This is a genomic window from Paenibacillus caui, from assembly GCF_019904135.1.
GTDB classification, from domain to species: Bacteria; Bacillota; Bacilli; order Paenibacillales; family Paenibacillaceae; genus Fontibacillus; species Fontibacillus caui.
Window position 1 is genome coordinate 1 of the sequence record NZ_JAIOGQ010000002.1, and the last position, 57,671, is coordinate 57,671.

46 protein-coding genes and 1 other annotated feature (1 of these 47 running past the window's edge) are annotated in these 57,671 nt (G+C 48.6%); of the genes, 8 read left to right on the top strand and 38 right to left on the bottom strand.

The annotated features are described in order from the left end of the window. Positions 1 to 742: 742 nt before the first annotated feature. From K7397_RS01265 to K7397_RS01280, 4 genes are all read right to left on the bottom strand, one after another. Positions 743 to 1,222, bottom strand: a complete 480-nt coding sequence (locus K7397_RS01265; protein WP_223066132.1) for a DinB family protein — start codon at positions 1,220 to 1,222, stop codon at positions 743 to 745. Positions 1,223 to 1,360: 138 nt separating this feature from the next. Then, positions 1,361 to 1,783 carry a YjfA family protein gene (locus K7397_RS01270; RefSeq protein ID WP_223066343.1) on the bottom strand — a complete coding sequence of 141 codons (423 nt, stop codon included), beginning with the start codon at positions 1,781 to 1,783 and terminating at the stop codon, positions 1,361 to 1,363. Between the two features lie 73 nt (positions 1,784 to 1,856). Beyond that, on the bottom strand, positions 1,857 to 2,387 hold the full coding sequence (locus K7397_RS01275) for a DUF2690 domain-containing protein (RefSeq protein WP_223066133.1): 531 nt from the start codon (positions 2,385 to 2,387) through the stop codon (positions 1,857 to 1,859). A 20-nt stretch (positions 2,388 to 2,407) separates the two neighbouring features. Further along, positions 2,408 to 2,920, bottom strand: a complete 513-nt coding sequence (locus K7397_RS01280; protein WP_223066134.1) for a DUF2690 domain-containing protein — start codon at positions 2,918 to 2,920, stop codon at positions 2,408 to 2,410. A gap of 337 nt (positions 2,921 to 3,257) precedes the next feature. On the opposite strand from K7397_RS01280, the gene K7397_RS01285 reads away from it, so the two are divergent. Continuing rightward, positions 3,258 to 4,076, top strand: coding sequence for a serine/threonine protein kinase (locus K7397_RS01285; RefSeq protein WP_223066135.1), 819 nt, complete (start codon positions 3,258 to 3,260; stop codon positions 4,074 to 4,076). Between the two features lie 444 nt (positions 4,077 to 4,520). Here the strand turns inward: K7397_RS01285 and K7397_RS01290 are convergent, their stop codons facing one another. From K7397_RS01290 to asd, 9 genes are all read right to left on the bottom strand, one after another. Next, positions 4,521 to 6,905 (bottom strand): polyprenyl synthetase family protein, encoded by a 2,385-nt coding sequence (locus K7397_RS01290; RefSeq protein WP_223066136.1) that lies wholly within the window; start codon positions 6,903 to 6,905, stop codon positions 4,521 to 4,523. 256 nt (positions 6,906 to 7,161) lie between these two features. Next, positions 7,162 to 7,710, bottom strand: coding sequence for a CueP family metal-binding protein (locus K7397_RS01295; protein ID WP_223066137.1), 549 nt, complete (start codon positions 7,708 to 7,710; stop codon positions 7,162 to 7,164). Between the two features lie 262 nt (positions 7,711 to 7,972). Beyond that, positions 7,973 to 12,433 carry an S-layer homology domain-containing protein gene (locus K7397_RS01300; RefSeq protein WP_223066138.1) on the bottom strand — a complete coding sequence of 1,487 codons (4,461 nt, stop codon included), beginning with the start codon at positions 12,431 to 12,433 and terminating at the stop codon, positions 7,973 to 7,975. Between the two features lie 161 nt (positions 12,434 to 12,594). Beyond that, a complete protein-coding gene (locus tag K7397_RS01305; RefSeq protein ID WP_237690587.1) occupies positions 12,595 to 15,183 on the bottom strand; it encodes a winged helix-turn-helix domain-containing protein in 2,589 nt (862 codons plus the stop codon). A 41-nt stretch (positions 15,184 to 15,224) separates the two neighbouring features. Next, positions 15,225 to 16,226, bottom strand: coding sequence for a copper amine oxidase N-terminal domain-containing protein (locus K7397_RS01310; protein WP_223066139.1), 1,002 nt, complete (start codon positions 16,224 to 16,226; stop codon positions 15,225 to 15,227). A gap of 167 nt (positions 16,227 to 16,393) precedes the next feature. After that, the gene (locus tag K7397_RS01315) at positions 16,394 to 16,924 is read right to left on the bottom strand and encodes a hypothetical protein (protein WP_223066140.1); all 531 of its coding nucleotides are present in this window, start codon (positions 16,922 to 16,924) and stop codon (positions 16,394 to 16,396) included. A gap of 174 nt (positions 16,925 to 17,098) precedes the next feature. After that, positions 17,099 to 17,842 carry a class I SAM-dependent methyltransferase gene (locus tag K7397_RS01320; RefSeq protein WP_223066141.1) on the bottom strand — a complete coding sequence of 248 codons (744 nt, stop codon included), beginning with the start codon at positions 17,840 to 17,842 and terminating at the stop codon, positions 17,099 to 17,101. A 282-nt stretch (positions 17,843 to 18,124) separates the two neighbouring features. Further along, positions 18,125 to 19,600: a protein adenylyltransferase SelO gene (locus K7397_RS01325; RefSeq protein ID WP_223066142.1), complete on the bottom strand. Its 1,476-nt coding sequence runs from the start codon at positions 19,598 to 19,600 to the stop codon at positions 18,125 to 18,127. Positions 19,601 to 19,886: 286 nt separating this feature from the next. Next, positions 19,887 to 20,972 carry an aspartate-semialdehyde dehydrogenase gene (asd, locus tag K7397_RS01330; RefSeq protein ID WP_223066143.1) on the bottom strand — a complete coding sequence of 362 codons (1,086 nt, stop codon included), beginning with the start codon at positions 20,970 to 20,972 and terminating at the stop codon, positions 19,887 to 19,889. 127 nt (positions 20,973 to 21,099) lie between these two features. After that, positions 21,100 to 21,361 (bottom strand) — a binding site (T-box leader). A 240-nt stretch (positions 21,362 to 21,601) separates the two neighbouring features. Here asd and K7397_RS01335 point away from each other — a divergent pair. Continuing rightward, positions 21,602 to 23,944, top strand: coding sequence for a GH32 C-terminal domain-containing protein (locus K7397_RS01335; RefSeq protein WP_223066144.1), 2,343 nt, complete (start codon positions 21,602 to 21,604; stop codon positions 23,942 to 23,944). Between the two features lie 288 nt (positions 23,945 to 24,232). Here the strand turns inward: K7397_RS01335 and K7397_RS01340 are convergent, their stop codons facing one another. The 4 genes from K7397_RS01340 to copZ all read right to left on the bottom strand — a co-directional run bounded on the left by K7397_RS01340 (position 24,233) and on the right by copZ (position 28,226). Then, complete coding sequence (locus K7397_RS01340) at positions 24,233 to 24,808, bottom strand: TVP38/TMEM64 family protein (RefSeq protein ID WP_223066145.1); 576 nt, start codon at positions 24,806 to 24,808, stop codon at positions 24,233 to 24,235. Positions 24,809 to 24,822: 14 nt separating this feature from the next. Then, the gene (locus K7397_RS01345; RefSeq protein ID WP_223066146.1) at positions 24,823 to 25,458 is read right to left on the bottom strand and encodes an NAD(P)/FAD-dependent oxidoreductase; all 636 of its coding nucleotides are present in this window, start codon (positions 25,456 to 25,458) and stop codon (positions 24,823 to 24,825) included. 35 nt (positions 25,459 to 25,493) lie between these two features. Continuing rightward, positions 25,494 to 27,929 carry a heavy metal translocating P-type ATPase gene (locus K7397_RS01350; RefSeq protein WP_223066147.1) on the bottom strand — a complete coding sequence of 812 codons (2,436 nt, stop codon included), beginning with the start codon at positions 27,927 to 27,929 and terminating at the stop codon, positions 25,494 to 25,496. A 96-nt stretch (positions 27,930 to 28,025) separates the two neighbouring features. Beyond that, positions 28,026 to 28,226, bottom strand: coding sequence for a copper chaperone CopZ (gene copZ, locus K7397_RS01355; protein WP_223066148.1), 201 nt, complete (start codon positions 28,224 to 28,226; stop codon positions 28,026 to 28,028). 379 nt (positions 28,227 to 28,605) lie between these two features. On the opposite strand from copZ, the gene K7397_RS01360 reads away from it, so the two are divergent. Together K7397_RS01360 and K7397_RS01365 are read left to right on the top strand one after the other, a co-directional pair. Then, a complete protein-coding gene (locus K7397_RS01360) occupies positions 28,606 to 29,151 on the top strand; it encodes a hypothetical protein (protein WP_223066149.1) in 546 nt (181 codons plus the stop codon). 183 nt (positions 29,152 to 29,334) lie between these two features. Continuing rightward, positions 29,335 to 29,784: a hypothetical protein gene (locus K7397_RS01365; protein WP_237690588.1), complete on the top strand. Its 450-nt coding sequence runs from the start codon at positions 29,335 to 29,337 to the stop codon at positions 29,782 to 29,784. Positions 29,785 to 30,200: 416 nt separating this feature from the next. Here the strand turns inward: K7397_RS01365 and K7397_RS01370 are convergent, their stop codons facing one another. The 5 genes from K7397_RS01370 to K7397_RS01390 form a co-directional block, all read right to left on the bottom strand. Beyond that, on the bottom strand, positions 30,201 to 30,362 hold the full coding sequence (locus K7397_RS01370) for a hypothetical protein (protein ID WP_223066150.1): 162 nt from the start codon (positions 30,360 to 30,362) through the stop codon (positions 30,201 to 30,203). Positions 30,363 to 30,509: 147 nt separating this feature from the next. Beyond that, positions 30,510 to 31,454 carry a dihydrodipicolinate synthase family protein gene (locus K7397_RS01375; RefSeq protein ID WP_223066151.1) on the bottom strand — a complete coding sequence of 315 codons (945 nt, stop codon included), beginning with the start codon at positions 31,452 to 31,454 and terminating at the stop codon, positions 30,510 to 30,512. Continuing rightward, positions 31,451 to 33,121, bottom strand: coding sequence for a ribulokinase (locus K7397_RS01380; protein ID WP_223066152.1), 1,671 nt, complete (start codon positions 33,119 to 33,121; stop codon positions 31,451 to 31,453). Before K7397_RS01380 ends, K7397_RS01375 begins: the two co-directional genes overlap by 4 nt. A gap of 28 nt (positions 33,122 to 33,149) precedes the next feature. Further along, a complete protein-coding gene (locus tag K7397_RS01385; RefSeq protein WP_223066153.1) occupies positions 33,150 to 34,931 on the bottom strand; it encodes an L-fucose isomerase in 1,782 nt (593 codons plus the stop codon). 201 nt (positions 34,932 to 35,132) lie between these two features. Then, positions 35,133 to 36,152 carry a LacI family DNA-binding transcriptional regulator gene (locus tag K7397_RS01390; protein ID WP_223066154.1) on the bottom strand — a complete coding sequence of 340 codons (1,020 nt, stop codon included), beginning with the start codon at positions 36,150 to 36,152 and terminating at the stop codon, positions 35,133 to 35,135. 353 nt (positions 36,153 to 36,505) lie between these two features. Here K7397_RS01390 and K7397_RS01395 point away from each other — a divergent pair, with 353 nt between their 5' ends. Together K7397_RS01395 and K7397_RS01400 are read left to right on the top strand one after the other, a co-directional pair. Further along, positions 36,506 to 37,813, top strand: a complete 1,308-nt coding sequence (locus K7397_RS01395; RefSeq protein ID WP_237690589.1) for an MFS transporter — start codon at positions 36,506 to 36,508, stop codon at positions 37,811 to 37,813. Positions 37,814 to 37,836: 23 nt separating this feature from the next. Continuing rightward, complete coding sequence (locus tag K7397_RS01400) at positions 37,837 to 38,925, top strand: phosphoglycerate dehydrogenase (protein WP_237690590.1); 1,089 nt, start codon at positions 37,837 to 37,839, stop codon at positions 38,923 to 38,925. A 106-nt stretch (positions 38,926 to 39,031) separates the two neighbouring features. Here K7397_RS01400 and K7397_RS01405 read toward each other — a convergent pair whose 3' ends face one another. The 15 genes from K7397_RS01405 to K7397_RS01475 form a co-directional block, all read right to left on the bottom strand. Beyond that, complete coding sequence (locus K7397_RS01405; protein ID WP_223066155.1) at positions 39,032 to 39,262, bottom strand: PfkB family carbohydrate kinase; 231 nt, start codon at positions 39,260 to 39,262, stop codon at positions 39,032 to 39,034. A gap of 127 nt (positions 39,263 to 39,389) precedes the next feature. Beyond that, positions 39,390 to 40,229, bottom strand: coding sequence for a carbohydrate ABC transporter permease (locus tag K7397_RS01410; RefSeq protein ID WP_223066156.1), 840 nt, complete (start codon positions 40,227 to 40,229; stop codon positions 39,390 to 39,392). 28 nt (positions 40,230 to 40,257) lie between these two features. Next, entirely contained in the window at positions 40,258 to 41,160 is a 903-nt protein-coding gene (locus K7397_RS01415) for a carbohydrate ABC transporter permease (RefSeq protein ID WP_223066157.1), read from the bottom strand. A 14-nt stretch (positions 41,161 to 41,174) separates the two neighbouring features. Continuing rightward, on the bottom strand, positions 41,175 to 43,046 hold the full coding sequence (locus K7397_RS01420; RefSeq protein ID WP_223066158.1) for a GH32 C-terminal domain-containing protein: 1,872 nt from the start codon (positions 43,044 to 43,046) through the stop codon (positions 41,175 to 41,177). Between the two features lie 16 nt (positions 43,047 to 43,062). Further along, entirely contained in the window at positions 43,063 to 44,550 is a 1,488-nt protein-coding gene (locus tag K7397_RS01425) for a glycoside hydrolase family 32 protein (protein WP_223066159.1), read from the bottom strand. Between the two features lie 173 nt (positions 44,551 to 44,723). Continuing rightward, complete coding sequence (locus K7397_RS01430) at positions 44,724 to 46,349, bottom strand: response regulator (protein ID WP_223066160.1); 1,626 nt, start codon at positions 46,347 to 46,349, stop codon at positions 44,724 to 44,726. Between the two features lie 5 nt (positions 46,350 to 46,354). Continuing rightward, on the bottom strand, positions 46,355 to 48,136 hold the full coding sequence (locus tag K7397_RS01435; protein WP_223066161.1) for a cache domain-containing sensor histidine kinase: 1,782 nt from the start codon (positions 48,134 to 48,136) through the stop codon (positions 46,355 to 46,357). Positions 48,137 to 48,297: 161 nt separating this feature from the next. After that, entirely contained in the window at positions 48,298 to 49,614 is a 1,317-nt protein-coding gene (locus K7397_RS01440) for an ABC transporter substrate-binding protein (protein ID WP_223066162.1), read from the bottom strand. A 178-nt stretch (positions 49,615 to 49,792) separates the two neighbouring features. Next, entirely contained in the window at positions 49,793 to 51,151 is a 1,359-nt protein-coding gene (locus K7397_RS01445; RefSeq protein ID WP_223066163.1) for a sodium-dependent transporter, read from the bottom strand. A 138-nt stretch (positions 51,152 to 51,289) separates the two neighbouring features. Then, positions 51,290 to 51,583, bottom strand: coding sequence for an antibiotic biosynthesis monooxygenase family protein (locus K7397_RS01450; protein WP_223066164.1), 294 nt, complete (start codon positions 51,581 to 51,583; stop codon positions 51,290 to 51,292). 25 nt (positions 51,584 to 51,608) lie between these two features. After that, positions 51,609 to 52,517: an aldo/keto reductase gene (locus K7397_RS01455; RefSeq protein ID WP_223066347.1), complete on the bottom strand. Its 909-nt coding sequence runs from the start codon at positions 52,515 to 52,517 to the stop codon at positions 51,609 to 51,611. A 127-nt stretch (positions 52,518 to 52,644) separates the two neighbouring features. Next, positions 52,645 to 53,277, bottom strand: a complete 633-nt coding sequence (locus K7397_RS01460) for a TVP38/TMEM64 family protein (RefSeq protein WP_223066165.1) — start codon at positions 53,275 to 53,277, stop codon at positions 52,645 to 52,647. Between the two features lie 137 nt (positions 53,278 to 53,414). Beyond that, positions 53,415 to 53,882 carry a hypothetical protein gene (locus tag K7397_RS01465; protein WP_223066166.1) on the bottom strand — a complete coding sequence of 156 codons (468 nt, stop codon included), beginning with the start codon at positions 53,880 to 53,882 and terminating at the stop codon, positions 53,415 to 53,417. 105 nt (positions 53,883 to 53,987) lie between these two features. Beyond that, the gene (locus K7397_RS01470) at positions 53,988 to 55,070 is read right to left on the bottom strand and encodes an AI-2E family transporter (protein ID WP_223066167.1); all 1,083 of its coding nucleotides are present in this window, start codon (positions 55,068 to 55,070) and stop codon (positions 53,988 to 53,990) included. Between the two features lie 76 nt (positions 55,071 to 55,146). Beyond that, entirely contained in the window at positions 55,147 to 55,413 is a 267-nt protein-coding gene (locus K7397_RS01475) for a hypothetical protein (RefSeq protein WP_223066168.1), read from the bottom strand. A 241-nt stretch (positions 55,414 to 55,654) separates the two neighbouring features. Between K7397_RS01475 and K7397_RS01480 the strand changes: the two genes are divergently transcribed. Both K7397_RS01480 and K7397_RS01485 read left to right on the top strand, forming a co-directional pair. Continuing rightward, on the top strand, positions 55,655 to 56,191 hold the full coding sequence (locus K7397_RS01480; protein ID WP_223066169.1) for a PadR family transcriptional regulator: 537 nt from the start codon (positions 55,655 to 55,657) through the stop codon (positions 56,189 to 56,191). Positions 56,192 to 56,271: 80 nt separating this feature from the next. After that, entirely contained in the window at positions 56,272 to 57,504 is a 1,233-nt protein-coding gene (locus tag K7397_RS01485) for an aminopeptidase (protein ID WP_223066170.1), read from the top strand. An 81-nt stretch (positions 57,505 to 57,585) separates the two neighbouring features. Here K7397_RS01485 and K7397_RS01490 read toward each other — a convergent pair whose 3' ends face one another. Continuing rightward, positions 57,586 to 57,671, bottom strand: partial view of an ABC transporter ATP-binding protein gene (locus K7397_RS01490; RefSeq protein WP_223066171.1) — the 3' portion only. Its footprint extends 880 nt past the window's final position; only the last 86 of its 966 coding nucleotides appear in the window; the start codon falls outside the window, past its right edge; it ends in the stop codon at positions 57,586 to 57,588.

The window sequence follows — 57,671 nt, forward strand, 5'->3', positions numbered from 1 at the left end:
TACTTTCGTCGATACGCTTCTACGCACAGATTTCGCCGTACGCAGGTATCCAAGCTACACGGGGGCTTGGCCCCTCCCGTGACCGGACTTTCACCGGCTAGAAGATGCGTGCCTCTGGGCACGCCAAACAAAAAAGCCGAGCTTTCGCTCGGGCCTTCGGTTCAGTGATTATTTACTCTTGCTTCGAGATCAAACAGTCTGACCTATAGATCGCGGATATCCTGCTTGAGTGCGTCGGTATCTTCGGAAGGACCGTACAGGCCGAATGTCTTTTGGTTACTCCTTCGTTTAGCTTTAGCTCAGCAACAGCCCAATCTATTTTCGAGTGAACACTATCGAGATGCTTATCGACTTTCGCTAACCCTTCTTTCATTTTTTCACGCATGGATCGAAGTTCTTCTATCAAAGCCGACCACTCCTTAAAGTAAGGAATAGTCGGCTTTTTCAGCAATCGAAGGGCTTAGCGTATATTTTCGTTAAAATGTTGGCGGCACCCCTACCATGCGAAAGCGGTTAGGTTCACCCAATGCACTAAATGTCGTGATTTCCATCATTCGGATGTTCCTTTGTGATTCATATTTTGTATTCCGAATATACCATAAGGGGAATATTCCTGTAAAGGCATATTAATTCCTTTACTTGTCTATATTTTCACTCCGAACCCAAACAAAACAGGCCCATTAACCTGGCCTGTTTTGTTTCTAATCCAAACGTATAAGTTCAAGTGTTGCGGGACCCGTAATTAACTACGTCCTGCTTCGCTGCTCAGCTGCCGCTTCAAAGCCTGAATCGCGCCTATATGCAGTCCTTCATGGAAAATAGTTCTGATAAGTACCTGCTCGGTGGTATGCATCCCCATTTCTGCTGGCGCAAATTCCTCCTCCATACGATCCTGATACTTCTCCTGAATGATGCGGGGCTGCTGTTGCAGCATCGGAATGAGCTGGGAAAATGTCGGTGTTTCATCAGTGAACCGGGAAGGGCTGGAACCATAACCAAACCACTCATTGAATGCCATAGGATTTGGCATCTCCTCTTTCGTGAGTGCCCGGATCCATAAGTATTGATCCACATAAACATGACCGAGATTCCACCGAATATTATTATTAAATCCTTTAGGTATAATCTCGGCCTCTTCCTCAGATACCCCTTCAACCATTTCAAGCAGCTCGCCCCGGTATGTACGTAATTGCTCAAACAAAACTTCATGCCTTCTTTTCATACAGGCACCTCCCATAATAAAAAACAACTTTAACCTGCCTGAGCTTCCTCATATGTTTCAAAGAAATCGCTTCCGTCAGAATCAAAAAGACAAAAAAATGCGCTGAATCACACAGCGCCTTAAGCACCCTTTTTAGAATTAATACCAAATGGTTGTCGCTATTATAGAGGCGTCACTATTGGCAATCAAATGTTTTCCCTGCGCTTGCGCTTTGCGAGGGTCTAAGTCATAAACCATCGGCGTGTAGCAAGATGTTTGTCCTATATTCACTACACCATTTCCGCCAGTGCTGCTGCATGTGAAGGCTTTGCCATCTGTGCTTCGTACGATTCTGGCATCCAATTCATTATTGTATATGGCCGGGCGAGTCAGCGTAACCTTGGCCCATGCCGTCTTACACGTAGTGCTGTATTTCAATTCTACATAGGAAACGGAATCAATCCATACTTTATCTTTCGTGACGGCACTACTGGCACAGCTGTTGTAGTAAGGACTCTTTCCATCATAATAATGAGTTTCTGCGAACACCTGTCTATTCGTTAATCCGAACACATCCAACATGATTGAAAAAGCTATTGCAAGGAGACCAATCCGCCAAAGATTTTTCTTCAAAACATTCACCCTTTCTTATGATTTAATAACGGGCAGTTTTTCCGTAGCCATTAGGATAGATAACACCTTCGGCATCAGCCGTATATCCCCAGGTGGGCGTTTCATCAAACACCATACCTGTATACGTGCTCGTTTGCCCTGTTTGAATCGGTCCATTTCCGCTGTTAGAGTCAACAGACTTTTGAAATACTCCATTTTTGTACTTATTTACAACAGCGTAAGCATAGATCCCTCCGTCAACAGCAGGTGCAGGACTATTCAACACAAGTTTAGCCCATGCTGCATGACATTGGTTACTGTATCTTAAATAGATCGTACCGACTCTTACCCCGTTCTTGTAAACCCCGGCAGATTTCGCATTAAAGGCATCAGAATCGCAGTTAGTGCTTCCCCCATAAACCTTGGTTGTTGTTGGATTCTTCCCATCATAATAATAGCTTAAATCAGAGATAGCGAATGCGTTTGCTTGAAAACTAAACAGAACTAAGACAGCTATTGCAAGCGTACCTACTATTTTTAGATGACGGCACTTACGTAATATTAAATTTCCCATCTTGAATCACTCCCATTGGATTAATAACGATTGGTAGTCGCACTCGCAGCAATGGCACCAGTTGAAGTATAAATGTATGCGCTGGCCGAAGCTTTATACGGATCCTTATCATATAATTGCCCCGTATAACAGGAGGTTTGACCATTCATGACTGCCCCGTTGCCGCCGTCACCTTTATAACAACTTGTAAATGCTCTTCGAGTAGTACCATAAAAACCATCAAGATAGACATTAGCATAATTATCATATGGAGCAGCAGAATAAAGCTTAATGTAGCCCCAAGCCGTATGACAATAAGCACTTCCTTTTAGCTGTACATATCCAATTTGCACACCGCTTTTATAGATATATTTGGTTTCATAGGTGATTAGACTTTTATACGCACAACCTGTCGCAATAGGATCTGTAAAATCATATGATAAGGCATATGCTTTTTCTGTTGGTCCAACCGTAAATAACAGATTTAAGAAAAAAGTAACTAATAGACCTACATACAATCCCTTGGAAATCTTCTTGCCTATCATTTTTTTCATTTACAATCCCTCCTGGGCTACAAAGAAACTAAACATGATCCTATCCATTGCAACGAAAACAACACTATGATTTGATATACTTCAAAAATATCACTCCCTTAAGTGTAATAATATTCCAGAAATACCATAAAGCAAGTCGTGATAATTGTCAATATTTTATTTAAAATTTAAATCGAATGCGCTCGCCAACGAATACCATCCACCGTGAAACACTCTGCTGCTTTGCTCGCACGAATAGACCCGTGAGAGGATCACAGTTCAGCGAATATGTTATAATGGGACCACGAAAAAAATTTAGCCCTTAAGACAATGCTTATGAATGAAGAGGTACAGCCATATGTATAAAAAATGGGAAAGATTTGTCCGTGCCTGGACGGACTATCCGCTGCAGGAAGGAACCCTTATCGGACAGAGGTACAGAGTTATAGCGCAGATCGGCGTCGGCAGTTATGGAATCACTTACTACTGTCTTGATGAACGGGAACAGCGGAAGGTTGCAGTGAAACAGGCCAAACCTAGTAAAAAGAGAATCGGCCAAATCCTGTTGGCGCGGGAAAGAGAAATTATTGCCAAATTGGATCATCCGTTCATCCCGACTTATCGTGATTATATTCAGGAAGGTCGTTCATTGTGGCTGGTTACGGATTATGTGAAGGGACAAACGCTTGAAGATATGATTTTTGGTGAGGGACGAATCTTCCGAGAGCGCGATACAGTGGAATGGACGCTTCAACTTATGGACCGGGTGCAGCACGTTCATCATAAAGGGTTCGTCCATTTGGATCTTCGTATTCCTAACATCGTTATTAGTGAGGGGAATCTCTATCTCATCGATTTCGGCTTGGCCCAACCTATTGGCGACGGCCCGCCAGTTAAGCAAATACTAAAACAAACAGTCACTCACAGCTTAACATCCCGAAAGCCTGCGAATATTCAATCGGATTTGTTCGATATCGGGCATCTGATGCTGTTCATGCTTTATTCCAGTTTCACCCCCGAATCCGGAGTTATGGAGCGGCACTGGTCGGAAGAACTGAAGCTCTCCAAGCAGCTTAGACTCATCCTTCGCAGACTTTTTGGAGAGGATGAGCCTTATCAACACTGCTCTGACTTTGTCGCTGATTTACATGGCAGCCTCGCTTGGCTCGAATCTTAGCAAGGATTAGCTTGAATGGCTGCCATTCCTGTTTTTATAAAATTTATGTCCCTTATGCCCTCCATGATGACGGTAGTCCGAGGAAGAACCCCTTTTGAACATCGGCCTCGAACTGCTGGAATGGCTGTAGGAACGCTCTCTATGATGGGAGCTATAGTACTCTGCCCTTCCCCTTCTACCCCGGTCACTGCTCGAATACCGGCGATGGCCATATTCGCTTTTGGATTCCTCAATGGAATGAATCACTTTTCTCAATAGTTTCTTAAACATTTAGTTTCCTCCTCTGTATTCAGAAATAAATCTGGTTGTTCTATTCTATTCTGTAATTACCCAATGAGGTTCCAACCTAACATGCCTCGCACGATTGCGGGCCAACAAGCTGAACCTCCAAAGCCCCTTAGATTTATCCCGTTTTAATGTTTCCGTTGCCTCGCACGTCGACACTTAACGGTCCCGGCTAACAATATAATCCAATATATGCTTAAGAAAAGCAGTATTGCGGGGCACCTCTTTCAAAGCTTCCATGGCAAGACAGTAGTGTTCCCACATTTCTTTTCTGGCCCCTTCTTGACCAAGGATGGTTACAAAAGTTGAGTTGTTGTTTTGGACATCGTTGTAGGTGGGTTTACCGAGTAAGTGCTGATCCCCTTCCAAATCAAGCAAATCATCCTTAATCTGAAAGGCAATGCCCGCATGATAGGCGAATTTCTTCAAAGCCTCGATTTCCGGCGCCTTAACCTGAGCAAGAATGGCCGGCATAACTAAAGAAGCTTCAAAGGCAATTCCGGTTTTGTAAAAGCACATCATATTCAGTTGTTCCAGTGTAAGTGCTTTTCCCTTGGATTGCAAATCCATCGCCTGTCCCATACACATATCTTCAGCCTTTTGGGCCGAATATTGCATCAGGGAAAGCACGATTTTCGGATCGAACTGGTCAAGCGATGCTTGTTCTTGGATCGCTTTCTGGATCAGAAACAGACCGGTTAGTTCCGCCGTGGCGCTATTATGGACCTGATGCAGTGTTGGACGCCCTCTTCGGGTAGAAGCATTATCCTGGGATGGCAGATCATCGAAGATCAGGGAAGCGGTATGCATATATTCCAATGATCTCAGAAGAGGCGCGATGGCCGATGGATCTAATCCATATTCGTTTACGCCCATGACCCAAGTCAATATAGGCCGAATTCGTTTCCCGTCCCCCTGGAGACTGTAATTTGCAGCATCAATCAGCGACGCTTTTACCTGAGGAATCCCGTTATTTTTGGGAATCTCCAACAGATGGTTGATCTGATCGCGGACAGTTTTGATCGTACTCTGAAAATTCTCCTTTTCCTTCCGATCGTTTTTCAAATTGGTATTTATCTGGTCCCGAAGCAGTTTATCGAAGAAATCAACATCCTCTGCTTTTCGAACCATATTTTGAACGAGACGATTGAATTCTGGAGTTCCGGAAGCAAATATCTCCATGATTTCGTTGTATTTTTCTGAACCTATGCGTTTTTCACAACGTTTTAGACCGTTGATTGCCCGATCCAGTATCACCTCACAGCTCTTGGCATCGGAGTGATATACGTTATGGATCAAATGCGAGATGACCGTCCAATATAATTCAAAGGGGTTTATAAGATCCAAGCGCTGATTATGATATTTTAAATAATAGGTATAGGGCGTTACCGTACCGTCTCTCATATCGTCGAACATATCCGCAAAATCATCGGCCAGCTGATTGTAAATCCCGTAATAAAATGTCCGTTGTTCAAAGCCATCATCCACGGGAGCACTAATTACGGAACGGACGATCAACCTGGAAGAAGAGGATTTTAAAATGATCGGTATATAAAGCTCTTCGTTGGTGTAGTTAGCGTTAGATAGATCCTTGATACGGTCCGTGTGCTGGGAATGAAAAAACACATAGGACTGCTCAAAAAATCTTGTCCGTGTTTCCGGCCGCTGAACACTCTTCATATATTCAAAAGCATCCCGGAGCTCTGCATGTACGAATTGAATGAGTTCCGTTTTATTCCCGGCCCACTCGCTAAGCTCCGGTACTTCTCCACTGAGGAGCACGTCACGTATGATACGGGAATATTGTTCTTTCTCTTCAGCGGTTAAGACCTGGGAATCGAGAAGATCGTCAATAAAAGGATAGGTCAGACCATAGGAATAACCAAGCCTGATGGCTTCATCAAGTCTCCGTACACGTTCCGAAGGCGATATTCCACCCTCCATCTCTTCTATCACATGCAGAACAACCCCGACAATAATCTTGATCAGTTTGCGCTCGGATTGCTCGGCATCCATTTCTTTCGGAAAATGGACGGAGAAATTCTTAAGTTTGTCTATCACCCAAATCGCGGCGGTTTCTATACCTTCTTTCTGAGCCCACCTATAGAATCCGGCTAAACTCAAAAATTCGGGGCGGGCTCCCTGGTTTATTGCGGTGGAATGAAGCAGGTGATTTTTGATGTCGGCAACTACTTGCTGAATTCGGGTCTGCGTGCCGGAAGAATCAAGGGCTTTGCCCAAATCCCTCATGTAAATATAGGAAACGCTTCGATCCAGGTAATCATCCAATTTGCCTGTATAATTCAGCCACCTTATATATTTATGATAATCTCGAGAATCAGGTTTTCTCTTTCCCCACGAAAAAAAGGGTAGCCACGAATGGCGATGGATATGATTCCGTTTCCACATTTGGATATCTTTAGTCAGGGTAGGCACATAAGTCTTCTCCATAACCTCCTCATAAAGTGATGCAAAATACTGAGCTGCCTTCTGCTCAGCCAGACGATACCATGTATCGGCATGACCTGTAAATTCCTCATTCATACGATTCTTTACCTCTACTTCTGTTTTTGTTAAACATGTATGCGTTAGGGGAGAAAAAATTTCTCCATCGACGGAAATTGATTAGAATTTATGCTTCAGCAAATTCGTCGGATCATGTTCATATCTTAATACGGGAAAGAATCATTTTGGTTACCAAATCGTTATGAGGATAATGGAGCCAGTATTGCCAGGACTGGAGTTTTTGTACAATACCTTGGGCTTTCCAAGTAAGCTAGTCCGAAACCAAAACGCCTGCTTAGGCGCTTTTATCAGTTAATTGCAAGGTCGTAATGCAAGTGTTGTCTCCTTCAAACGTGGAAAATTCGGACTCAGCCGTTTTTCCATTGTAAGTAATTGTTATGCGGTACTTTTTGTTGCGCGGCAGCCACAGATCGATAAATCCGTTAGCTTTGGATTTCATTGTTTGTTCCAGTATCGTGTTTCCTTTCATATCTTCAATGCTTAAGTCAAACTCTTTTTCCGCCAATTCTCCACGGCAACCTGTTAAGCTGTGGGTGGCGCATGGGTGCGATTTCTCAACATAGGGCGCGATCGAAACAAAAAACTCGTTTTGGGGTAAGTCATAGGTTTGCGAGTTTGAGTCGCCATCGGTCACGATGAGTTCGTGAGATGTGATGGAAGCCGACTGAGTTTTTATGCTGCCTGCACTGTAATCCTCCACCAATTGCTTAATGTCTTGTGCTCCTTTTTCCTTGGACGTATTTCTTTCTATGCTTCCTGCAAAAAAATAAGCCCCTAACGCAATGGCCACCAATCCAATAGAAGCCAAGATTTTTCTTCTCATCTCATATTCATCCCCTTGTCAATTTCAATATGTTCTTTTCCGTCGTCAAATCTTTTCAACTGGGAATAATGTAACTGATAAATGTGTGGATACTATGAAGTTGAAAGATTCTCTTTCTTCAATACTTCTATGTAGATCGTACTCCGTCAGAGGTGCTTTCATCCTTGATCATGAATGAAAAAAATCCCCCTTTAACAAACATCCAATCTGATCTGCATGTTTAGCGAAGGGGGATCCTATTGTTTTCTCTTAGCTTGCTTATTTATTTTCTCTGAGTGGCACGCCAGATCATCGTTACCGCTTCTGCTCGTGTAGCACGAGATTTCGGTTTCACCGTGTTGTCCGGATAACCGTTTATTAATCCATACTCTGCTGCAGCAGCGACAGCCTTCTGTGCCCATGCGGCAATGCTGTCCTGGTCGGCAAAGGTTAAATGGGATGGCGCATCGTCCAATTGCAAGGCATTAGCCGTCATGACCGCCATTTGCTCGCGCGTAATAGCGTCGTCGGGAGCAAAGGTATTCGGATCGTATCCTTGAACCATCCCGTACGAATACGCCGTGGAAATGGCTTGCTCCGCCCAATGACCAGCCGTATCGCTGAATGTCTTGCTTCCTTTATTGGTGAGGCCCAGCGCTCGAACCAGCATCGCAGCGAATTCTGCTCGGCTGATTGTAAGGTCGGGCTTGAAGCTGCCGTCCGGATAACCGTTCACAGCGCCTTTTGCTGCAAGACTCTCAATGTTCTTTTGCGCCCAGTGACCTTTTATGTCCATAAAATGAACGCCATTGTCCTCTTTCACTATGGGTCTCTCTATTATCGCAAATTTGGCGAAGCGGTCGGTAGTGCCGCTTACCGTGCCCTTACTCCAGTCTACAGCGGCGTTGTCCAGTTCGACCCATTCATTCGTATCTTCGTCAAATCGGCAGAGCCTGAGTTCATTGTTTTCTGCTTGGACGGAAGCCTTGTCAAATTGCAGGCTGATGGTTACGTCTTTGTCGAAGTTCCCTGCTAAATCTTTCTTAAACTCAATGACTTTGCTAACCAATCGTTCTCCTTCGGATAAAGGAAGGGCATCCGGGCGGGTGATTTCGGCAATGGTTAAATAAAACGGGCGGTTCAATGCTCTGGCAGGGATGGTGATTTGCCCCCCATCAAAAGCAATCGTTCTTCCCTCAATCCCCACCAGGAACGTGTTGTTCGGCAGCGGATTTTCACCTTTATCGCTTGAACCGTCTGATCCGTCTGCATCACCCGGCCGCTGGATGGTCAGACGGAAACGGCTGGAGGTCGCAGTGTTCTCATTGCCTGCCTGATCAAGGGCCCGAACGTGCAAATACCAGTCTCCGTCGGCTCCACTTTTTGTAAGCGTTGAACCGCTTGTAAATGGAATCCAGCCTCCAGCAGGCGCAGACGGATCGGTTGTCCATACATACTGCAGCGAGGAGGCGTCCGTGCTGCTTCCCTCATCAGTGACCGTCACCATTGGCGCTGCCGATGCAGTCTGTATTTCGCTACCATTCGGACGAAAAAGGATCACTGGCGGCGTAATGTCGAGCTTCACTGTGAGCTCCATAGAGAGTGTATTTCCCGCCTTGTCCGATGCCTGAAACAGGATCGTATGAATGCCTTCGTCCGATATGTCGATCGGGGTCCTGTTCCCGTAAGCTTGTGCAGCGCCTCCATTGAGCGTGTAGGTGAAATCGGCAAGCTCACTGACTCCCGTTTTTGCGTAGACGCTCACGGTAACGCTCTCATTTGTCCATTCGCCGCTCCCATAATCCCTTCCGTCCGCTTTCACGAGCGTCGGCGTGAGAGTTATTCCAGCCATGCTGATATTGACTGTACGGCTTTCAACCGATTCATTACCCGCTGCATCGACGGCCTTGAACGTGAGCCGATGAACGCCGTCATCACGCAGGACAATATCCGATAGATAAGGGCTCCACGTCGCTCCGCTATCAAGCGAATATGTGAGCGAAGTCACGCTGCTCTCATCTGTCGCTTCTACGCTCACACGGACACTCTGGTTGGTCCATTCACCATCAACATACGCATTTCCGTCCGCTTCGGTCATCGTAATCGCGATCGATGGCGGCGTTTTGTCCGAATGAGGGATCCATTCAACCATTCGATCCGTGAAGCTGAGCAGCGCATTGTTAGCCTGGTCGAAAATATTTCCGGATTGCATATCGTAAGACAGGAGCACTTGCCCGCCTTGTTCAAAAGTTTTGTCAATCGTAAAGACCAGGTCCTTCGTTCCTGTCCCGTCGACTCGGGTAACCGTTACGGCCTTCCCGTCTGCAATAATCGCGATCCCCCCGGCATTCGCCAGGCTGACTTCTTCATCGAATGTCACGATGATTTGGTCCGGATGCTCGCTTTCGATCTTCGCGCCCACGACAGTCGGCGGAGCTGCGTCCCATCCGAGGTTGGCTGCGATTCCTTGCAGGACGGGATAAGTTTTCCCTTCTTGCAAGACCCAGGTTTCGCCGAAATCCCAAACGGCACCGTAAGCAGCGCGCTGCTTCATTTCCGAAGTGGCTCGCGGTTCGCCTTTGCCGGAGTCGGATTGGCCGGCTGTTTCCTTGTTATAAAAGCTCGCGGATGGCGTGTCGAAATCCCGTCCTACCAGCCCTCCGACATCGCCGCTCCCCCTGACCCCGCCGACGGCATAAGTATTGTCGATCGTGCTGACATTCCGTCCTACAAGTCCGCCAACCTCGTAACGGCCGCGGACTGAACCGGTAGCGTACGCATTATTCACCATACCGGTCATCTCATTTTTCCCCATTAATCCGCCTACGAAATCCATACCGGTAATACTGCCGGCGGCGTAGGACTGGCTGACTTGGCTGCCAAAATCATTCAGCCCCACCAACCCGCCGATGTTGTAATAACTGCCGCCCACGCTGCCGGTTGCATAAGCGCTGCGCACTGTACCCGCATTAGAGCCGACCAGACCGCCGACGTTAGAGTTCCCGCTCACGCTGCCCGTGGCGTATACAGCTTCAGTGACACTGCCCGTACTGTTCCATCCGACCAGACCGCCAACACCGTTATTCCCATTGACACCGCTGCCCGAGCCGGAACTGCTGATTGTGCCGGAGTTGTACCCGACCAATCCTCCGGCGTTGTCTGTTCCGGTAACGCGTCCTGTCACATATGCATTTTCTATTCGTCCGCCCAGCCCGTTCTCTCCCGACAGCATGCCTGTCCGAGATCCGCCGGTAACGCTTCCGTCCTTCAAATGAAGATCGTGTACATCTCCGCCGGAAATATGGCTGAACATGCCGATATTGGCTCTATTGCTCCTGTTGATATAAAGCCCCGTAATCGTATGGCCCTGGCCGTCCAGTGTGCCCGAGAAGGATTCGCCTTCTAGGCCGCTCCCGATAGGCTCAAAGCCTAAACCGTCGCTTAGGCTTGTCGCCCACAGATCTGATCGGGCATCGTCATGGAGGTCGGCTCCTAAATCAATGTCCTGCGCCAGCGTATAATTCATCGTCAGATCCATTGCGATCAATTGCAGCTGATGCGCGTTACGGATGGTACTGGACCATTCCGACCGCAGGAAAGGACGAGTCGAACCATCTAACATATACCAGACATTCGCGAAATCAAAGCCGGAATAACTCGGTTGGCTTAGCGCCTGTGCAGTTGTGAGGCCGCTGCCGTCGTCACAAAAAACTCCATATACGTCGGCCCCGCACATCTTATCCTGTCCGGTCGTTTCCTTGTCCCAATAAATGTTTTCCGGATCCGCACCGCTATTAGTCCCGATAAACCCGCCGACGTAGCTCTTCCCGCTTACGGCGCCGGTGGCATAGGAGCTTGTGATCGGACCAAAGTCAACCGTCTGGCCGATGAGTCCGCCAACCGCCGCCTGTCCGCTTACGGCACCCGTGGCGTAAGTGTTGTACACGCTGCCGGCAAGCTTGATGCCGATCAACCCGCCCACATTTTGGTTGCCGCTAACGTGGCCGGTGGCGTAGGACTGGCTGATCTCTCCGGCTTCACTGTTCCCTGCCAGGCCACCGACGAAATCCTTACCGCTGACATCGCCTGTGGCGTAAGAGAACTCAATGCCTCCGTCGTTGCGTCCCACCAATCCTCCAACTTCGTTGCTTCCGCGGACATTACCGGTGGCGTGGGCGTTAATTATTTTGCCTTCGATGTAGTTATATCCTACCAGCCCAGCTGCATAGCCGTCACCGTTTATGCTCGCGGTGCTGTATGACCGCTCGACGGTGCCTTTGTTAAACCCGGCAAGACTTCCCGTGGCAAAGCCTCTGCCGGTGACTGATCCTCCCTCAAGGCCGACATTTCGGACCACGCCAGCTTCGCCGATCTGTCCGAACAGACCGATGCTATAGGAAACATCCGCAAGATGAATGGTCAAACCGCGGATGACATGTCCCTGACCGTCGAAGACGCCGGTGAACGCGCTGCCCCCGCCATTCGGACTAAAGCTGCCGATCGGCTCAAAGCCTCCGCCATTGTTCCAAGCCGCGGTTTCCGACGCGTCGATGTCCGCCCCGAGCTGATAATGCGCGTCCAGATCATTGCGGACGGCGTTCAATTGATCTAACGTCGTGATGATGTAGGGATTGCCGGCCGACCCGTCACCGGGCATGGCGGCATCCGAATCGGCGAAGGCTTGAAACGGAACAATACCTATCAATAGAAATAATGTCATTAAACTCGAGTGAGTACGTCTCATTTGTTCGCTTCCTCCTTTCGTTATTCATTTTGTCACCCCGAAAATTATATTAAATTTTGTAATATTGCGAATCTAACCCCGGTTATAGGTCCGGTTATAGAAAGTCTATATAACAAAAGCGACCCGCCAATTGGCGAGTCAGAGATATAAAGCTTACCGTTTTAAGCTTGCAATTCTTTGCCGCGTTTAATGGCTTCCACCCGGTTCCCTGCCTGCAGCTTGCTGTAAATGTGATTGATGTGCGTTTTCAAGGTTCCCATGCCGATGCCGAGGGTCTGGGCGATAGCCGGGTTGTCCATCCCTTCTTCCATATAGCGGAAAATCGTATATTCCCGTGGCGTCAGAAGCATCTCTAGTGCAGCTCTGCCTTGATGCGGCGTTTCGGCTGCTGCCCCGAAAGCAGACAAAATTTTACGCACAAAGACAAGCGAAGGCGCGTTTTTATCCCGAAGATTCCCCTTTTGGCGCTGCTCCACATACTCTGCGAGCAGCTTTGCAACCGGCTTGCCCTTGTCAACGAACACACGGATATAATCATCGGGTTTCGCGTATTTCAGCGCCTCTTCCAGTTTGAGGAGCGCTTGCTGCGGCTTGCCCGCAAGCTTCAGCATTACCGCTTGCAGCACTTGAATGTCCAAGGCGTCCATCGGACGATGGCCTCTTACCGCGACTCGCAGCAATCTTTCAGATAACGCCCAGGCCTCTTGGCCTTTCCCGGTTTCCATCAACACTCTAACGAGGAAGATATAGACGAATAGCTGATAAACGGATACCGGATCATCCGCCGAGACCTTGTACCGATCTTTCCATTCGACAGCCGCAGAGGGGTCCCCTAAATCCAGCCTCAGCGCGGCCATCTCCGCTTCGAGCAGGATGGGGGCCGCCTTGGCGCCATCCTCAAGCGCTCTCTGGCAGGCATCTTCCAGCCATTTCTTGGCCTGGGGAATGTCCTGCCTGGATTTGCTGATGCGCGACATGAACAGGCTAGCGGGAACGTAAACCTTCTCCGGCTGATAATGCGCCTGGCTTCGGCCTTGCAATCCCCGCTTCAAATAATGCTCCGCCTGCTCCAGCTCGCCCCGTTCATAGAGCAATTCTCCGTAGCAGACAAGAACCGAATCCTGCAGGCCAATGTGCTCCATGAATTCGATCATGCTCAAAAAGAAGGTATCCGAAAGGCCTCGGGGCAAATGCTTGCCGCGCTTGCCGTTGTATGATCTGTATATGGACGGAGACAGCGGCATTTGAGGAGAGGCGAATATCAGATCCGTTCCTTTCGGATTATACCGAAGCGAGAGCTGGATATATTCCAGTCCTTTCATCATATCCATGTCATATTGGGTCGCTTTAAAGTTCCTTACATAATACAGATAGCTCAAATAGCGATTCTTCTCTTCCGGACTCCAGTTGGCTGAAGATGCCGCATAATGCTGCTCGGCCAGCTTCAAATGCTGTTCCGCCAGATCAAGGTCTTGAGCCCATAATAAAGAATAGATGTACGAGAAATAGAGATAGGGATGCTGCATAAGCAGTTTCTCGGGGATAGCCGACAGCCAGACCTTCATCGTCGAGAATTCCCTGCGAATCATCATGCTTCTCATCTGTTCAAGCAACCGAATGGCTTCTGTATAACACGCTCCGGCCAAGTAGTAATCTACCGCCTCTTCAAGCAGTTCCTCCGATTCGCACCAAGCGGCAGCCGCTTGGAACAGCATATTCATCTTGGCGGGATCACGGCGTCTTAGCTGCTGCAGCAGAAACTCGCCGAACAGATGGTGAAATCGGTACCATTCCTTGTCCTCATCCAGCGGAGTGAGGAACAAGTTGAGTTTTGCCAGCTCCGCCAGCTTCTCTGCACCGTTCTTGCCGGCCACGGCTTTGCACAGAGGCCCGTTCATCCGCTGAAGAATGGAAACGTTCAACAGAAATTGCTGAGTCGGCTCGTCCAGCGATTCAAACACTTCCTCGAATAAAAATCGCTCGACAGCTGCATGACTGGAATGCACACGTTTAAAAGCTCCCGTCCACTCCTCATCGCGCAAAGACAACGAAATCAGCTTAAGTCCTGTCACCCAGCCCTCGGTTTTGAACAGGATTCGTTCAATCTGCTCCCTTTGCATCTCCTTCTTCTCAACGATGCGAAAGAAATCTTCCGTTTCGTGCAAATCAAAACACAACTGCTTGGCATGGATTTCATGGACCCAGTTCCGGCTGATCCATCTCGCCTTCAAGAATCCGCCAGTCGTTCGGCTGGAAAAGCAGATATGTACGGAAGGAGGCAAATACTCCAGAAAATAAGAGACGGACGCTATGATATCCGTATCATGAATTACATGCCAATCATCGAGCGCCAGGACAAGCGGCTCTTGCAAGCCGTTCAATTCGTTCAGCAAAGCGACGATAAACGGCTCGTATTGGCCGGGGGTCAGCGTAGCGGCAGCCGCATGGAGCGAATCGGACAAGCTGCCCAGCGCCTGCTCGATCGCCTTCGTGACATAATGCCAAAAACGGATTAAATCATTATCCTTGTTATCCAGCGCCAGCCATCCGACAGGTGTGTTTAGCTCTCTAACCCAATCGCTGACCAATGTCGTTTTACCGTATCCGGCAGGAGCCGTAATAAAAGTCGCCTTGCAGTCTAGTCCCTCATTCAATCGCTCAATAAGCCGGGGACGCGGCAAGGATGGATGTAGGGGCTTCGGTAGTTCTATTTTAGACAAAAGCAGAAGTTCGCTCATTCTTTCTCTCATGCATCATAAACCCCTTCTTTTCGAAAGCTTCACTCGGGAGATTAGTGACGGGAGAACGACTGAAGGACCCCATCTTTAAATAATAAATATTCGGATAATGTAGAAGTAATTTCATAGACCCACGTATCCGTCGACCCCGACGAGTAGTTATCCAAGTAATGCCTGCTATAGGGGCCCCAGGCTAAATAGACCATATTGCTGGTCATGCCAACGCTGATCTGATTATTCTCAATTTGCTGCCAATATTTTTGCGGGAAGTTATAGGTCTTGTAAGGACTTGTCATATAGAAAGTAAACGGAAAATTAGATTGATGCAAATGTCTGACTTTGTAGCTTTTATTCTTATGAGTAAAATAAACGGTCAGCCAATCCCCAATTAATTCATCGCGTTCTATCTTCGTAATCTTTACTTGCGCCATATTTTTAACGGATGAACTAAGAGTCCCGTCAAGTTCGGTTATGTAGACCGAGGTGTTATGTATCCAAGCGGTTTTTCCCAAGTATTTCTGATACGTTTCATAAGCGCTATTGACCTGGATGTATATCTTTTTCGTCTCGCTCGTCAACGTTACGGATCTTAAGAATTTGGATTGATCGTCCAATGTACCGTGAGCAACTGTAACCGTTACTTTAAAAGCATCTTTAATCACTTGCAAAGGTAACATAAGCTTGTCCTCAATCATTTGGGGTGGAACGTTATAAAAGGTTTTTGCTCCATTGATCCATACATATTTGGAATTCACTTTAGCGGCAACTGTCGTATGCCCAAGCCCGAGTTTTATGTCATCCGTTTTACTGTTGTATTGTATTTGGGCACCCAACTCTTTAAATAGGGCAGCTGCAGGCAGCATCGTATTGTTTTTGAGAACCACCCCTTTTTCCTTAAGCTCGACTATTGGTAATTCCGCTAAGGTTTTTACAGTATCTGTTTGATCATTACCTGGTACTTGCCCCTGATCCGCGGCAACTGCAGCCATGTCTACGCCCGTAAAAGCGGAAAACCATAAAACGACAACCCATAATAAAATACCAAACTTCTTCAATGGTTAGCCCCCATTTTACACTTTTTTGTTCATCATACCACTTCCTTTTTTCTAGTTTTGTCGAACTATGTCGCTGGCATGGAATTGCATCCATAAAGTAAAAAAACCGCGCCAAGCGCGGATCCCAATAATTATTTATTGTCCTCTTATTCGTTCCTAGTTCCGGTTCAAAGGTTTTCTGAAGTAAGCCTCGCTTTATTTTGTAAAGTATTTTGTAAAGTAGTAAGCGAATTCGCAATCTCGATTAATGTTGCCAGCGGTAATTTATTATGTTGTGTAAAATCTGAAATAACATAGATTACCCCGTTTTTGAAAAACAGCAGCCGGTTAATTTGATTTGGTAAATAAAATGCTTTAGTACCGTCTTTTAATTTTAGATCTGAATGCTTGTCCTTAAAGTCATTTGGTGGATATTCAAAAGCTTGTTGTGTTATAGCAATAAACTGGTTTGTATTATCATTAAGGAAACTGATTCTTAGTGATTTTATTACTTTATGGTAGGATGCACCGGCATGTGTAGGGCTAAAAGGTAAAAAATTCGGTATTACAGCTTTTTTGTTGGCTAGTCTTTCAAAAAGAATAGCACCGTCACTTATACTTAAGTCGTCACCAAGTGGCCTGTTTAATCGATCCATATCCTGTGGTCCCCATATGCTTATCGCCAAAGATAAGGCTAGGAACATTTTTGTAATAAACATTTTGTGTCTCCGATCTCGGGAATTTTCTGAATTATGGTTCTGACCTTAAATTAAGTATCTTCCAAATTCAAAAAAAACTATTCAAAAAAATAATTAAATCCCGTTCTCGGCTGACCAAGAATCGAAGAGGTTTCGCTACAATTCTTTCATCAGTTCTCCCCATTGAACAATCAATTATCTTGAGTGTCCTACCATAATCATGCGCGGTGATTCCCGTTCCTCATAACGGGACTCTTCGTAATCGCCGTAAACTTGGTCGACGATCAAGCCTGATTCTTCAAGCATATTTATCATCATGGATAGCGGGTACAGCTTAACGCGTTCCCGGTACTTTCTTGCCGGTGCGTTTCCTTCCTGGATGTCAATCTCTTTAAATACAAATCCGTGCTCTATCCTCCGGTTTTCGGTAATGATGATTCCGTCTATTTCCCGGGTTGAATGCGGCACGAGATATTTCCTTACGTATCCATCGTTAAGGAGGTCCATGACAAATCTGCCGTCCGGTTTTAGAGCTCTCTTCATTTGACCCAGTACCTTAATCTGCTCTTCGTCCTCTTCAAAATACCCAAATGATGTAAACAAGTTCGTGACTGCATCAAAATGTCCTGAGAAGATCACATCTTCAGGCAGTCTGCGCATATCACTTTGCACCCATGTAATTTTGCGACCTTTATCTGCGTTACGCCCTTCCCGCAGTAACACGGGGGAAAGATCCACGCCCGTCACACGGTATCCCGCCTTAGCCAAAGGAATGGCGTGCCTTCCCGCTCCGCAGCAGAGATCAAGAATTCGGCTGCCCACAGGCAGCTTTAACCAGCCGACCATACTTCTAACTTCGTCAGCAGCTCCCTGCCTGTCTCTGTGCTTGTAGACACGTATGTAATCTTCGCCAAAGGATCTCTCATACCAGTTGTCCATTCCTCCCACAACTCCCCCATTTGAAATAATAAAGTTCAGAAGTCCATAATTAATCGTAATTATTACTATTAAATACATGTATGACAATAGCTTATTTCGTTTGGACAGTCAATATTAAGGATGAATGAAGCTCATTAATTACAAAATAAAGCCGCTGCGGATCTGCCAGACAGAATTGAGGCTAATCCGGGAATCAGAGCAATGCAAAGAGACCCTTCATGAACATGAAGAGTCTCAGGCTTCGACGCGCTTATCATTATTCTATCTGGATTTCCCTTAATATCAGGTACCGCAATAGGTTCGGTATGGACAGGCCGTTGGCTCTGGCTGTCTGGAGTATTCAGCCTGTTCAGGAGAGTACTCGTAAGGGCGCGAAACAACATCGAGAAACCGCTCCATCACGCTGTAATCTCCTTGTTTCACCGCGGCCTCTAACGCCTCTTCTACCCGGTGGTTACGAGGGATCACGGCGGGATTGCTGCTTCGCATCAACTGATGCGAGGCGTCTGTTCCTTCCTGCTGCCTGCCTAGTCTGGCCTGCCAAAGCTCATGCCACTGAGCAAATTCCGTGGATCCAAACAGGGCCGTATCCTCCTTCTTATCAAAAGTTAAGGCAAGGAAGGTATTGGTATAGTCCGCGCGATGCTTATACATCAAACTGAGGAGGCCTTTAATAAGGGGTTCATCCTGCGGATCTTCATTAAAGATGCCCAGTTTTGCCCTCATGCCCGCGAGCCAATTACGGTGATATAGCTCGGTAAAATCTGAAATCGCATCCTCGGCAAGCTCGATAGCCTGCGCCTCGTCCGCATGCAGCAGCGGCAAGAGTGTTTCTGCAAATCTCGCGAGATTCCAAGCCGCAATTTGGGGCTGATTGCCATAGGCATAGCGGCCATGAATGTCAATGGAACTGAATACCGTTGCCGGGTCATAGACATCCATGAAGGCGCAGGGACCATAATCAATGGTCTCTCCGCTAAGGGTCATATTGTCTGTGTTCATCACCCCATGAATAAAGCCGACGAGCTGCCACTGTGCAATCAGCACGGCCTGACGCTTGATCACTTCCTGAAGCAGCGCAAGATAGCGGTTCCCATCAGCGGAGGCTTCCGGATAATGTCTCTGCAACGTGTAATCAGCCAGCGCCCGAAGGTCCTCTTCAGTGCCCCATTTTGCAGCGTATTGAAAGGTTCCGACGCGCAAATGACTGGCCGCTACACGGGTCAGCACGGCACCGGGCAGCTCGGTTTCGCGGATGATCGACTCGCCTGTCGTCACCACCGCCAGGCTGCGCGTAGTCGCAATACCAAGCGCGTGCATGGCTTCGCTGATGATGTATTCGCGCAGCATCGGACCAAGTGCCGCCCGGCCATCGCCTCTGCGGGAGTATGGCGTCCTGCCAGAACCCTTAAGCTGAATATCAACCCGCTCAACTTGGGGAGTAATCTGTTCGCCAATGAGCAGAGCCCGGCCGTCCCCTAACATGGTAAAATGCCCGAATTGATGCCCTGCATATGCTTGAGCAAGAGGCAAAGCGCCTTCGGGAATCCGGTTGCCAGCAAGCGCGGCTACGCCATCAGTGCTTTGAATCGCTTGAATGTCCAGCCCCAGGGATGTTGCCAAAGAATCATTAAGAATGATCAACTTTGGCGATTTTACTGGAGTTGGGGCTTGCCTTGTAAAAAATAATTCCGGCAGACGAGCATAACTGTTGTCGAAGTTCCATCCTGCTACAAATGTTGCTTTTTCCTCTGTCATGGTATCTCCATTTTTCATTATGATATTTTGCCCGTTAGTGTTTGCTTCTGCCCATTAATTATACACTCCATCGCCATAATGGCGTAACCATCCCCTAATGTATACTTGACTTTCGGCTTAACGGAGCAAGAAAGTGCGTTGCTCCTTCTTCTTAGCATCGTTCTGACAACTGGCAACACGAAATCTCCTTCAAAAGCTAGACAGTTAAACAAAGAAACCGGATGAAGATTTAAGCAAAAAAGGAGCCGCCTGAAGGCAGCTCCTGCATCAAAGTTCCCGCTGAATTTTACTTGGCCTGAATATACCCTTCCGCTTTAAGCAGTTCGGCAATCAGAACAGCACCGCCTGCTGCTCCGCGCAATGTATTGTGCGACAATCCTACAAATTTGTAGTCGTAAATGGAATCCTCACGCAATCGGCCGGCTGAAACGCCCATTCCGCCCTCAATGTCACGGTCCAGTTTCGTCTGCGGTCTGTTCTCTTCTTCAAAATAAGTGATGAACTGTTTTGGCGCGCTTGGCAGACCAAGCTCCTGCGGCCGTCCTTTGAATTGCAGCCAGCGATCCAGAATTTCTTCTTTCGAAGGTTTGTTCTCGAACGAGACAAATACGGTAGCCAAATGTCCATCCGTTACGGGTACGCGAATACACTGCGTTGTAATCAATGGAGCGCTGGCTTTGATAATTTCGCCATTTACAATGCTGCCCCATATGCGCAATGGCTCCTGCTCGCTTTTTTCTTCCTCGCCGCCGATATAAGGGATAACATTATCTAACATTTCAGGCCAATCGGTAAAGTTTTTCCCGGCGCCGGAAATCGCTTGATACGTCGAGGCAACCACTTTGGTTGGTTTGTAATCCAGCAATGCATGAAGGGCAGGCACATAGCTTTGAATAGAGCAATTGGGCTTAACGGCAATAAATCCGGTCTTGGTTCCAAGCCGCTTTCTCTGGGCAGCAATCACTTCAATATGCCCTGGATTAATTTCCGGAATGACCATCGGAACGTCAGGCGTCCAGCGGTGAGCCGAATTATTGGAAATAACGGGCGTACCTGTTTTGGCATATGCCTCTTCCAACGCTTGAATCTCATTCTTTTTCATATCAACGGCACAAAAAATAAAATCGACCTGACCGGCAACCTCCTCGACTTTCGAAGCATCCTGAACGACGATATTTTTGACATCTTCAGGAATTGGGCCAGATAACTTCCATCTTCCCTGCACAGATTCTTCATAAGTTTTGCCTGCCGATTTGCTGCTTGCTGCAATGGCCGTTACCTTAAACCAGGGATGCTGATCGAGCAGCTGAACAAAGCGCTGGCCAACCATCCCCGTTCCTCCAACAATACCGACTTTCAGTTTTTCAGTCATTCGTATTCAAATCCTTTCAATGGCTATTTTAAATTAGTTCTCGATAGTTTAATTTAGTGTACCGTATGCCGAATGTGTGCTGCTTTTTCCTATGCAAAAATAAAAATCCCACCCCCAAGACTTTAGTCTCAGGGACGAGATTGTATACTCGCGGTACCACCCCAAATTCACTAATATGTCGCCATATTAGCCTCTTTAAGTACGGCATTGCAGCGCAATGCTTATACTCTAGCTCTGTAACAGGAGCTCCTGTCACGCCATCCCCTTGTATAGGTTCCGATGTGCTGCTCTGAGACTTTCTTCAATAAATAATCCTTTACTCCTTTTCAGCTGCCGGAGCTCTCTGTCCAAAGAATCCAATTATTTACTCTTCTCTTCATCGCATTTAAACGTTGTGATTATAATATCAAATAACCATTGTGAGGTAAACAACATTTTTGTGAAAAAATATTACATTTGAAAAATAACTGTCCAACAGCTAGCCATTATCGTGTCCACGTTCCCCTCTACGCAATTTATGTTTCTTCTCACTTATATTAGTTAACACACTAAACTTTAATATTAATTTTACTTAAGTGGCTGACGATATACTCAAATATAACTTTTAGGATAGAGAAGGTGGTATTGTTTTGGGGAAAAAAGTTAAATCAGGCATTGTCATGATCATTTTCGTTGTCTTCATTCTGGCCAACTCTGTGCCAACTTTTTCGGCTTCGTTTCAACCATTGGGCAACGAGATCATCCATCAATGGAAATTCGATGAAGGAACGGGGCGGAACGTCTTCGACAGCGCGAAGGGGACGACCGGCATGCTTCAGTACGTGTTGTCATCCAGAGGGAAAAATCCCGAATGGCGGCCGGGCGTCAATAACGGGGCGCTGCTGTTCGACGGGTACTCGACGTGGCTGGACATCGCTCCGAATGAAGCGACCGTCCCGGGTGGTTCATTCAGCATCGAAACATGGATCGCCCCGCGCGCCTATGAATGGGGGGATCAAGGGTATTCTTCGGTGATCGTCAACCAGCACAATGAAACGGAAAAAAAGGGATATCTTCTTGGTCTTGGCCGTCATGGATATGTGACCTTCCAGATCGGTTTGAATGACGGCAACTGGTACGAGCTGTGGTCGCCCGCCGGGAAGATCGCCCCGAAAAACAAGTGGACGCATGTCGTTGCGGTGTTTGATCAGCCGATGAGCATCATGAGGCTTTACCTGGACGGAGACCTGGTCGCAACCAAACCCGTCCCCGTCAACAGCTGGTATGTTCCTGCGGCCGATCAGCCGCTTCGCATCGGCAAGCACAACCAGGCGACAGCCGTTACGGGCCCCTTTCAGGCCAATATGTTCAACGGATTAATCGATGACCTTACGATATACAATCAAGTCGTATTCGAACCTGATATGGAAATGGAGATGGAGCGCGTTCGGCAAGCGCACGGCGGTCAATTGCCGTCGCCGGATTTGCGTTTTAACCGGACGATCTACGATGGAGATCCTTATCGGCCGCAGTATCATTTCACGGCGCCCAACCATTGGATGAACGAGCCTCATGCGCCGTTTTATTACAATGGAAAATATCATCTGTTTTATCAGTTCAACCCGTTCGGACCTTTCTGGCATCAAATCCATTGGGGGCACGCGGTTAGCGGCGACATGATGCACTGGGAGGATGCGCCGATCGCGCTAGCCCCGTCGGAAGAGATGGCGGCCCGCGACGGAGTGTGGTCAGGCAGCGCCAGTTTCGACAGCAATGGTAATCCCGTTCTTTTTTATACGGCAGGACATGATGACTGGACTCCAAACCAAATGACGGGAATCGCCCGCCCATCCGATTTGACCGATGTAAACTTGCAAAATTGGAATATGAAAGCAGAGCCCGTCACAATCCAAGCCGCGGGACTTCAAACATCCAAAGGTCCCGTCATGTTCGGACAGTTCCGCGATCCGTTCGTATGGAAAGAGGGAAATACGTGGTACCAACTTGTCGGTTCAGGCGTCGAAGGAGTCGGAGGAACAGCGCTTCTGTATACTTCGAGCGATATGGAAAACTGGACGTACCAGAAGGAGCTGTTCGTTGGCGATAAATCGATTTATCCCAAGACGGGTGATGTCTGGGAAATGCCGTCCCTCACTCCGGTGACCAACCCGGCAACGGGCGAAACGAAGCATCTTTTCATGATCTGCCCGTATTTCACTTCGCCAAGCCCGTACGCGGCGAGATATACCTTTTATTGGATCGGGCACTGGGATGCCGGTTCGCTGACGTTCACGCCGGACCATGCCGAACCGAGAATATTCGATTACGGCGAGCATTTGACGGGCGCTCAAGCATTCATCGCCCCGAACAATCGGACGATTGTCACCGATATCATTCAAGACCGGCGTTCCGAACAAGAAAAATTCGACTCCGGCTGGGCTCATGGCGCGGGACTGCCGCTGCAGCTATTTTTGAAAGACAGTGCGACCCTTGGGGTTCGACCGGTTGACGAAACGCAGAACGCTCGCGAAAGCCTCCTGGTCGATCTGCAAAACGTAACGACGCAGGAAGCCAACAATGCGTTGTCTTCCGTTCAAAGCGACTTGCTTGAAATCGAGGTGACCCTCGATGTGAGCGGGACAAGGCACTCGGGCGTCAAAGTGTTGAAGGCTCCGGATGTGGCGGAAGAAACCTTCATCCTCTACAACAACGACACGCAGACGATCAATGTCGACCGCGGCCGTTCGAGCCTGCACCCGTCAATTGAAAAAGGAGTTCAGGGCGGTCCGCTGGCCCTTCAAAACAACAAAATCAATCTTCGGATCTTTGTCGACAAATCGATGCTTGAAGTGTTCGCGGGCGAAACGAAGAGCATCTCGGTGCGCGTGTTCCCGATGCTCGCCGAATCGAAAGGCGTGGAGATTTACGGAATTGACGGGCTCCCTCATGTCGATTCGCTGCGGGTATGGCAAATGAAACGTACCGTAGACTGAGACAGTGCAAAAAATATAATGAGTTAGGCGGCCTTGGTCCTGAATTCCATGGGACTGAGGCCGTTTAGTTTTGCCTGCAATTGAACGGGCATATTTCTTCCTTTTTTCTGCGGATCACCGATTGGATTCCTTTTAGTTTCATAAGGCGTTGTACTCGTGCTCTATATTGTAATTTAGGCATGAAAAAGCTCCCCTCTCAGCAGCAGGTTTCATTATTTGGCCTGTCTACCTTAAGGGGAGCATATCATTAGCGGGACAGCCTTTTGTACATTTTATTTGAGGGTCTCTTCATTCATCGCTTGACCCAACCCTCTTGCGAAACAAACAGTAAATTAAGCTAAGAAGCACCAATGATATCAACAGGCGCATAAAGTTGTCTTTCACATAAAACAGGTCGTGTCCAACCAGCGTCTCAATGGCTACAGAAGGAGCTTTTCCAATCAAAGACGCCAGCAGAAAATCCAGAAAGGCAATATTCGTAGCCGCAGCCGCGAAGGTAATGATCCCTGACGGGAGAAATGGAGTAAGCCGAGCCATGATTAACATATAAAATTTTCGTGTTCGATTCGCTCCATTTAAACGCCTTACCCATCTCCACGTATCGTTCTTCTTTGCGCTAAGCCTCTGGATGCCCTGGCGATACAGCCAAAATGAAATCCCTGCGCCTATCGCCTCACCCGTTAATGAGATCGCGAAACCCGGTACAAGTCCAAACACAATGGCATTGGCGCCGGACAAGAACACGGAAGGAATGACGCCAAGAACGCTGATCACAATATTAAGCATCAGGCTGGCAATAATAGCCCATCCTCCCATGTTCCTTAACCATTCCGCAAACTGTTCCGCCTGAAACCAATCATCCATGTGCCCAGCACCTCTCAAATTATTCTTGCTGAGCTCCGGGCGACCTGCCGTAATTTTTCAGCCGTCTCCCGTTCAATAAATTTCGCAAACTTTTCTTTTTTCTTCCCATTGCTTTGGTAATGGCGGATCAGCCCTACAACTACCTTGATAAGATCGGCCGCAGAAACATCGGTCATGAATAGCAATCCAATCGTCGGTTTTAATGTCTTCGCTTCGCCACCGATGTAAATATGAAAGCGGTCCTTCATTTTTACAACGCCGATGTCTTTAAGAAGCGGCTCTCCAGTTGCGAGTCCGCAACCGGAGTAACCAATCTTGAGTGGACTTGGAGTTTCGTAGCCGGCAATCGCTTGATCGAGCTCCTTAGCAACCTGCATGCCGGCATCTTCCGCGCCCCTGCAGAAATTACAGGTGATCAAGCTTTTGGTGTAAAATCCTGCAGGGTGAATTTCAAGACCCGCTTCACGTAACTTCCCCTGAGCTTCTTGAACCCGATCTTCCTGCATTTCCACATAGAGCTGTTTAAATGTAGTCATTTCGATCTTGGCGTCTTCTCCGACAATTGAGCCAAGCACCGCCAGCTGCTCGGGTTTGAAAAGCGTTCCGCCTACCTCAAATCCAGGCGTAACTGCAAATTTCGCTGTCCCCATCGTTATCTTCCTCTCCCTTGATTTTCATCTCTCGGTTACACCTTCATACGCTGCAAGCGAAGCGCATTTAAGACGACGGATACAGAGCTGAGTGCCATGGCAGCTCCGGCAACCCAAGGGGCAAGAAGGCCAATGGCGGCAATCGGGATCCCAATGGAGTTGTATGCGAGCGCCCAGAACAGATTTTGTCTGATATTGCTCATCGTGCGGCGGCTCATCTCAATCGCCTCGGGGATACTGTTCAGATCCCCCCGCATGAGCGTCACATCGGCAGCTTCCATGGCCACGTCTGTGCCTGTGCCTACCGCCATGCCGATGTCCGCCATCGCGAGCGCAGGCGCGTCGTTGATTCCGTCCCCGACCATCGCTACTTTTTTGCCCTGATTCTGAAGCTTCTTCACTTCTTCCGCTTTGCCTTCCGGCAGCACCTCTGCCAAGACATGCTCAATACCTGCCTGCTTGGCAATCGCTGCTGCGGTGCGGGCATTGTCGCCGGTGATCATAATGACCTGGACGCCCATTTGCTTCAGACGTTCCACGGCTTCTTTCGAAGTCTCCTTGATCGTATCTGCTACTGCAACGAGCCCTGCATACTGGCGATCCACGGCGACAAGCATCGCCGTCTTTCCGGACTCTTCAAGCTGCTCCATCATGGCAATTGCAGGTTCAAACGCAATATTGTATTTTCCCATCAGCTTGCGGGTACCGGCAAGGATTTCTTTGCCTTCTACCAAGGCGCGGATGCCGAAGCCGGGAATCGCTTCGAATTCATCTGCGGCGGGCAGTTCAATCCCTTTTTCGATAATGCCAGTTACGATGGCTTCTGCCAGCGGGTGTTCCGAATTTTTCTCGGCGGCGCCGACCCATCTTAAGAACGAGGCTTCGTCACCGGACTCGACTACAACATCCGTAAGCTCCGGCTTGCCTTTCGTAACCGTTCCGGTTTTATCGAGAATAATCGTATCGATCCGGTGGGTGGCCTCCAAGTGTTCCCCGCCTTTAAACAGCACGCCAAGTTCCGCAGCCCGGCCTGATCCGGCCATAATGGAAGTTGGGGTCGCAAGTCCGAGCGCGCATGGGCAAGCAATAACCAGAATGGCGATACCCACTTCAAGGGCGTTCGCAAATTGTCCCGGTGTAATGAAGAAGTACCACACGAGGAAGGCCACGGCCGAAATCGCAACGACAATCGGCACAAAGATGCCTGAGATCACATCCGCAACCCTTTGGATAGGAGCTTTGGAGCCTTGGGCCTCTTCCACCACTTTAATAATTTGGGCGAGCGCCGTTTCTTTCCCGACCTTGGTTGCTTGAATCCGCAGCAATCCGTTCTTGTTCACCGTGGCTCCTATTACCGTGTCTCCGGCTCTTTTCTCAATCGGTAGGCTTTCTCCCGTCAACATCGATTCATCCACGGAGGAAACGCCATCAATGACCTGGCCATCGACAGGTACTTTCTCTCCCGGTTTTACGATCACAATGTCCCCAGTCTCGACAGCTTCAATTGGCAGGCTGATCTCTTGTCCGTCTCGAACGACGAGCGCCGTTTTGGCCTGAAGTCCCATCAATGTTTTGATCGCTTCCGATGTGCGTCCTTTAGCCAATGCTTCAAACAATTTGCCCAGAATGACCAATGTGATCAGCACGGAGCTCGTTTCATAATACATGGCTGGTCCTTCATGGTGCATGCCGGCACCGGACCATACCCAATCGAGCGTCAAATAAAGACTATAGAAATAGGCTGCCGAGGTACCGAGTGCAACCAGTACGTCCATATTGGCGCTCTTGTTGCGTAAAGCCTTGTATGCCCCTACATAGAAGTGACCCCCAATGTAGAATTGAACGGGCGTTGCCAGCGCAAGCTGGAACCATGGATTCATGAACAGTTCCGGCATCCAGATCCAGGAGGCAAATGAGAAATGGCTGACCATGGACCAAAGCAGCGGCAGGGATAGCACGGCTGAAATGATAAACTTGCGTTTTTGCCTGGAAATTTCTTGTTTCCGGTGCTCTCCCGGATCCGCCTGCTCTTGTTTCGCTTCCGCCTTGTATCCGAGCTGGGCCACTTTGTTCTGCATATCGGGAACGGATAGGACTGCCGGATTATATTCAACATGTGCCGTTTCCAAGGCAAAGTTCACGTTCGCTTTGCTCACGCCCGGCAGTTTACTCAAGCCTTTTTCGATCCTGGCAGCGCATGCGGCGCAGGTCATCCCGGTAATTTGCAGATCGGCCGACTCTTTGACCGTGCCGTAACCAAGCTTCTCGATGCGTTCCTCCATTTGGGGAACCGCTACTTGCTTCGGATCATAAGTGACGGTTGCTCGCTCGAGGGCAAAATTCACATTGGCGTCCGTCACTCCCTCCATTTTCTTCAAACCTTTCTCGATTCGGTTCGCACACGCAGCACAAGTCATTCCCGTAATCTGCAAAGTTGTATGTTCGCTTGTTCGTGCTTCAGCCGTACTCATCATAATCACCCTTATTTCATGGTTTATTTATACCCCATTAGGGTATATGAATCTGTAAAAGAAAGGAGCCAACATGGGTGATGGCTCCGGATTCAATTAAACGACTTCGTAACCTTGATCTTCGATAGCCTCTTTAATCGCTTCAAGCGAAACCGCTGTTTCGTCGTAATTAACCGCTACCGATTTGCTTTCAAGATCGACCTTGGCGGAAGCGCCAAGATTGTTAACAGCACCTTCAACCGATTTCACACAATGTCCGCAGGACATGCCTTCCACTTGCAATGTAACATTTACCATCTGTACCCCTCCAATAAGTATTATGGATTTATTTCATTAGTTTTTATCAATCAAATTTTTAACGCCTCTAATTTGGACCTCGATCGGCCTGAGTCTTGACACAAGATTCGACTTTATTTTATCCGAGTGATGACTTTTCCGTTCAGTCGCGGCGTCACAGCATTCAACATCCTGAAGAGTCATCTCATCGGCCATCTGCGTCACCTCCTCGACCTAAATATACAATACCCCCCATAGGTATGTCAATGGGATTTTCCATTTTTATCAATCATCAAATTCATATTCTGATGGAAAGCTAATTTCGCAACAACCTTGGGACAGAGCATTGCAACATTTCATTAACCTATACCGTCTGCATTTCAAAAGGACGGTGTTAATTTTGAGAAAAGTATTCATGCTGGCACTTCTTTTGATCTTACTCGCTCCAGCAAATAAATCGTCTGCTTTATCTTGCGCAGAAATTCCGTCGGTTGAGGAAGCTTATGAAAAATATGACGGGGTATTGATTGGTTATGTAGATGATGTCGTTCGTACGGATCAGAACAACAAAATCCATATCTTAGTTAAAAGAAGCTTTAAAGGCATCAAAGAAAATAAGCTCATTGTAGGAGAAGACATCACTTGGGGGGCATTTTGGGGGCCTAGTGAGAAGGGCGAGGAATATCTTTTTTTTCTAAGACAGAGTAACAATGAATGGGAAAATCCTTTATGCGCTCCAACCATGAAGGTTGCTGACGCATCAAAAGAGCTTGAATTTCTGAAAGATAAAGAAATCACAATACAGAACACTCCTAGCCAAACTGAAGAACCAGTTTCAAGGGTTGAAGTAAAACCAGATTCCACCAGTTGGTGGATCATTGCCATGGTTACGGTTTTTTTGGGAGTTGTTGGTTATGCAATCTTTCGTTTCATACGGAGGCCGTAGACCCGTGTCCTTGCCTAACTGCAAATACACCACATAAGAAAACACACTCACCTCATATACGGTATTACTTACGCCCAAATAGTGTGATCCCTATTTCAATAAGATTTTTTGAGGCAACCTGAACAATATCAGCATACCCTACTGTAGGCGTTTATCCAAAAATGACTCGGGAAGGTGTTATAGTTGAGACAAAATGAAGTGTGGCAATCCGTTGCGACCGAATTATACCGAAGCCTGTATGGTGAACAGATGGTATGCTCCATGAGCACACAATTGTTTCATGTTCCTGAAACGAAAGATTTGCCAGGAAATCTGGAAATGCACACGCATCTTGTTCCGGCTTCTTATCATCGCGTAACTGCGGCCGGATCCGCACAGAGGCTGCTAAACGGCGAAAGCGCGCCATCCATTGTGGAGACGCTAGTTGCCTGCATACAAAACGCCGAACAGAGAGACCGCAACGTGTACGCCGGTTTGCAAACCATGAGGGACGCCGCCCCCGCTTCATTCAAACCATTTATAGAAAACATCATTCGCTGGGAGGATTATACGGAATATCATTTGCAAAATGCCAAACGCTTCGCTATATCAATCACCGGCTCAGCCGCATGGCAGGGACAACCACAATATTAGGAGTCCGTAAGAATCATCATATGATGGGCTTGGACTATGAATAGGCCTAGTACCAGCGTACATTGTCTCCAAGTTCAAACATGAGAGATTACGCACGAGCAAATGATCGTAAGAGCGATATCGGCGGTGGGCAAACCGATCGACGTTTCTGACAAGCAGGAGTAACTGCCAGCGAAGTTTGCCGATTTCCAAGTCCCTAGTAGAAGAAATATCCCCCGCTTCTTCAATAAGAACCCCTTTCACCTTTAGATTCAATCATTGCCATTTCCAGCTCTATCAAAACAATACATTTAAAGCTATAAGTTTATCACAATGAGATAAAAAAGAAGCGCCCATGGGCAAGGGCACTTCCCGAGATCATTCTATTCGGATATTTATAGGAGTCGCGCTAATATCGACTCACCTGACTTCCCATCTCACGGTTTTACGGGTACGGCTTTGGTCTTAAAATCATCATAGTACCATGATTTATAACCGTCGATCGGGCGATCTTTGGCTCCCTCAATCGTCGTGGTGGTATCATACCAACCCTGGTCGCCACCGTAGCTGTAAGTGTTTGTCGCGTATTCGACAGGCACAAACATTCCGTAGTTGTGCTCGACGGTCAGCGCAACATCTTCTTGAGTGACTTTACAGACTCTAGTGAGAAGGGCGAGGAATATCTTTTTTTCTAAGACAGAGTAACTAAACAATCATGATCTCACGCTCGCAAACCTCAAAACTCGCTATATGCGAGTCCCAGCATCACGCCCCAAATATTTTTGTGCCAATGATGCCGAAAACCCGTACAGCTGTCTTATTTCCAACAGATTTGTAGCTGTGAATTCGTTTACATTATTAGTCCGGATTGACGGAAATATAGGAACGCCTTCTATTTTCAGAAAATGCTTGGCATTCAGCGGATAAACCTGTCTTTCGATCAGCGACATGATCGACAGCGCGTTCATCAGTTCGTCGGCTTCGTCCGGAGCGTTCTTCCAATGCTGAAGCAACCACACATATAGTTCCGGATGAAAGTTGGCCATAACGCCGCTGTAGCCTTCCACTCCGATCTTCAGGGTTTCCAGCAGCGTGGCGGAATTAGCATTGTAAATTTTCAGATTTGTTCCTTGTACCGCCTCCAATTTGGCTTGAATATGGGCAACGTCGCAGCTTGTATCCTTAAGGAAATAAAATCTCCCCGTACCGGCAAAGCTCTTCAGCAGATCCGGCGAAATCAGTCGCTTATACGGATAAGGGCACTCGTAGAAACCGAGGGGGATGTCATCCGGAATTTGCTCCAGCAGCTTATGCAAATTGTTTCTCCACACTTCGTCCGTTTCATGCTCAGCGGCCAGACGGTTTGTAATGAGAATGACGGCGTCTACTCCTGTATCGGCCATCTTCCGAATTTCTTCAGCCTGCTCCTCCAATGTTTCGGCTATGTGTCCCGAAGCAATGACAGGCACTCGTCCCGCAGCTTTTTCTTTGACGAATCCAACAAGCTTAAGCCGCTCCTCCTCCGACAGGAAGAACATCTCACTGGATTGGCAGACGGCGAACAAGCCCTTCACGCCCCGGCCAATGTACCATTCCATCAGCTGCTCCAGGGCGTTGTAATCGATCTGGTTGTCCCGCGTATACGGGGTGAGCATAACCGGCCATACGCCTCCGGGAAAAGGTTTATTCATTCCGGCACCTCCGAACTTGTGCTCATTTTCTGCTGTTTCAGCTGCTGCATGAACGCGGGCGAATCGCGTCCAAAATAATCGTGAAGCTGCAAGTAAGCTGCATACAGTAGGTTATACAATTTCGCGTTTTTAGGATTTGGTTTATAGCTGTCTTCTTTCACTTTGGCCATATGCTGCGCCGCTTCGGCGATATTGTCCCACCCCCCGGCTGCGACCGCAGCGTACATGGCCGAACCTAAAGCGGTAATTTGAGATGAATCGGCCACTTTGATTTCGTGGTTAAGGACATCCGCGTAAATTTGCATCAGCAGGTTGTTTTTTTGAGGCAGGCCGCCGCAGGCGAAAATCTCATTGATGATAAGACCTGCGTCAGCAAAGGTCTCCAGTATTTTTCGAGTGCCAAAAGCGGTAGACTCCAGCATGCAGCGGTAGATCTCCTCCGGACGCGTTGCCAGCGTCAAGCCGACGATCAATCCGGACAGGTTGGCGTTCACCAATACCGAGCGGTTTCCGTTCCACCAATCCAGGGCAATCAGACCCGATTCGCCCGGGCATAGCCGGGAGGCTTGACCTTCAAGCCATTCATGAATTGATACTCCCTTTTTGACGGCTTTGTCCTGAACATATGAGGGGACCGCCTGATTCACATACCAGGAGAAGGCATCCCCTACGGCGGCCTGACCGGTTTCATAGCCATAAAAGCCGGGAATAATGCCGTCTTCCACAACGCCGCAAATCCCTTCTATCTCTTCTTCCCGGTCCGAAACAAGCATATGGCAGGTTGAAGTGCCCATCGACATGACCAGCTGTCCCGGCCGAACGGCTCCGACAGCGGGAACGGCGGCATGGGCGTCAATAATGTTCACGGCAACTGCAGTGCCTGCCTTCAGACCCAGCCTAGCCGCCATCTCCTGCGTTAGAACTCCCGCTTTCGCACCGAGAGGCAGGATTTTGCCGCGCAGCTTCGTTTGCGCCGCGTTGGCAAGTCTTGGATCCAGCATGCTTAGAAAGTGAGGATCCGGATAACCTTCGCGTTTGCTCCACAGCGCCTTGAAACCGCTCGTGCTGCTGCTGCGTGACAATTCTCCCGTCAAACGGAAGACCATCCAATCCCCCGCTTCCAGCCAAAGATCAGCCGCTTCATAGACTTCGGGATCATCCCGAAGCACCTCCAGCAATTTAGGGAACATCCACTCGGACGAAATCTTTCCGCCATACTGGTTCGGAAAATGCTCCTTACGGCTGGCTGCGAGCGCAGTAATTTCATCCGCTTCCGGCTGAGCGGCATGGTGCTTCCAAAGCTTCACCCAGCTGTGCGGGCGGTGCTTCCATTGTTCGTTCACGCATAAAGGGATTCCGCTTCCATCTGTCGGCAAAATGGTGCACGAAGTAAAATCAATCCCTATCCCGATCACATCCTCGGGAAGAACATGCGCGGTATCCAACACTTCCGGGATGGAACGGTACAGGACCGCCAAATAATCTTCTGGATGCTGCAGCGACCAATCTTTGTCCAGGGGCGTCCCATCCGGCAGGCTCCGTTCCAGCACGCCATGCGGATAAGCGGTTACAGAGGAAGCCGCTTCTTTCCCTGTCCGCACTTCAACCAGCAGTACGCGCCCGGATTCCGTTCCAAAATCGACACCTATCGTATATTTTGAGTTCATGCTGCCCACCTTTCCGTATTCAGGCCCGTTAATAGAGGGGTCCGTATGCTTGACAAGCCCGGTAATCAGAAGTCATGCTATCCTCGCTGCCAAAAGCGCTCCAGACGGCGGGCCGAAAAATATTGTCCTCGGCGACGTTGTGCATCGAAACGGGAATCCTCAGCATGGAGGAAAGTGTAATAAAATCCCGTCCCACATGGCCATAACTAAGCACTCCATGATTGGATCCCCAATGGCGCATGACGGAATATACGTCCCGAAACGCGCCTTTCCCTGTCAAATTGGGAACAAAGAAAGTTGTCGGCCAGGTGACGTTGGTCCGCTTTGTAATCATGTCGTGAATGCCCGAAGGCAGTTCAATCGTATAGCCTTCCGCTAGCTGCAGCACCGGCCCCAAATGATCCACAATATTCAGCCGCGCCATCGTAACCGGCATTCCTCCGCCTGTTGTAAACTGTGTAGAGAAGCCTCCACCGCGGAAAAAATCGACGCCCGGACACCACTTGGTCGCATCAAGGCAGGCTTGCGCTTCCTCTTCTGTGATTTCCCAGAAAGGCTTCATCGCCGGCTTTCCGCCTATTAGCTGCTTGCCAGTGCCATCAAGCGCTGCCGGCCCCGAGTTGGACAAATGAATAAAACCTTCGGAACCGGGCCCAGTCAGCCTTTGACCGGTCACGCGTTCGACGGCTTCCGGGCTCCAGTAAGTACGAACGTCCGCGAAGACTTGTGCTGCGTTGGTCAGCAAGTGACCGAACAGCATCGTCACAGCGTTAAGATTGTCGTTTTCGGTGGCAAGGATATAAGGCTCTCGAATGCCGTTCCAGTCGAATGAGGAAGAGAGGATGGCTTCCATGAAATCCCCGTTCGGCATAAAATCGGTCCACGCCCGCTGTCCTTGAAAGCCTGCGGCGATCGCATGATGCCCTAGAGCCTCTTCATCAAATCCTTTTTCGGCAAGCTTGGGATTGCCGACCATCAGATCGCGGGCGATCAGCGCCATTTTTACGACAGTTTGCCAATCCTGCTCTAGTTGCTTATCAGCGCGTTTAAGCTCCGGAGGATTCACATCTTCTCCCGGGTTGCAGTTCGACCGTACCCACGCCAGTGCCCTCTCATATTCCTCTTCATCATAAATGTTCAGTTCTATCCTGCGAATGAATTCGCTCATGTCCACATATTCATTGCGCATGCCCAAATAGCGGCTAAAAAAGTCTTCGTTAACCACACAGCCGGCAATCCCCATGGATACAGAACCCATGGACAGATAAGATTTTCCCCGGATTAAGGCTGCAGCCAATGCTGATCTCGCAAATTGAAGCAGCTTTTCCTGAACGTCGGCCGGGATTGAAGAATCGTTCATGTCCTGGACGTCCTTGCCATAGATGCTGAAAACAGGCAGACCTTTTTGATTGTGAGCGGCAACGGCAGCCGCCAAATAAACGGCTCCGGGCCGTTCTGTTCCGTTAAATCCCCATATGGCTTTAAGGGTAAGCCGATTCTGATCCAGAGTTTCCGTCGGGTAGCACCAGGAAGGTGTGACCGTGATCGTAATGTCAACGCCCTCACGCTTGAATTTCTCTTCGGTTTTTGCGGCTTCCGCCACACCGCCAATCGTGGAATCCGCAATGACGCATTCAACCGGGGAGCCGTCCGGATAGCGGATATGCTCCCTAAGCAAGTCGGAAACAGCTTTGGCAAGATTCATTGTGACTTCCTCCAAAGATTCACGAATCCCGCCCCTGCGTCCGTCAATCGTGGGTCTGATGCCGATTTTGGAAAAATGGCCACTCCAGCGATCATCTGCGCGCATACTTTTCTCTCCCTTCATGAATTGCAGTTATAACGATATTGCCAATATCAATTACAATCGGATGATGAATAAAGCGGTTACAATAATGCGTAATGCAGGCTGCGTCATTCTCTGCCTGGCTCTGCGTGAGCTCTACAATGCTTATCAGGGCTGCGGCATAAATACATCACGGATACTCCCCTCCCCTATTAGTCATCATATTCATGGCTTTAGACAAGAGCCGCAGCTGTCCCGGTATACAAGCGATGTCTCATGAACAATGGCCACGGGCTCCTTCACTTTATGCTCAATCATGTCCATGACAATATCGACACACGAGTTGGCCATAGCGGCAACGGGCAGATTGACGGTGGTTAGCGACGGAATGGTAAAACGGGTCTGATCGTGATTGTCGTGTCCCACAATCTCGATATCCTGTGGGATGCGCACACCGAGTTCGTGGAGTGCGGCGAGTCCGCCGATCGCCATCGTCTCGCTCAGAAAGAACATTGCTGCCGGGAGCCGGCCGGTCAAAGCCATTTCTTTAACCGCCTTGTATCCGCCCTCTTCCGAGAAACAACCGTAAACTATACTTCGATCCGGCAGGTATAGCCCTCTCTCCCATGCAGCATCTTTAAAACCGTTAAACCGAAGGTAGATCGCTTGGGAGGGGCTATCCGGCACAATCATGCCGACGTGTGAATGCCCTTTGTCTGCAAACAGTTCTGCAACCTGCTTGCCTACCCCGTAGCTGTCAACGTAAACGCAGCTGTATTTCTCGGATTTTCGCTGATAAATGACGAGCGGAACCTTGACTTCGCTATTGTCAAGAAAGTCCAGATCCTCATCCGAGGCATTGGCAATGATGGCGCCGTTATAGCGCATTCCGGTCAGCAAGGAATCCACCTTGTCAAGACGCGAGTTCTCATAAGGCTGGATCAGCAGTTCAAATCTTTCAAGATCACCTGAAAGCTGGCTTTGTATTCCCTGTAGAAAAGGACTGATCAGGGATGCCCGCGAATCCAGCGTCCACAAAATGGCAATCACGGGAAGCAGCTCGCCTTTGCTTCTTAAGCGCCTAGCAGACAAGTTGGGGCTATACCCAACGCTATGAGCAATTTCCAGGATCTTGTTCTGGGTGGATTTGGATATTCTCATCAAGTCTCCTTTGCCGCTGAGGACAAAGGATGCCGTTCCGGGCGAGACGCCTGCCTTTGAAGCAATTTCTTTAATCGTTGCCATAAACTCAGCTCCTATAATCTGGGAAAAAGCGATAACAATAACGTTATAGCTGCTCTTTTTTTCCAGCTTAATACAATTAAATGACGGCGTCAACGTAAGAAAAAAAAAGAATTTATTTTGTTTGACAGATCAAAAATTGCTTGTTATAAATTGGGTATAACGTTTTAGCATAACGATTAAGCCAGTTGTCCAACCTGAATGACCTTATCTTTTTGCCAAGCCAAATGTTTAAGGTTTGTGATATGCTTCCTAAAGGCGGTGATAACAGCCTGTTTCGTTCAGGTTAATTTGATAGCGTTTCCATTATTCGCAGGCGCTCTATTTCCCCAAATTTGATGAGGAGGATAGCAAGCATGAATAAAGAAATGCAAGTCAATTTACTAACCCCTCTGCCAATCGGCAAAAAAACAACCGTTCGCTGGAAGGTGGCTGTTCTCATGTGGGCGGCCATTTCGATCAACTACATTGACCGTACGGTTCTCTCCGTTGCTGCTCCCGAGATCTCCCGGCATTTTCAGCTCACTGAAGGTCAAATGGGTATCATTCTGTCGTCCTTTTTCTGGTCCTATGTCTTATTGCAAATTCCGTCCGGGTGGATTGCCGACAAGATCGGGCAGCGGATTATGCTCGCGGTTTCCGTAGGCTGGTGGTCACTCGCAACCGCATGTATGGGCTTCGCCCGCGGATTCGGTTCGCTGGTGGCGCTTCGAGTGCTGCTCGGCATGGGCGAAGCTGGCGCCTATCCGTGCAATGCCGGAATCACCTCCAAGTGGTTCCCCGCTACTGAAAGAGCAAGAGTCGCATCTATTTTTGATAGCGGTTCCAAAGTGGGAACAGCCATTGCGATGCCGCTGATCGTCTGGCTGGTGGCCGTTTTCAATTGGCAAATCGCCTTTGTCATCTCCGGTGCGCTTGGTTTCGTCTGGATTTTGATCTGGTGGTTCTATTATCAGGATCCAGAGAAACACAAATATATCAACAAGGCAGAACTGGCTTTTATTCAGAATGGGCAAATGCAGACCACATCTCATAACGAACGCCCGCTAAAATGGTATCAGCTGCTTAAATACCGCAATGTCTGGGCGATATGTCTTGGATTTTTTTGCATCAACTACACGGCTTACTTCTTTATCACCTGGTTTCCTACCTATCTGGTTGAGGAAAAAGGCATGGGCTCCATCAAAATGGGGTTTGTAGCGATGATCCCTCCCCTTGCAGCCATCCTCTCCCAGCTTTTTGCCGGCTGGTTGTCCGATAAGCTGTATGAGAGGGGCATGCCGATTACGCGGGTAAGAAAAACGTTCCTCGTAAGCGGACTGATCGTAGCCACTTCCATCGGCTTTGCAGCCGTTGCGGAACAAATCTGGCTTACCGTTGGACTTCTGACGCTTTCCTATTGCGGTTTAACTTTTGCCGGCTCACAGGTTTGGGCCCTTCCGGCAGACCTTGCTCCCAAAAACATGGCTTCCACGTTGGGAGCGCTGCAGAACACCTTTTCCAATATGGCGGGGATCGTCGGACCGATTATCACCGGCTTTATCGTTCAGGCGACCGGCTCGTTTGTTCCGGCGCTTATGCTGACGGCTGGACTCGTTATTTTTGGAGCGCTGAATTACTTGCTTCTTCTTGGCCGAGTTAAAACCATCGAAACCCAGCCTTAATTCATAAGGAGGATGTGCGGAAAATGCCGACAAATTTCAAAGTGCTGGTAACCGCTACCAACTACGGGGAACTGTGCGGGGAAGCCAAACAGCGGCTGGAGAATTACGATATCGAGGTTATTGAAAATCCGTTCGGCCGTCCCCTGACGTTTGAGGAGCTGCGCGAACGGATTGGAGATATTGACGCTGTAATCGCCGGAATCGACACCTGGAATGAGGCCGTCTTCCAGCTTGCTCCCAAATTAAAGGCCATTGCCCGCTTTGGTGTTGGCGTTGACAATATCGATATTGAAAAAGCGCGGGATTACGGCATTAAAGTGACAAACGCCCCCAGGCTGAATTCGAATGCCGTAGCTGAACTGACCGTAGGACTTATACTCGGCATCCTGCGGAATATTCCGGCCCTGGATCACTCGACACGACTCGGAAGCTGGGAGCGTTTCGTCGGCGATGAACTGGACGGCCGCTCAATCGGCTTGCTGGGATTCGGAAACATCGCCCAAATGGTGGCCAAAAAGCTGCAGGGTTTCGATGTTCAGCTACGCGCCTTTGATAAATACCCGAATGTTGAAAAAGCCAAAGAATACCGTGTTGAGATTGTCTCTTTGGAAGATGTGCTGCAAAAGAGCGATATCGTTACCCTGCATCTGCCCAGCCTTCCGGAAACCAAATACTTTATGAATGATGAACGATTCGGAATGATGAAACCGCATTCCTATTTTGTGAACACATCCAGAGGGCTTCTGGTTGAGGAAAACGCGTTGTACCGTGCGCTCACTTCCGGCAGCCTGAAGCTTGCGGCCATCGATGTGTATGAACATGAACCGGTACTCCCAAGCAATCCCTTGTTAGGCCTTCCGAATCTGATCGCGACGCCGCATACCGCAGCGGAAACTTTTGAAACCTACCGAAGTGTCGGTCTGCTGACGGCCGAAGCCATTATAGATTGGACGGCAGAGTTCCGAACAATCTGCTGTAAAGACAGTTTGTCCGATCCGGCTTCAAATCGTTGTTCTATTCCAGTATTAGCAACAAAAAAGAGGGGTTCCGCATCGTGTTCATGTTTCACCTGGGTAATACGCTTCCATCAAGCGATGCTTACCCGGGTTTAAACGAGAACGCCGATTTACACGAGCGGAACCCCTTACCCATATATGAGACAGGTCTTGACTTTTAATCGCCGGTTTTGACAGCTTACGCACACGTAATCCGCGGTTATTATCGGGACAATAATCCGTCCATAAGCTTCCGGATGTCCTCCAATCCCCCGAACGAAGGGATCGCGCCTTTGCCCGTTGTGGCAAGCCCCCCTGCCGCATTTGCAAATCGAATGCTTTCCATAAGCTCGGCCTCCGTCCATTCCGTAACGTGCTTACCGCTTGTGCTTACCCTGTATAAAAAGGCACCGAGAAATGCATCTCCTGCACCTGTCGTAGCCACCACATTCACCGGAGCGCCGCCCGGATTCGGCTCATAAGGGTTTCTCCTGCGGCCGATTTGCCGTAAGGCAGAAAATCAATTAAATATTCCCCAAGCGCTACCGCATCAAATTTCATCCTTCTCTCTCCCCTTTTGTTTAGCCTTTAATCCCCGACATGGCGATGCCTTGAATATAATAACGCTGCAGGAACAGGAACAGGATAAGAATCGGAAGCGTAGAAATCGTGCTCGCCGCCAAAATTTTGGACCAATCCGTTCCTTCCGTGGAGGAGAAAGAAGCGATGGCCACCTGGATCATCTGCTTGGCGTTGTCATTAATTACGATAAGCGGCCAGAGATAGGAGTCCCAGTTGCCCAAAAAGGTCATGAGTCCAAGCGTAACCAGAGCAGGTACGGCAGCCGGAAGCACGATGCTCATGAAGGCCCGTGGAATCGATGCCCCGTCAATTCTGGCTGCTTCCATAATTTCATTCGGGATGTCCGCGAAAAACTGCCGCAGCAGAAAGATCCCGAACACCGACAGCATCGAAGGAATAATCAGCGCCTCATAAGAATTTAGCCAGTTCAGATAATGCATGGTGAGATAGTTAGGCACAAGCGTAACTTCGCCTGGAATGACCATGGCGGACATAAACAGGATGAACACAAGATTTTTTCCGCGAAAACGCAGCTTGGCAAAGGCGAAAGCCGCCATGGCATTGATAATCAGAACAGCCACTGTAACCGTAGCCGCTACAAATAACGTATTGCCGATGTACCGGAAGAACGGGTTCGTTTCATTAAAAATGACTTTCCCGTAATTCGAGAACGTGAAATCCACCGGAATGAGCATATGAATGTTGAGCCCTGACGCATATTTGAATAGTTCCTGATATGGACGAAGCGAACCGAGAATCATCCAGATGACGGGAAATAGACAAATAAGGGCGATCAAGACCATGGCCGTATATTTTACCGTTAACAGAGTTATCTTCATGGCTTTTGTACCTCCTGCATGAATAAGTCTAGTCTTCTCTATTGAAAAATTTCATTTGCACCAGCGAGATGATCAGCACAATGGCGAACAACACAAATGCCGCAGAGGTGGCATAGCCCATTTGGCTTTGCTGGAAGGCCAGCTTGTAGATATAGAACACGACGGTTTCCGTGGAGCCGTTTGGACCGCCGTTGGTCAGCACGAAAATAAGTCCCGAAAGCTTGATGGCGTCAATCGTCGTAATGATGACGACAAATGCCGTCGTGCGGTTAAGCAGCGGCAGCGTGATCCGGAAGAACTGTTGTATCTTCGACGCTCCGTCTACCCTTGCCGCTTCATACAAATCCTGCGAAATATTATTCAGTCCAGCCAAATAGATGATCATGAAAAATCCGACGGCTTTCCAGATGCCCAAAATAATGACCCCGTTCATCGCCGTATCCGGGTTGGACAAAAAGCTCGTTGTCGGCAGATGAAGCAGCTTCAAAAAATTGTTCAGAGCGCCAAAGTCTTTGTTGTAGATCAGTTTAAATACAATAGCCGCCACCGAAGTCGAAATTACGACCGGGATGAAATAAAACGTGCGGAAAAGTCCCGTTCCCGGACGCCGTTTCTGGATCAGCAGCGCAAGCCCGAGCGAAATGCAGGTTTGCACGGGAATGACGATCACGGCAAAATAGAAGGAGTGCGCAAGACTGCTCAGAAACTCTTTGTCGCGGAAGAGCTGCACGTAGTTATCAAGCCCCACGAAGGATTTATTTGAACTTATTAGCGAATAATTTTGAAAACTGATGATAAAGGCTTGAATCATCGGATAAAAAACGAATACCAGCAGCAGCAGAAATGCAGGCAGGATGAACCAGAGTGCGGTTCTCTGCTCATGTCTGTAAAATCGGTCCGACCCTTTTTTTCCTTTAATTGCGGATTCCATACGGCATAACCCCTTTATTCTTGATATACAAATACATTCAGCACAGCCGAGACGGTTCCGTCCGAAGTGACCCCTTTGATCTCGACGCTGCCTGACTTCAGTCCTTTAATCCGGGCTTCCGTTCCTTTGCTTTGCTCCACCTTCGCGATGGATTCGTCGCTGGAGACCCAGTTCAGCTGCTGAGGCAGGCTAAGCGGAACAACCGCTCCTTTAATGGACTGTATAGAGCCTACGGGAATATCCAGACTTGTCTGCTCAAGCAGCACTCTTAGCGGTGCTTTGGAATCCGGATCCTCATCCCGCCAAATCGTTCGCAGCGGATAATAAGCCGCCTTGTTAAGCACAACGCCTCCTCCTTCGGAGAAGAGCTCAAGACCATTGCTAACCGCGCCCGGAAAAACAAGATTGGAGGAAACGATCTCGCCGTCATTCGCAAAGATTTCAACGGTTGATTCATCTACAAAGATTTGAAGCTTCAGTTTCCCGTTCTTGAGTTCCAGGGGAGCTGTCATCGCCTCGGCAAATCCGGATTCAAACTGGGACTCGCCGGAGCGGGTCCGGTCGAAAATCAATTGCTTCGCCTTTGGATCGTAAGTGATCACCGTTTCCTGATTCGTCCCTTTTCGAAGCTTCAAGCCGAACCTGGAATCCGAGTTGACCGTAAATTCCGTATCCAGTTCATAGGAGGTCCCGTGAATGCCTGAAAGCGGATTCGTTTTAGTCGTCAGCTCTTGCTCTGCAAGCTCGGTTGCCTTTCCTCGAAGCGTTTCCAATTCCTTAACCGGTTTCTGTACGAGCCGGATGCCTTTGCCCGGGATATCGCGAAGCGTGAGTTCACGGGACACGGACATATTCCCTTTCCAGGGCGATGTCGGCATGTTAAACGGGTATCTCCAGTTCGACATCCATCCGACCCAGATGCGGCGTCCGTCCTTTTCAGGGATATCCGAGAAGGAAACGGCGGCATAGAAGTCTTTGCCAAAGTCCGTCCATAGTACATCGGAAGGCGCGTTGTCATTCGTGAAATTCTCACCGTCAAATGAACCGACGAAGTATTGAGCGGTAGACCCCTTTGTCGTTTCATTGTTTCCAATGCTTACGGTAAGGACCCACTTCTTCTGCTCAGTTCCTTCCACGGGAAGCTCGAATAGATCCGGACATTCCCAAACCGCGGCATGGGATCCCTGGTCCGACCCGAATTCGCCGGTCATGGTCCATTCTTTCAAGTTTTTGGAGCTGTAAAATCTCACCTTTTGATCGACGGACACAGCCATGACCCATTTCTTGGCCGGCCCGTACCAGATAACCTTCGGATCCCGAAAATCTTTGAGTCCGGGATTCGGAATAACCGGATTGCCTTCATATTTGGTCCAGGTTCGGCCTTTGTCGCTGCTGTAAGCGATGCTTTGCGACTGGACGCCATCCTTAAAATGGGTGAAGATGGCAACTAGCCCTGCTTTGCCTCCAAAAAATCCGCTCGTATCCTTGCGATCGACAACCGCGCTGCCAGACCAGATTTCACCCAAAGCATCGCGAACCAGGGCGGGCTGAAGCTCGGTCCAGTGAATCAGATCCGTGCTTACCATATGCCCCCATTGACCGCTGTTCTGGTAAAACTGGTGGTACTCGCCAGCGAAATACACCATACCGTTCGGATCGCTCATATTACCGGTTGCATCCGACACATGATATTGCGGCCGGTACAATTCCGTATGATAAGACCGGTCGGAATTGTAAACGAACGGAGGAGGGGAGTCTATAGGCGGCTCCTCATCATTTCCGCTATCCGTTTTTGTGCATCCAGCCAGCATGGTGGCTCCGGCGAATGCTGCCGCGAGCAGAACTCTGGAAGTGACCAGGACCTTTTTGCGGGTATTGCTGCTCATGCGTTAGTCCTCCTTTTTAGTTCCAGATATTGCCGAGTTCCCATCCTTCCAGCGTAACTTTCGCCTTCCCGCCTGTGGCCGTTACCTTAAACGTCCGGCTGTCGTCCCCGGGATAAATGCGATTTGTGATTACCTTTTCGCCGTCGTTCACAAAAATCTCCAGTGAAGAACGGTCCAGGAACATGTGGAGCTTCACTTCGGAACTGCTGCTCTCCGGCAGTACGATCCGGTTGACACCCCCGTCCCCAATCCCCGACTCGCTGCGGTCCACGGTCAATATCCGGTCCCTGAATGAGTAAGCAACGGTTGTTTTCTCCCGGTCATCTTCCGAGGAAGACAAATTGAATACCACCGAGACCTTCTCGTCGTCCCCCTTGCTCAGCCAAGCTATGATCTCCAGCGGATTTCCATCCGGCTGATTCCAGCAGCGAATTTCTCCGTCCTGAAGCAATAGGCTCTCGCTGATCCAATGGGCCTCACGCAGAGCTTCGAGCTCACGGATAGGCCGGCTGACAACCGTTCCTTGCGGCGTCAGAACCAGTTCACGCGGAAGCGTCATCGCCCCGTACCATCCACGTTCTTCGGAAATCAGCTTCGAGCCCCACATATCCATCCAGGCTATAACAATCCGTCTGCCCTTGTCATCCAGCAAGGTTTGGGCCGCATAGAAATCAAATCCTTCGTCCAGCCTCGCCTCATACTCTGGCTTGAATTTGCCGGTTTCATAATCCATTTCACCGACCATCAGCCAATTCTTAGCTCCGTTCATATTCATGGGAGAAATAGCAAGCACATGCTTGTCTCCAAGCGGAAACAGATCGGGGCACTCCCACATGTCTCCCTTCGTTCCGTCGCTCTCCGCCGCGACGCCCATGTACTCCCATTCCGTCAGAGTGGCGGAACGGTACAACAGCGCTTGCCCTTTCCCGTCTTGGCCGGAGCCGACCACCATGTACCATGAATCCCCCTGCTTCCAAACCTTGGGGTCACGGAAGCCGAAACGCGCTCCATCCGGCGCCTTTCCAATAACCGGATTGGCCGGATGCTTCTTGAACACAACTCCGTCCGCGCTTTCGGCCATGCACTGCACTTCCACCGGAGCTCTCCCGTCTACATGCCCGGTGTAGAACAGGACAAGCTTGCCATCGGCTTGAACGGCGCTGCCGGACCATACACCATAGCCGCCTTCCTCGCCCTTGTCGTACTCTTCCGAAGGGGCGAGAGCAACCGGAAGGTGGGTCCAGTGAATAAGGTCTTTACTTTTGGCATGTCCCCAATGCATGGGACCCCATATCGATTTGTAAGGATAATATTGATAGAACAAGTGATACTCGCCCCGGAAATGGATCAGCCCGTTCGGGTCGTTCATCCATCCGACCGGCGGCATGAAATGATAATTTAAACGAAATGGCTCCTCCTGAGCCCCCTTGGATTGCTCGTTAATATGCTCGTTAGCTTTCCTGATGACTTCCTCGTGTTCCGTTTTTTGATTGGATGCAAGCATAGCAGCAGCTTCCCCCTCCGATATCTGTTTGTCGAATGTTGCTATGAATCCATTGTACCGAAGAGGCAAACAAAAAAATTTCACTATTATCGGTTTGTTTGTTTCAATCTTTTTACTTTGCACGCAAATAAGCCCCGGCGAATGCCGCCGGGGAGCCTCCTGACTCTATTCATTTACTCAGATTGGTCCGAAGAGAAAAGCTCTTCCCTGAATTCTTTCGGACTTTTACCGTAAAACTTCTTGAAAGAAGTGCTGAAATAGCTGGATGTGGAAAATCCGACAAGCGTAGCAATATCGGTCAGCTTCAGCTTGTTCTCTTTTAACAATTCTTTCGCCTTGTGCATGCGCAGTGAGATGACATATTCACTGAAAGTCATTCCGACGCTCTGCTTGAAGATTGAAGAAAGATAGGTTTCATTAATATAAAACTTCTCAGCCAGCGAAGAAAGCGTAATCTCATAGCAGTAATTTTGGTCGACGAATTTTTGAATGGCGTTTACGATATGCTGCCCGCTCGAGAAACGCATCACTCTGACCTCATCCATGACCAGAACCGCGAGCTCATGGAGCTGGTCCAGCACCTGCTCTCTGGACTGATAATCCCGGAGCGAGATCTGGCAGTTCCAGAGCGTCTGCTGAAGGGTGGAATCATGCAGCTCGAACTTTTTGGCAATAGTGCTGAACAGCAGGATGACCCGCAGCGCCAGAAAAGTAAACACGAACATCGAAGTTTCTCTTTCAGGCGGAAATACCTCATGTAAAAGGTCTTTAAACGTTTGAAAATCAAGATTTTCAATGGCCAGCGTCAGCTTCCGGTCCAGTTCGGGAGAGAACAGAAGATTCCACTCGAGCTGATCGGTTTCCTTGCCCGAAAGATCCATATCCACAATCCCCTGGCTCCAGGACAGCATACTGGAAGCATAACCCTCTTTCAACTGGCGAAGTCCGTCAATGGGCTTCCCTATGCCAAAAACGGAATCAAGGCGCAAATAGCGGCTGATGTTGTCCCGCAGTTCACGGGAGAACTGCAAAGCAAAGCCGCCGTCTTTGCTTTCGGACTGCAGCAAAACAATAAAGCACATCAGCGCCGGATGATTCAAGTCATAAAAAGGATAAATTCGTTCGTATTTGGCAGCCGTCTCTCTGCACATTAAACGAAAGGCCAAATGAAGCAGATCGCGTCTGGAATTTTCCTCCTCAAGCCTACCGTTTGGAATTCGCATTTCCACGGTCACGAATTGCGCCTGCAGCTGCTCGGCAGTCAAGTCCGGCATTTGAAGCTGTATCAGTCTTTCCTTGACGGCTGCAAGAGAGAACCATTCATCCTTGACAAGCTGCAAAAGCAGTTGCTCCTGCAAAATTTGCAGCTGCTGCCTGTTCGCCTCACGGGACTGCAGCTTCTCGCGAAACTCTTTATGTTCAGCCGTAATTTCCTTATCCAATTCTGCCAACAGCGAGATGATCTCCTGACGAACAACAGGCTTCAGCAAATAATCCCTGACACCGATCTGAATGGACGATTTCAGATACTCAAAGTCGGAATAACCGGACAGCATGACGATCTTCAGTCCGGGGTATTTCTTCTTGCATTCGCTTGCCAGCTTAATGCCATCCATCTGCGGCATTCTTACATCCGAAATAAGAAGATCCGGCTGAGGCAGCTCGTCGAGCAGCCTTAGCGCCTCTTCCCCGCTCGAAGCCTCACTGACGATTTGAAAGCCGGCTGCCTCCCAATCCACTTTCGCTTTGATGCTCGCCCTGATCCCTGCTTCATCATCCACCAGCATTACAGTATGCATAGTTATCAACTCCCGATTTTATTAAAGGTTAATGTGATTTCCGTGCCTACCCCGGGGATAGAATTCAGGGTGACCCCAAACTTCTCCCCGTAAATAAGCCGGCAACGGGACAGCACGTTGCGAAGTCCGATGCTTTCTCCCTGGCTGCTCAGCAAGCTTGAGGGATCCGTGCTTCCCATCGATCTCAACAAGTCTGCAACCAAATCGGCCGTCATTCCGATGCCGTTATCTTTGACCTGGAGCTGCAAAACCTCTCCCTTTAATAGAGTGGAAACCTTGACTGAAGCCCCGTCTCCTTTATCCAAACTGTATTTCACGGCATTCTCAACCAGAGGCTGCAAAATGAACTTGGTCATTCTCATGGAATCGGCAGCCGGATCGGCCGATATTTCGGTATGCAGCACATCCCCGTAACGCAGCTTCAGGATGAACAAGTATTCCCTGATATAATTCAATTCTTCCGCTACCTTAACCTGTTCGCTTTCAAGATCAAGCGAATATCGCATCATTTTGCCGAGCGCTTCAGTGGCATCCATAACCAGAGCTTCGCGCTTCATAGCCGCAAGTCCGCCGATGATTTCCAGCGTATTATAGTAAAAATGCGGATTGATCTGCAGCAGCAGCGCCTTGTACTCTGCATTTTTCCGGCGCAAATTTGTCTCAAATTCGATCTCGATCAAATTGCGGAGCCTAATCGTCATATGCTCGAACACTCTGGCAACATTGCTGACTTCGTTATGCCCCGTTCTAGCCATCGGCAGCAGTTCCAGGCCTTGCTCAAAATCACCCTTTTGCACAAGCTTCATGGCCTTCGCCATCATGCTTAGCGGTTTGGTAATTCCGCCGGAAAGCCAGAAAGCGCAGATAATGGCCGTAATTAATAGGCCCAGACTTATCAGCAGCAGATTCTCTTTGATCTTCGTAATTTTGACGTACAGCTCCTGTTCCGGAACTTCGCCCATGATAATCCAGCCCTGCTCGGGAAGCGTGGAGTAGAATATCAAATACGAAGTGTTATGTTCCTTAACCGGGAACACCCCGCTTTGCGGGTAACCGGACATGGGACCGATTCGCGCAAGCGCGGAATGGAGCACATCCTCTTTACCATCAATAGGTTGATCCAGAACGGGTAAACCGTCTGCGGTCAGAAGAAAGACATGCCCGGTTTTGCCGATTGAAATTTTATCGATGGCCCCTTGCAGCAGTTCTGTCGGAAAGTTGACTTTCAGCACACCGGCAGTTCTAAGAGATTGGAGCTGTACGAGAGGAACGATATAACTGTTCACCCGGCGGGATCTCATTCCTTCCTCCGCCTGGTCGGGATCGAGATGGGAACGGGTCCAGCGCGCTCCGTCATTGACGTACAGCTTATACCATTCGCTGATCTCATATCCTTTATCCTGCCGCCACATTCCGCCATCTTCTTTTGTGAAAGCGCTTAAGGAAATGCCGTTTGAGTTATTAACAGCGTATGAGGAAAAAAGGTCCCGAAGCTGCTGCTTGGCAAGTACCCGTTCGGCTGTAGAAACATCCAGATTCAGCTCGGTTGCGATCCAGTTCTGGGTCACTTTGCTGCTTAGAGTCTGATTGCCTGTATCCTCAACCTGTACCAGCAAAGTTTCCGCATGGGAAGCAAACTGGTCGATGGTTTGGGAAACCGACTGTTCAATCGACTGCTTGATTTCCTTGGTTGAAGCTTCGCTTAATATAATGACCAGCGCTGTGAACGGCAATATCAAAAGCACTGAAAATGCCGCCATTAACCGGCTGCGCAAAGAATAGAACATATCCTTACCTCTTATACACATAATAGAATCCTATAATTGAATAATGCCTCAGCCGCTCCTTCTTTGTCTATGTATTTTTTCCAGGTTCTTTCATTGCAATGGTAAAAGAGACGTTCCAAACAGCGAAACGTCTCTTTGCTTTAGCAGCCGCGTCAGCAGCCTTATTTATTATCGGCATAAGCCTTTTCGATTTTTTGCACAGCGTCATTGACTGCTGCGTCAACATTGCGCTTGCTGATGGCAATTTCCTCGAAAAGCTTATTGACCGCTTCGGACATTTGCGGGAATACCGGTGTGACAGGCCGCGGTCTTCCGTATTTCTGATCCTGTTCTACGAAGATATTTTTAGGATACTGGCTCAGTTCAGGGAATTCCTTAGCCGCGGAATAGCGGGACGGAATGTCCTTCGTAAGTTTGCAATAGGCGAGCTGGCCGTCATGACTTGTTACATAATTTACAAACTTCCACGCAGCATCGGCATTTTTGGCCTTGGAAGATATGCCGAGCGCCCAGCCTCCGTTAGCGACAGCTTGTCTCGTCTCTTTGGGCAAAGGGGCAATGTCGAAGTCTTCACCCAGCTTGAAGTTTGGAAACTTTTCTGCAATGTAGGACAGTGACCAGGAACCGTCGATCGTTATGCCCAGCTTGCCATTGGCAAATGGATCCGGAGGAAGCTCCAGCGCCGACACCTGATATTTATTGTACAAATCGCTGAAGAACTGAAGAGCCTTCTTGGTTTCCGGAGAGTCCAGATAACCTTTGGAAGTCGTTCCGTCTTCGCTCATAATCTCGCCGCCGAACTGCCAAATAATCGGATATTTAAAGTAAGCGGTAGCTCCCGCATTTTGGAAGCCTTGAGCCGGATCGATGCCATAGATGCCGTTCGCCGGATCGTTCAGCTTCTGAGCGGCCTCCAGCACCTGATCCCAGGTCCAGGGTTCGTCGACATTTTTGGATGGAAGCGGAATACCCTTTGCTTCAAACATCTTTTTGTTATAGAACAAGGCGATGGAGGACTCTGTCATTGGAGCCATATAAATTTCATTTTTATAGGTGTAGGTGCTCATTGTCGACTTCGGGAGATCATCCAAGTTCCCGTCTTGCTTGAAATAATTCGTCAAAGGTGTAAGAGCGCCTGCTTCCGCGTAGGAAGCCATAGTAGGTGCATCGAGCGCCATAATATCCGGCGGATTGCTCGAAGCGATTGACGTTCTGAGCTTGGTGTCATAATCCGAATAAGGAATTGGCGTCATCTCAACCTTGATGTTCGGATTCTCTTTCATAAAGCCGGCAACAAGCTGGTCATACGCCGAATTCTCCGAATCGTTTCCTGAATTTCTCCAGAAGGTAAGCTTTACTTTCTCCCCTTTGGAACCGCTACCGGAATTCGCCGTGTTGTTAGAAGCGCTGTTGCCGCATCCCGCTAGCAAACCGATCGATAGCAAAGCCCCAAGAATAATTGTTGCTTTTCTGTTCATTGTGACTACCCCTTTCAGCTAAGCTTCACTTTCATACTTGAATCATAACAGAGCGGCGCGGGAATAAAATTCATTATTTTTTGATCTGAACTTTTAATATATTTGGAATCGTTTACTTTTCTGCTTAATCAAAAAAACAGACCGCAAGGGTCTGCTTTTTGGGTCGCATGTTCCGTCATTATTTGAACTGGATAATCCCTGTTGTATGCAGCAGCACCAGTACAACCAAGATCGGAGCGATGTACCGGAGCATGAACAGCCACACCCGGAACCAGCCTGCCCTAAGGCCGGCCGCTTCGGAAGCTTTCTTCCAGTAGTATCCCGCAAAGATGGTCGTGAGAAGACCGCCAATCGGCAGCAGGATATTGGAGGCAATGAAATCCATCCAGTCAAAGAATGCCTTACCGCCCATTGAACTGAGCTCCGGAACTAAACCGAGGGATAAAGCGGAAGGAACCCCGAGCACAAAACAGAGCAATGAAATGATGATAACGGACCTGGAACGGCTCCAGCCCCAGCGGTCCATGGCAAAGGACACAGGCACTTCAAGCAGGGATACCGCTGATGTCAGAGCGGCGATCGCCAGCAGGACGAAAAACAATCCGCCAAACACGGTGCCGAAAGGCATCGCCGAAAAGGCCGCGGGCAGCGCGATAAATACGAGTGACGGGCCTTGGGCCGGGTCGATTCCGAAAGAAAACGTAGTCGGGAATATAATCAATCCTGCGATCAAGGCATAAATCAGATCACCCGCTCCAATAGCCACAGTAGCTGTCCCCAGCGATTGCCGCTTGTCTACATAAGCTCCGTAAGTAATCAGAATACCCATTCCGAGTGACAGGGAGAAAAAGGCATGTCCCAACGCAACCAAGGCGGACTCTGGAGTCAGCTTAGAGAAATCGGGCTGCAAGAAGAACGAAACGCCCTCTCCCGCTCCCGGCAAGGTTACAGCACGAATCAGCAGCACAATGAGCAGAATGATAAGCCCGGGGATGACGATCTTGTTGAATCTTTCAATTCCCTTTGAAACCCCGCGGATTACGATCCAGCCCGTAATGGCAACAGCCGCAAGCTGCCACAAGATTGGCGAGTACCCACCAATAAAGCCGCCAAATTGGCCCTCGAAATCATTATTGTTAAATAACTGGCCGCTAAAAGCCAGCACGGCATAATGAAGGGTCCAGCCCGTTACGATCACATAGAATGATAGGATCATAAAAGGGGATATGACTTGCAGCCATCCGAGCCGTCCCCATATCCGGCCTCCGCCTGCTTTTACAAATGAAGTGGACGCGCTGCCGCGCCCCGAACGTCCGATCGCCAGCTCTGCGAGCAGGACCGGCAGTCCAATCACGAGCAGACAGACAATAAAGAGCAGAAAGAAAGCCGCTCCTCCATTCTCTCCTGTAATATATGGGAATTTCCACATATTCCCTAGGCCCACCGAGCTTCCAATTGCCGCTAAAATGAAGCCGGCTGAAGAAAAACGGTCCTTTTTCCTTGCTCCAAGATGTTCTTCTTGTTGTAAATGATTCATAAAACCCTCCTTATGTTATTCACAATGTTTCTTATTATATTTTAGTATTCGCAGAATGTCAGCCCTAAATGCAAGTAACACTAGAAATAGACAAAAATAGACCGCCCGGCTTAGTCCGGGAGGCCTGATCCACCAAAGCTATGGTTCTATCTTTTCGAAATGCTCGACGATTGGAAAGGGATCATAGAAATGGTGGAGCAGTTTTTTCCACTCCAAATATTCCTGAGATCCTCTGAAACCTTGGGTATGGTCTTCCAAAGTTTCCCATTTCACAAGCAAAATATACTTATTCGGGTCCTCCATGCATTTCTGAAGCTCATGATTGATGTATCCCTTCATAGAAGAAATAATTTTGGATGCTTGCTTGAAATGGTCCTCAAATTCCAAGCTTTGTCCCGGGATAACATGCAGTATTGCAACTTCTAGGATCATCTTGTTGTCCTCCCTATAATGTGGATTATCTATGCTGTGTATAAGAGTTAGCGCGGCTGATCTGTCTGATCTTCATCACTGTTTCTGTACTTAGCGGCGGTACTTCTGACGCATTGACGTTCTCCATAAGCTGCGCGATTGAGCTTGCTCCGGCAATGGCGGATGCCACAGCGGGATCCGACAAGCTGTATCTGATGGCCAGTTGACTCATCGTGCATTTCCCGTCCGCGAGCGCCTCTAGGTCTCTTCTGATCTCAAGCAGCTCCTCTTCCTTATAGTCAAGGTAGCCTTTGGACGCCTTCTTCTCACCGTGGTCTGCCAAATTGCCGCTGGCAACCGGCCCGCGGGAAATGATGCTGATTCCGTTCTCCCGAAGCAGCGGCAGCACTTCCTCCTCGGCTCGGCGGTCCAGAATGCTGTACTGGTTCATCACGCTGACGATCTCCGAACGCTTCACGTATTCCCGAATCACATTGGGTCTGATGGACGAAATTCCGTAATAACGGATCAGACCTTCCTTCTTCAGCTGTTCGAAAGCTTCAATCGTCTCATCGATCGGATCGTCGATGGTCCCTCCATGCAATTGATATAAATCGATGTAATCAATATCCAGCCTGCGCAGGCTTTCTTTTACGGCTGATAAAATGTACGATTTGGACGGATCCCATACCCAGCCTTCCTGCCCCTGGATGCGGCGATTGCCGACCTTGGTTGCAACAATCACGTCCTGTCTGCGCCCCTTGATCGCCTTGCCGACAATTTCTTCGTTTCGGCCGCTGTCATACAGGTCCGCGGTGTCCAGCAGATTTACGCCCCGGTCAAGCGCTTCATGAATGAGTCTTACGCCTTCGGGCTCTTCAGTTCCAATCGACATACAGCCGAATCCGATTTCCGATACCCATAAATCTGAATTCCCGAGTTGATTTTTTCTCAGGTTTCACACCTACTCTCTATATCAGTTGCCTTAAATTTTAAGAGTTCCCCGGTCCCTAAGTCAAATCGCTGCCTAGGCAAAAAAACAGCCGCAAAGTCTCTTCAGACCATACAGCCGTATTTTTATGTTACAAAATATGGTTAGTCGACGGAGGTTCCTGTTCCGTGGCTTGTCTTCGCGTTTGACGCATTTCCTGGAACAAAAATAAAAGCAATAAAAGCAGACAAAAACCGCAATATAGTCCGATTGACAAAGCTATATTCACATTCGGCATCAGAACGGCTGAGCTGAGGATTCCCATCAGCCAAATATAGGAGAACATGCCCCAGACACAGGACCAGCAGTATTTCGAGAACTTCATGGAAGATAAGGAAGCCATAAAGCATATCAGATTATTCGGCATGACCGGCACCGTACGAAGTACAATAATCGTCCAGATTCCATAGCGCTCCATGTATCTCTGCCATTTCTCATAACGCTTCATCCGTCCTAGCCATTTACGTTTAATCCAGTCGGATAAAAACCGTTTGCATACGAGATAGACGACTATGGTTCCAAGCGTACCCGTTAACCAGCTAACCAGAAGCCCTTCTATCAAGCCAATGGCGGAAATGTTCAGCACAATCAAGGCTGCAAATGGATATATGCCCGTAAAGGACTGGATAAGCGCAAGGGGAATCGTAATCAGCAGAATCGAGTAGCCGCCAAGCTGCATGGCATTGATTAACCAATCAATAAACTCCTCAGGGTAATTTTCCATCTCATCCCGCCCATCATTATCCATGTTAAATTATAGGTTCTGTTACATCATAACCCAAAAGCGACGATTTTGACATCCAAGATTTTATTGGCGGAACCATGAAAAAAAGCCGACCTCCCCCGAAGATCGGCTTTCTTTCAGATCTGGTATACCCTGATGCCGCACGCAGGCAGCGCTCTTTCGACATAAGGCCCTTTTGACAGGCAGGAAAATGACAAGTGGGAGTTTCGAAGGCACAGCAGCTTGTCCCCCGGCTTCAGGCCGAACATCTTAAGGGTGGGCAGCGGAATGGTAATCGTTCTGTCGTTCCTCAGCTGCGTCCAGCAGAATAAACGCTCTTTGAATTTAATGACACTGCCTTCCTCAATCGAAAAATTATGAAGCTGTGGAAGGTTGGCGTAGACGCTCGCCAGCGGCGAATTGGGCAGAAGATCCTTGCAGACTACATTAAATCCGCCGTTCGTATTTCGTCCGGACATTAAAATAACTGGGCCGGGAGCGATTTGATATTCCTGTAAAGCTTGCTCCGGCAAATATAAAGAACCGTCCGAGCCGATAATGCTCCAAGCATAAACAAACTTGCAGCCTTTGGCAGTGATTGACATGTTACCCGACCTCCCGGAGATTGTGAAGAACATTTAATATCTTCATCATCCCCTAAAAAAAGAAGGAACCGATATGACATCTGTCACTTCAGACAAATGCTTTACTTAATCGACAAAATCCTCTACTCTCTTAGCCAGAAAAATACGGTAAATACGGATGACGATAATTTTTGCCATCATATACAGCGGAATTGCCAGAAGCATCCCCAAAATCCCGCCCACTTCACCGGCAATCAGGATCAGCACTACGGTTGTCAAGGGATGGATATTGATCGTTTTCCCGTAAATGTAAGGAGCAATGAGATTCCCTTCGATTTGCTGGGCCACAAATACCACAACAATCACCCAAACCACCATGCTTGGCGACTCGGTGAAAGCCACAATGACACAAGGAATCGCTCCAAGGAGCGGTCCAAAATAAGGAATAAAATTGAATATCGCACCGATGCTCGCCAAAAGCAGCGGATAAGGCAGACCGATGATTTGAAATCCGATCAGGCTCATTACGCCTAGCAGGAACGAACTGATGATCCGGCCGGCAATAAAGCCGCTCAGCGCATTGTCGATCTCTTCCGTTACATCCTTTCCGTCATTTCGGAACTTGGAAGGGATGAACCGCAGAACCATTTCGGAGAGCTTCCCGTCTTCCTTAAGCATGTAATACAACACAATCGGAACCGTCCCAACCACAACAAAAAATCCGCTCAGGAAAGAGAAAATGTGGGACAAGTACCCGCTGATCATTTGAAGCAACTGGTTGGTGTACTCCGTAATCCGGTTCGTCAGCTCGGAATTGCCGGTATTGATCAGCGCAAAGTATTTACTCTTCTGGATTTCATTCATTTGCAGGGTGAGACCGTTAATCAGACTCGGCACATTGTCGATAAACTGCTGGATCTGATTGCGCAGCGGCGGCCAAACCACAACGAAGAACAAGGTTAAAAGCAAGCCGATCACCAAGTAGATCAGGAGAACAGAAACGATCCGGTGAAGCCCCCTCCGGTCCAGAATGCGAATAATCGGACGCAGCAAATAATAGAGGAAGCCTGACACGCTCACCGGAACAATCAGAATCGAGATCAAGGTCACGAGCGGATTAAAAACGAAGCTGATTTTGTGCAGCAAATAGACAATCGTAAGCACCATAATGATTCCTAACGATGTTTTGAAGAACGTATTTTGCGGCACGCTAACATCCCCCTATCATTATAAGAACAAGGAACTATTTAAGCGTAAACGTCAATCTTCTTTTGTTCAGGCTTCCTTATTCGGAAAGCGTGTCCAGCGCTGCATCAAGCAGCATGTCAAAAGCGTCATCATTTTGTTCCAAATAGGCATCCGCCAAAAGAAACTCTTCTTCGTCTCCCGATTCGGCATGAAAATGAAGACTGTAATCCCATTCCTTTCCCTTCTTGCTGAAGAACGTAATTTCATACCCTTTCTTATGTCCTTCTAATTCGAACACCGTCTTGCCAAGCAAAGCGCCTTCCTGATCTTTGCGCATTTCAGCTTCTTTAATAATCATCTTCATCCGTTATCTTTCTCCTTTGTTTACATGTCAAGATTATGATTATTTTCCTCCAGCCGGAACTGCATTATGCGACTCATCACGCAGATTTTCTCAGGGATTGGACAAGCAGGTCCATTCTCTTCAAGAAAATATCACATAAAAAGAGATTAATGTGGTAACTTTATAGTACAGCCTTGCTTTATCCTATCATTTTTTTGCCAGGCGAGGCATTGTTTTTTTTATAAGAAAGGAAGTTTCTTTCATGAACAGTTTGAGTTATGCCCTTTTGGCTATGCTTGTCAGAAAGCCGTGCTCCGGTTATGAGCTGGCCAAGATTATGGAAGTGTTCTGGCAGGCCAAGCACAGCCAGATCTACCCTCTCCTTGCCAAGCTTGAGGAAGAGGCCTTATTGACAGCCGAAAATGTGGAACAAACAGGCAAACCCAACAAGAAAATATATTACATTACGGATGCCGGCAAAGAGATTCTGAAGAAATGGATTTCCAAAGCCCCTTCCCCGCCGGTTACCCGGGATGAATTTTTGATTAAAGCCTTTTTGATCCCCCTGTCCGACAAAAGCACGATTGAGAGGCTGTTCCGGGATCGAATTTTACTCTATGAAACGAAAGCCGAAGCCCGCCAGAGAAAGCTTGAGACGATACGTGAAGAAGGCCATGGAACAATGCCGGGACCGGAGCATTCCGAATTCGGCAGATATATTGTGCATCAGCGAAAGCTTCAACTTGAAGAGGCCGAAATCGCTTGGTGCAAATGGGTGCTCACCCTGCTCGGCGATTAAAGTTGTTGCATTTTTTGATTATGTCTAAATTTACTGTACAATAAAAGCTGTAGTTATATCCGATTGGAGGAAAGAGAGAGATGTCTGAATTTGGGCAAAAACTGGAGAAATACGCCGAGCTTGCAGTCAGAATCGGAGTAAACGTACAGCCCGGTCAAAATTTGGTTGTCAATGCGACCGTAGATTCCGCGGAGCTTGTCCGTCTCATTGTCAAGAAAGCTTATGAAAGAGGCGCGCGCTTCGTCAAAGTGAACTGGAGCGATGATACGGTTACCCGTCTGAGATACGATCTTGCGGCTGAGGAGTCATTTCTGGACGAGCCGAAATGGTACGCCGGCGAAATGCTGGAGATGATCGAGAACGGAGCTGCCGTGCTGCACGTCATTTCTTCCGATCCCGATCTGCTGAAGGGAGTTTCCCATGAGCGGATTACCAATTTGCAGAAGGCAACCGGCAAAGCGATGAGCAAATACCGGCAATACCAACAGGCCGATAAATTCAGCTGGTCCATTGTAGCCGTTCCTTCGGGGGCATGGGCAGCCAAGGTTTTCCCGGATGTGCCTGAATCCGAGCAGATCGGCAAGCTTTGGGATGCTATATTCCACACCTGCCGCATTGATCGGGACGACACGTTTGAAGCTTGGGATGAGCATATCCGCACACTGAAAGAGAAATCCGAATATTTGAACCTTAAGAAATATAACAAACTGCATTACATAGCTCCCGGCACCGACCTGACAATCGAGCTGCCGAAAGGGCATCTGTGGGTGGCTGCAGACAGCACGAATGAACAAGGCCATTCTTTCCTGGCCAATCTTCCAACAGAGGAAGTCTTTACCGCGGCTCTGAAAACCGGGGTCAACGGAAAAGTATCGAGCACAAAACCGCTTAGCTACAGCGGCAATATAATCGACGAATTTACCATCATGTTTGAGAACGGACGAATTACGGACGTGACAGCCAAACAGGGTGAAGAAACATTAAAGCAGCTGATTTCGCTGGACGAAGGCGCTCACTATTTGGGTGAAGTAGCCCTTGTACCGCATAACTCCCCTATTTCGGAGTCCAATATTCTTTTCTATAACACGCTATTCGATGAGAATGCATCCAATCACCTGGCAATCGGCAGCGCCTATGCCTTCAATCTGGAGGGCGGCAAAGAGATGTCCCAGGAAGAACTGGAGAATAACGGCCTGAACACCAGCATCACTCACGTGGATTTCATGATCGGGTCAGGAGAAATGGACATTTTCGGTGTAACCGAAGACGGCAAAGAAGAGCAGATCTTTAAGAAGGGCAACTGGGCATTCTAGATTGGGTTGACGTCAGGCCCATTCAAAAGAGCCGTTCCATCCACGCTTAGTTCAAACGTGGGGAACGGCTCTCTATTTTGTTTATACCAAATGGCAAGCCACATGATGATCAGGGCCCACATTACGGAAAACAGGCACTTCCTGTTTGCAGCGTTCAACGGCAAAAG

Coding starts and splice junctions, on each gene's coding strand:
- K7397_RS01275 (WP_223066133.1), bottom strand. CDS start 2,387: ATGGGAAATTTAATATTACGTAAGTGCCGTCATCTAAAAATAGTAGGT.
- K7397_RS01380 (WP_223066152.1), bottom strand. CDS start 33,121: ATGAACTCAAAATATACGATAGGTGTCGATTTTGGAACGGAATCCGGG.
- K7397_RS01460 (WP_223066165.1), bottom strand. CDS start 53,277: ATGGAAAATTACCCTGAGGAGTTTATTGATTGGTTAATCAATGCCATG.
- K7397_RS01465 (WP_223066166.1), bottom strand. CDS start 53,882: ATGTCAATCACTGCCAAAGGCTGCAAGTTTGTTTATGCTTGGAGCATT.
- K7397_RS01375 (WP_223066151.1), bottom strand. CDS start 31,454: ATGAATAAACCTTTTCCCGGAGGCGTATGGCCGGTTATGCTCACCCCG.
- K7397_RS01280 (WP_223066134.1), bottom strand. CDS start 2,920: ATGAAAAAAATGATAGGCAAGAAGATTTCCAAGGGATTGTATGTAGGT.
- K7397_RS01445 (WP_223066163.1), bottom strand. CDS start 51,151: ATGAATCATTTACAACAAGAAGAACATCTTGGAGCAAGGAAAAAGGAC.
- K7397_RS01345 (WP_223066146.1), bottom strand. CDS start 25,458: ATGGGGACAGCGAAATTTGCAGTTACGCCTGGATTTGAGGTAGGCGGA.
- K7397_RS01270 (WP_223066343.1), bottom strand. CDS start 1,783: ATGTTGGATGTGTTCGGATTAACGAATAGACAGGTGTTCGCAGAAACT.
- K7397_RS01340 (WP_223066145.1), bottom strand. CDS start 24,808: ATGGATGATTGGTTTCAGGCGGAACAGTTTGCGGAATGGTTAAGGAAC.
- K7397_RS01450 (WP_223066164.1), bottom strand. CDS start 51,583: ATGATCCTAGAAGTTGCAATACTGCATGTTATCCCGGGACAAAGCTTG.
- K7397_RS01475 (WP_223066168.1), bottom strand. CDS start 55,413: ATGAAGATGATTATTAAAGAAGCTGAAATGCGCAAAGATCAGGAAGGC.
- K7397_RS01320 (WP_223066141.1), bottom strand. CDS start 17,842: ATGGACAACTGGTATGAGAGATCCTTTGGCGAAGATTACATACGTGTC.
- K7397_RS01425 (WP_223066159.1), bottom strand. CDS start 44,550: ATGCTTGCATCCAATCAAAAAACGGAACACGAGGAAGTCATCAGGAAA.
- asd (WP_223066143.1), bottom strand. CDS start 20,972: ATGACTGAAAAACTGAAAGTCGGTATTGTTGGAGGAACGGGGATGGTT.
- K7397_RS01265 (WP_223066132.1), bottom strand. CDS start 1,222: ATGAAAAGAAGGCATGAAGTTTTGTTTGAGCAATTACGTACATACCGG.
- K7397_RS01385 (WP_223066153.1), bottom strand. CDS start 34,931: ATGCGCGCAGATGATCGCTGGAGTGGCCATTTTTCCAAAATCGGCATC.
- K7397_RS01350 (WP_223066147.1), bottom strand. CDS start 27,929: ATGAGTACGGCTGAAGCACGAACAAGCGAACATACAACTTTGCAGATT.
- K7397_RS01440 (WP_223066162.1), bottom strand. CDS start 49,614: ATGAACAGAAAAGCAACAATTATTCTTGGGGCTTTGCTATCGATCGGT.
- K7397_RS01400 (WP_237690590.1), top strand. CDS start 37,837: ATGCCGACAAATTTCAAAGTGCTGGTAACCGCTACCAACTACGGGGAA.
- K7397_RS01420 (WP_223066158.1), bottom strand. CDS start 43,046: ATGAGCAGCAATACCCGCAAAAAGGTCCTGGTCACTTCCAGAGTTCTG.
- K7397_RS01435 (WP_223066161.1), bottom strand. CDS start 48,136: ATGTTCTATTCTTTGCGCAGCCGGTTAATGGCGGCATTTTCAGTGCTT.
- K7397_RS01410 (WP_223066156.1), bottom strand. CDS start 40,229: ATGAAGATAACTCTGTTAACGGTAAAATATACGGCCATGGTCTTGATC.
- K7397_RS01315 (WP_223066140.1), bottom strand. CDS start 16,924: ATGTTTATTACAAAAATGTTCCTAGCCTTATCTTTGGCGATAAGCATA.
- K7397_RS01325 (WP_223066142.1), bottom strand. CDS start 19,600: ATGACAGAGGAAAAAGCAACATTTGTAGCAGGATGGAACTTCGACAAC.
- K7397_RS01295 (WP_223066137.1), bottom strand. CDS start 7,710: ATGAGAAGAAAAATCTTGGCTTCTATTGGATTGGTGGCCATTGCGTTA.
- K7397_RS01285 (WP_223066135.1), top strand. CDS start 3,258: ATGTATAAAAAATGGGAAAGATTTGTCCGTGCCTGGACGGACTATCCG.
- K7397_RS01390 (WP_223066154.1), bottom strand. CDS start 36,152: ATGGCAACGATTAAAGAAATTGCTTCAAAGGCAGGCGTCTCGCCCGGA.
- K7397_RS01305 (WP_237690587.1), bottom strand. CDS start 15,183: ATGAGAGAAAGAATGAGCGAACTTCTGCTTTTGTCTAAAATAGAACTA.
- K7397_RS01485 (WP_223066170.1), top strand. CDS start 56,272: ATGTCTGAATTTGGGCAAAAACTGGAGAAATACGCCGAGCTTGCAGTC.
- K7397_RS01430 (WP_223066160.1), bottom strand. CDS start 46,349: ATGCATACTGTAATGCTGGTGGATGATGAAGCAGGGATCAGGGCGAGC.
- K7397_RS01300 (WP_223066138.1), bottom strand. CDS start 12,433: ATGAGACGTACTCACTCGAGTTTAATGACATTATTTCTATTGATAGGT.
- K7397_RS01480 (WP_223066169.1), top strand. CDS start 55,655: ATGAACAGTTTGAGTTATGCCCTTTTGGCTATGCTTGTCAGAAAGCCG.
- K7397_RS01290 (WP_223066136.1), bottom strand. CDS start 6,905: ATGAATGAGGAATTTACAGGTCATGCCGATACATGGTATCGTCTGGCT.
- K7397_RS01415 (WP_223066157.1), bottom strand. CDS start 41,160: ATGGAATCCGCAATTAAAGGAAAAAAAGGGTCGGACCGATTTTACAGA.
- K7397_RS01395 (WP_237690589.1), top strand. CDS start 36,506: ATGAATAAAGAAATGCAAGTCAATTTACTAACCCCTCTGCCAATCGGC.
- copZ (WP_223066148.1), bottom strand. CDS start 28,226: ATGGTAAATGTTACATTGCAAGTGGAAGGCATGTCCTGCGGACATTGT.